The organism is Flavobacterium sp. MMLR14_040 (assembly GCF_033657265.1).
Classification (GTDB): domain Bacteria; phylum Bacteroidota; class Bacteroidia; order Flavobacteriales; family Flavobacteriaceae; genus Flavobacterium.
Genome location: NZ_JAWVWO010000019.1, coordinates 1 through 57,671 on the forward strand (window position 1 = coordinate 1; position 57,671 = coordinate 57,671).

The 57,671-nt window shown below is 32.3% G+C and carries 53 protein-coding genes and 1 pseudogene (1 of these 54 running past the window's edge); 40 read left to right on the top strand and 14 right to left on the bottom strand.

The window, feature by feature from the left end; translation table 11 throughout:
• Window positions 1-64: 64 nt before the first annotated feature.
• Complete coding sequence (locus tag SD960_RS19140; protein WP_318805361.1) at window positions 65-721, top strand: DUF6565 domain-containing protein; 657 nt, start codon at window positions 65-67, stop codon at window positions 719-721.
• 54 nt (window positions 722-775) lie between these two features.
• Here SD960_RS19140 and SD960_RS19145 read toward each other — a convergent pair whose 3' ends face one another.
• The 4 genes and pseudogenes from SD960_RS19145 to SD960_RS19160 form a co-directional block, all read right to left on the bottom strand.
• A complete protein-coding gene (locus SD960_RS19145) occupies window positions 776-1,555 on the bottom strand; it encodes a class I SAM-dependent methyltransferase (RefSeq protein ID WP_318805363.1) in 780 nt (259 codons plus the stop codon).
• Window positions 1,556-1,604: 49 nt separating this feature from the next.
• Window positions 1,605-1,972, bottom strand: a pseudogene (locus SD960_RS19150) (four helix bundle protein).
• Window positions 1,973-2,081: 109 nt separating this feature from the next.
• Window positions 2,082-3,944: an ABC-F family ATP-binding cassette domain-containing protein gene (locus tag SD960_RS19155; RefSeq protein WP_318805364.1), complete on the bottom strand. Its 1,863-nt coding sequence runs from the start codon at window positions 3,942-3,944 to the stop codon at window positions 2,082-2,084.
• 93 nt (window positions 3,945-4,037) lie between these two features.
• On the bottom strand, window positions 4,038-4,937 hold the full coding sequence (locus tag SD960_RS19160; protein WP_318805365.1) for a T9SS C-terminal target domain-containing protein: 900 nt from the start codon (window positions 4,935-4,937) through the stop codon (window positions 4,038-4,040).
• A gap of 481 nt (window positions 4,938-5,418) precedes the next feature.
• Between SD960_RS19160 and SD960_RS19165 the strand changes: the two genes are divergently transcribed.
• The 18 genes from SD960_RS19165 (at window position 5,419) to SD960_RS19250 (ending at window position 24,386) form a co-directional block, all read left to right on the top strand.
• Window positions 5,419-5,844: an adenylyltransferase/cytidyltransferase family protein gene (locus SD960_RS19165; RefSeq protein ID WP_042565194.1), complete on the top strand. Its 426-nt coding sequence runs from the start codon at window positions 5,419-5,421 to the stop codon at window positions 5,842-5,844.
• A gap of 15 nt (window positions 5,845-5,859) precedes the next feature.
• A complete protein-coding gene (locus SD960_RS19170) occupies window positions 5,860-6,813 on the top strand; it encodes a GDP-L-fucose synthase (protein WP_318805366.1) in 954 nt (317 codons plus the stop codon).
• A gap of 77 nt (window positions 6,814-6,890) precedes the next feature.
• The gene (gmd, locus tag SD960_RS19175) at window positions 6,891-7,973 is read left to right on the top strand and encodes a GDP-mannose 4,6-dehydratase (RefSeq protein ID WP_318805368.1); all 1,083 of its coding nucleotides are present in this window, start codon (window positions 6,891-6,893) and stop codon (window positions 7,971-7,973) included.
• A gap of 77 nt (window positions 7,974-8,050) precedes the next feature.
• Complete coding sequence (locus SD960_RS19180) at window positions 8,051-9,586, top strand: hypothetical protein (protein ID WP_318805370.1); 1,536 nt, start codon at window positions 8,051-8,053, stop codon at window positions 9,584-9,586.
• 5 nt (window positions 9,587-9,591) lie between these two features.
• Window positions 9,592-10,455: a polysaccharide pyruvyl transferase family protein gene (locus SD960_RS19185; protein WP_318805371.1), complete on the top strand. Its 864-nt coding sequence runs from the start codon at window positions 9,592-9,594 to the stop codon at window positions 10,453-10,455.
• A 4-nt stretch (window positions 10,456-10,459) separates the two neighbouring features.
• Window positions 10,460-11,620, top strand: coding sequence for a glycosyltransferase (locus tag SD960_RS19190; RefSeq protein ID WP_318805372.1), 1,161 nt, complete (start codon window positions 10,460-10,462; stop codon window positions 11,618-11,620).
• Between the two features lie 189 nt (window positions 11,621-11,809).
• The gene (locus tag SD960_RS19195) at window positions 11,810-12,967 is read left to right on the top strand and encodes an O-antigen ligase family protein (RefSeq protein WP_318805373.1); all 1,158 of its coding nucleotides are present in this window, start codon (window positions 11,810-11,812) and stop codon (window positions 12,965-12,967) included.
• Complete coding sequence (locus SD960_RS19200) at window positions 12,936-13,790, top strand: polysaccharide pyruvyl transferase family protein (protein ID WP_318805374.1); 855 nt, start codon at window positions 12,936-12,938, stop codon at window positions 13,788-13,790. The genes SD960_RS19195 and SD960_RS19200 overlap by 32 nt, the downstream gene beginning before the upstream one ends.
• A 1-nt stretch (window position 13,791) precedes the next feature.
• Entirely contained in the window at window positions 13,792-14,727 is a 936-nt protein-coding gene (locus SD960_RS19205; protein WP_318805376.1) for a beta-1,6-N-acetylglucosaminyltransferase, read from the top strand.
• Window positions 14,724-15,815, top strand: a complete 1,092-nt coding sequence (locus SD960_RS19210) for a glycosyltransferase (protein WP_318805377.1) — start codon at window positions 14,724-14,726, stop codon at window positions 15,813-15,815. Before SD960_RS19205 ends, SD960_RS19210 begins: the two co-directional genes overlap by 4 nt.
• A gap of 8 nt (window positions 15,816-15,823) precedes the next feature.
• Window positions 15,824-16,996, top strand: a complete 1,173-nt coding sequence (locus SD960_RS19215; protein WP_318805378.1) for a glycosyltransferase — start codon at window positions 15,824-15,826, stop codon at window positions 16,994-16,996.
• Complete coding sequence (locus tag SD960_RS19220; protein WP_413230385.1) at window positions 16,996-17,541, top strand: putative colanic acid biosynthesis acetyltransferase; 546 nt, start codon at window positions 16,996-16,998, stop codon at window positions 17,539-17,541. The genes SD960_RS19215 and SD960_RS19220 overlap by 1 nt, the downstream gene beginning before the upstream one ends.
• The gene (locus SD960_RS19225) at window positions 17,528-18,082 is read left to right on the top strand and encodes a putative colanic acid biosynthesis acetyltransferase (protein WP_318805380.1); all 555 of its coding nucleotides are present in this window, start codon (window positions 17,528-17,530) and stop codon (window positions 18,080-18,082) included. Before SD960_RS19220 ends, SD960_RS19225 begins: the two co-directional genes overlap by 14 nt.
• A gap of 3 nt (window positions 18,083-18,085) precedes the next feature.
• On the top strand, window positions 18,086-18,910 hold the full coding sequence (locus SD960_RS19230; protein ID WP_318805381.1) for a glycosyltransferase family 2 protein: 825 nt from the start codon (window positions 18,086-18,088) through the stop codon (window positions 18,908-18,910).
• A 29-nt stretch (window positions 18,911-18,939) separates the two neighbouring features.
• Window positions 18,940-19,683, top strand: a complete 744-nt coding sequence (locus SD960_RS19235) for a glycosyltransferase family 2 protein (protein ID WP_318805382.1) — start codon at window positions 18,940-18,942, stop codon at window positions 19,681-19,683.
• A gap of 24 nt (window positions 19,684-19,707) precedes the next feature.
• Window positions 19,708-21,126, top strand: coding sequence for an undecaprenyl-phosphate glucose phosphotransferase (locus SD960_RS19240; RefSeq protein WP_318805384.1), 1,419 nt, complete (start codon window positions 19,708-19,710; stop codon window positions 21,124-21,126).
• 79 nt (window positions 21,127-21,205) lie between these two features.
• Window positions 21,206-21,997, top strand: a complete 792-nt coding sequence (locus SD960_RS19245; RefSeq protein WP_318805386.1) for a polysaccharide biosynthesis/export family protein — start codon at window positions 21,206-21,208, stop codon at window positions 21,995-21,997.
• Window positions 21,998-22,010: 13 nt separating this feature from the next.
• Entirely contained in the window at window positions 22,011-24,386 is a 2,376-nt protein-coding gene (locus SD960_RS19250; protein WP_318805387.1) for a polysaccharide biosynthesis tyrosine autokinase, read from the top strand.
• Between the two features lie 87 nt (window positions 24,387-24,473).
• On the opposite strand, the gene SD960_RS19255 is transcribed toward SD960_RS19250, so the two are convergent.
• Window positions 24,474-25,211 carry a tyrosine-protein phosphatase gene (locus SD960_RS19255; protein WP_318805389.1) on the bottom strand — a complete coding sequence of 246 codons (738 nt, stop codon included), beginning with the start codon at window positions 25,209-25,211 and terminating at the stop codon, window positions 24,474-24,476.
• A gap of 147 nt (window positions 25,212-25,358) precedes the next feature.
• Between SD960_RS19255 and SD960_RS19260 the strand changes: the two genes are divergently transcribed.
• Window positions 25,359-26,549: a DUF5009 domain-containing protein gene (locus SD960_RS19260; RefSeq protein WP_318805390.1), complete on the top strand. Its 1,191-nt coding sequence runs from the start codon at window positions 25,359-25,361 to the stop codon at window positions 26,547-26,549.
• A 48-nt stretch (window positions 26,550-26,597) separates the two neighbouring features.
• Here SD960_RS19260 and SD960_RS19265 read toward each other — a convergent pair whose 3' ends face one another.
• Entirely contained in the window at window positions 26,598-27,170 is a 573-nt protein-coding gene (locus tag SD960_RS19265) for a hypothetical protein (protein ID WP_318805391.1), read from the bottom strand.
• A gap of 142 nt (window positions 27,171-27,312) precedes the next feature.
• Here SD960_RS19265 and SD960_RS19270 point away from each other — a divergent pair, with 142 nt between their 5' ends.
• The 11 genes from SD960_RS19270 (at window position 27,313) to ftsY (ending at window position 36,553) form a co-directional block, all read left to right on the top strand.
• A complete protein-coding gene (locus tag SD960_RS19270) occupies window positions 27,313-28,494 on the top strand; it encodes a hypothetical protein (RefSeq protein ID WP_318805392.1) in 1,182 nt (393 codons plus the stop codon).
• 30 nt (window positions 28,495-28,524) lie between these two features.
• On the top strand, window positions 28,525-29,688 hold the full coding sequence (locus SD960_RS19275) for a glycosyltransferase family 2 protein (RefSeq protein ID WP_318805393.1): 1,164 nt from the start codon (window positions 28,525-28,527) through the stop codon (window positions 29,686-29,688).
• 84 nt (window positions 29,689-29,772) lie between these two features.
• Window positions 29,773-31,134, top strand: a complete 1,362-nt coding sequence (locus tag SD960_RS19280; protein WP_318805394.1) for a dihydrolipoamide acetyltransferase family protein — start codon at window positions 29,773-29,775, stop codon at window positions 31,132-31,134.
• Between the two features lie 165 nt (window positions 31,135-31,299).
• Window positions 31,300-32,070 carry a 3'-5' exonuclease gene (locus SD960_RS19285; RefSeq protein ID WP_318805395.1) on the top strand — a complete coding sequence of 257 codons (771 nt, stop codon included), beginning with the start codon at window positions 31,300-31,302 and terminating at the stop codon, window positions 32,068-32,070.
• Between the two features lie 92 nt (window positions 32,071-32,162).
• Window positions 32,163-32,774 (top strand): fumarylacetoacetate hydrolase family protein, encoded by a 612-nt coding sequence (locus SD960_RS19290; RefSeq protein ID WP_318805396.1) that lies wholly within the window; start codon window positions 32,163-32,165, stop codon window positions 32,772-32,774.
• Complete coding sequence (locus SD960_RS19295) at window positions 32,774-33,118, top strand: Hpt domain-containing protein (RefSeq protein ID WP_115846846.1); 345 nt, start codon at window positions 32,774-32,776, stop codon at window positions 33,116-33,118. Before SD960_RS19290 ends, SD960_RS19295 begins: the two co-directional genes overlap by 1 nt.
• 213 nt (window positions 33,119-33,331) lie before the next feature.
• On the top strand, window positions 33,332-34,585 hold the full coding sequence (locus SD960_RS19300; RefSeq protein WP_318805398.1) for a CinA family nicotinamide mononucleotide deamidase-related protein: 1,254 nt from the start codon (window positions 33,332-33,334) through the stop codon (window positions 34,583-34,585).
• A 71-nt stretch (window positions 34,586-34,656) separates the two neighbouring features.
• Window positions 34,657-34,893 carry a 50S ribosomal protein L28 gene (gene rpmB, locus SD960_RS19305; RefSeq protein ID WP_007805815.1) on the top strand — a complete coding sequence of 79 codons (237 nt, stop codon included), beginning with the start codon at window positions 34,657-34,659 and terminating at the stop codon, window positions 34,891-34,893.
• 27 nt (window positions 34,894-34,920) lie between these two features.
• On the top strand, window positions 34,921-35,103 hold the full coding sequence (gene rpmG, locus SD960_RS19310) for a 50S ribosomal protein L33 (protein ID WP_008253902.1): 183 nt from the start codon (window positions 34,921-34,923) through the stop codon (window positions 35,101-35,103).
• Between the two features lie 77 nt (window positions 35,104-35,180).
• Window positions 35,181-35,333 carry a DUF4295 domain-containing protein gene (locus SD960_RS19315; protein WP_127339701.1) on the top strand — a complete coding sequence of 51 codons (153 nt, stop codon included), beginning with the start codon at window positions 35,181-35,183 and terminating at the stop codon, window positions 35,331-35,333.
• A 266-nt stretch (window positions 35,334-35,599) separates the two neighbouring features.
• Complete coding sequence (gene ftsY / locus SD960_RS19320; protein WP_318805423.1) at window positions 35,600-36,553, top strand: signal recognition particle-docking protein FtsY; 954 nt, start codon at window positions 35,600-35,602, stop codon at window positions 36,551-36,553.
• Window positions 36,554-36,751: 198 nt separating this feature from the next.
• Here ftsY and SD960_RS19325 read toward each other — a convergent pair whose 3' ends face one another.
• Complete coding sequence (locus SD960_RS19325) at window positions 36,752-37,816, bottom strand: serine hydrolase (protein ID WP_318805424.1); 1,065 nt, start codon at window positions 37,814-37,816, stop codon at window positions 36,752-36,754.
• Window positions 37,817-38,046: 230 nt separating this feature from the next.
• On the opposite strand from SD960_RS19325, the gene SD960_RS19330 reads away from it, so the two are divergent.
• Window positions 38,047-38,487 (top strand): hypothetical protein, encoded by a 441-nt coding sequence (locus SD960_RS19330; RefSeq protein WP_318805426.1) that lies wholly within the window; start codon window positions 38,047-38,049, stop codon window positions 38,485-38,487.
• On the top strand, window positions 38,468-38,764 hold the full coding sequence (locus SD960_RS19335) for a DUF721 domain-containing protein (protein WP_318805427.1): 297 nt from the start codon (window positions 38,468-38,470) through the stop codon (window positions 38,762-38,764). The genes SD960_RS19330 and SD960_RS19335 overlap by 20 nt, the downstream gene beginning before the upstream one ends.
• 160 nt (window positions 38,765-38,924) lie before the next feature.
• Here the strand turns inward: SD960_RS19335 and SD960_RS19340 are convergent, their stop codons facing one another.
• The 3 genes from SD960_RS19340 to bshC all read right to left on the bottom strand — a co-directional run bounded on the left by SD960_RS19340 (window position 38,925) and on the right by bshC (window position 42,645).
• On the bottom strand, window positions 38,925-39,344 hold the full coding sequence (locus SD960_RS19340; RefSeq protein WP_318805428.1) for a nucleoside-diphosphate kinase: 420 nt from the start codon (window positions 39,342-39,344) through the stop codon (window positions 38,925-38,927).
• 234 nt (window positions 39,345-39,578) lie between these two features.
• Window positions 39,579-40,850 carry an acyltransferase family protein gene (locus SD960_RS19345; RefSeq protein WP_318805429.1) on the bottom strand — a complete coding sequence of 424 codons (1,272 nt, stop codon included), beginning with the start codon at window positions 40,848-40,850 and terminating at the stop codon, window positions 39,579-39,581.
• A gap of 205 nt (window positions 40,851-41,055) precedes the next feature.
• Window positions 41,056-42,645, bottom strand: a complete 1,590-nt coding sequence (bshC, locus tag SD960_RS19350) for a bacillithiol biosynthesis cysteine-adding enzyme BshC (RefSeq protein WP_318805431.1) — start codon at window positions 42,643-42,645, stop codon at window positions 41,056-41,058.
• Window positions 42,646-42,916: 271 nt separating this feature from the next.
• Here bshC and SD960_RS19355 point away from each other — a divergent pair, with 271 nt between their 5' ends.
• The gene (locus SD960_RS19355; RefSeq protein WP_318805432.1) at window positions 42,917-44,194 is read left to right on the top strand and encodes an MFS transporter; all 1,278 of its coding nucleotides are present in this window, start codon (window positions 42,917-42,919) and stop codon (window positions 44,192-44,194) included.
• Window positions 44,195-44,359: 165 nt separating this feature from the next.
• On the top strand, window positions 44,360-46,582 hold the full coding sequence (locus SD960_RS19360) for a B12-binding domain-containing radical SAM protein (RefSeq protein WP_318805433.1): 2,223 nt from the start codon (window positions 44,360-44,362) through the stop codon (window positions 46,580-46,582).
• Between the two features lie 237 nt (window positions 46,583-46,819).
• Here the strand turns inward: SD960_RS19360 and SD960_RS19365 are convergent, their stop codons facing one another.
• From SD960_RS19365 to SD960_RS19375, 3 genes are read right to left on the bottom strand one after another with little or no spacing between them, the layout of a single operon-like run.
• Window positions 46,820-47,584, bottom strand: coding sequence for an MBL fold metallo-hydrolase (locus tag SD960_RS19365; protein WP_318805434.1), 765 nt, complete (start codon window positions 47,582-47,584; stop codon window positions 46,820-46,822).
• 57 nt (window positions 47,585-47,641) lie between these two features.
• On the bottom strand, window positions 47,642-48,325 hold the full coding sequence (locus SD960_RS19370; RefSeq protein WP_318805436.1) for a response regulator transcription factor: 684 nt from the start codon (window positions 48,323-48,325) through the stop codon (window positions 47,642-47,644).
• The gene (locus tag SD960_RS19375) at window positions 48,322-49,584 is read right to left on the bottom strand and encodes a HAMP domain-containing sensor histidine kinase (protein ID WP_318805437.1); all 1,263 of its coding nucleotides are present in this window, start codon (window positions 49,582-49,584) and stop codon (window positions 48,322-48,324) included. The genes SD960_RS19370 and SD960_RS19375 overlap by 4 nt, the downstream gene beginning before the upstream one ends.
• 172 nt (window positions 49,585-49,756) lie before the next feature.
• Here SD960_RS19375 and SD960_RS19380 point away from each other — a divergent pair, with 172 nt between their 5' ends.
• Both SD960_RS19380 and SD960_RS19385 read left to right on the top strand, forming a co-directional pair.
• Window positions 49,757-50,173, top strand: a complete 417-nt coding sequence (locus SD960_RS19380; protein ID WP_318805439.1) for a DUF1573 domain-containing protein — start codon at window positions 49,757-49,759, stop codon at window positions 50,171-50,173.
• 189 nt (window positions 50,174-50,362) lie between these two features.
• Entirely contained in the window at window positions 50,363-51,940 is a 1,578-nt protein-coding gene (locus tag SD960_RS19385) for a L,D-transpeptidase family protein (protein WP_318805441.1), read from the top strand.
• Window positions 51,941-52,031: 91 nt separating this feature from the next.
• Here SD960_RS19385 and SD960_RS19390 read toward each other — a convergent pair whose 3' ends face one another.
• Window positions 52,032-52,544, bottom strand: a complete 513-nt coding sequence (locus SD960_RS19390; protein WP_318805442.1) for a C40 family peptidase — start codon at window positions 52,542-52,544, stop codon at window positions 52,032-52,034.
• A gap of 220 nt (window positions 52,545-52,764) precedes the next feature.
• On the opposite strand from SD960_RS19390, the gene SD960_RS19395 reads away from it, so the two are divergent.
• The 3 genes from SD960_RS19395 to bglX all read left to right on the top strand — a co-directional run.
• A complete protein-coding gene (locus SD960_RS19395) occupies window positions 52,765-53,853 on the top strand; it encodes an SGNH/GDSL hydrolase family protein (RefSeq protein WP_318805443.1) in 1,089 nt (362 codons plus the stop codon).
• A complete protein-coding gene (locus tag SD960_RS19400; RefSeq protein WP_318805444.1) occupies window positions 53,843-55,222 on the top strand; it encodes a sialate O-acetylesterase in 1,380 nt (459 codons plus the stop codon). The genes SD960_RS19395 and SD960_RS19400 overlap by 11 nt, the downstream gene beginning before the upstream one ends.
• Window positions 55,223-55,433: 211 nt before the next feature.
• On the top strand, window positions 55,434-57,671 hold the 5' portion of the coding sequence (gene bglX / locus SD960_RS19405; RefSeq protein WP_318805445.1) for a beta-glucosidase BglX. The gene runs 75 nt beyond the window's last position; 2,238 of the gene's 2,313 nt are visible here — the first part of the coding sequence; it begins with the start codon at window positions 55,434-55,436; the stop codon falls past the right edge of the window.

The following is a 57,671-nucleotide window of genomic DNA, read 5'->3' on the forward strand; positions in this document are numbered from 1 at the left end:
TAATTATTTATAATAATTCAAATTTTTAGCTATATTTGTCTAGTAACATTTAAAAATAAAAATTATGAAAAATATACAAATTGTATCAGGAATTGCATTAATTGCACTAGGTTTCGCGTCATGTAAAGATGAAAAACAGGAACAGGCTAAAAAAACAATCGACTCATATGTAACATATGTAGATTCAGTAAAAAATGTGGCGGCAGATGATTTAAAAGCCGATTGGAAAGATGTTGAAGCTGAATACAATAGAAGAGCAGAAAATGCACAATTGGCTCTTGCAGATATTAAAGATAATGCAGCAGAGACTGAAAGAATAAATGCCAGTAAAATGAAATATGAAGAATTTAAAACCGGAATGGCAGCAACGCTTGCACCTCCTGTAAGTGCAAAACAACAATTACGTAATGCGTTGTTTGGTGAAGGAAAAATTGGTGATGATATGAGTTTTGCCTGGGTAAATGCTCAAAATATTCATAGTGTGTATCAACAATTTGTACATACTGTAGAAGATAATAAAGATAGTTATTCTCGTGAAGACTGGGATGAAATTAAATTGATGTATGAAGCGCTTGACAGCCGTAAAAATACAGTTGAAAAAGAAGGACTTTCATCTGAAGATAACAGAAAAATTGCAGGTTTAAAAGTAAAATTTGCTCCAATGTACACTGTTAACAGAATGGGGGCTAAATCTGAAGAAACTGCTGAAGCAAAAAAATAGGTTATTAGTTTAAATTCGATTTGAAAATGGCAATCAGAAATGGTTGCCATTTTTTTATGCTCTAATTACAAAATGCTCTTTTTTCTGTTCCCTTCTAAAGAAAACAAATCCCCATTGAAAAGTATCAATGGTTACAATTACTTTTGGATGATTTTTTATAATTTCCCAGGCTTCTTCCATTTCTGCTGACCAATGAATATCATCAAAAATCCAAACAGAATCGTTGTCAATTGTTGGTAATAAAAGATCGAAATAAGCTAAAGTTGCTTTTTTAGAATGATTACCGTCGAAATATATCAGATTGTAGATTGTAGATTGTAGATTTTCAGAAATTAAAAAAGATTCAAATTCTGAAATTATATTTTCAACATTTGTACAATCAAATTGATTTAATTGATTTTGTGCCACATTTGCTGTTTGAGGGCAGCCTTCTAAAGTGATCACTTTTGCTTTTGGATTTCCTAAAGCCAAAGCAGAAGTTGCCAAGCCCAAAGAAGTTCCAATTTCAAGAATATTTTTTGGTTGAAAATAATTAGTAACTCTAAATAATAATTCAGCTCTTTTTGGAGAAATTCCGGCAGTTGATGCAATTTTTGAAATATGTCTTTTATTCGACTTAAAAACTCTTGAGCCAGCGCCAAAATCTGTGACTTCGATAAAATTTTTATTTCGAAGAAGAGATTTTCTATAGTTTTTTAAAATAGAATATTCTGGTTTCGATTTTTTATCATAAAAACATTTCGTCAATAAATTAAATACAAACGGCGAATGAACGGCATGTTCATTTTTAGAATGCCAGAGGAATTTGATGTATGATTTAATTTGAAATAGCATTTTAAAAAGTTTTCAGTCGCAGTTTCAGTTTTCAGTTCAATTCGTTGAATTATATGTTGCAGCCAAATTTGCCTGGATTATTTATAATGTAATTTATAAGTTTTCCTATTTCGTTGCTTTTGTAATTTAAATTGTCAAAAGTTTCCTGATTGATATATTTGCATTGAAGAGAAAAATCTAACCAAACATTTGTTTCAGAATTTTCAGCGTCACTATCTGTTAACTTACTTATAAAATGATTTACATATCTTCTTTTTCGATATGATTCAGCAATATTAGCCGAAACACTTCTCGATGATCTTCTTATCTGATCAGTCAGTGAATATTTTTCTTCTTTTGGAAAATTTTTGACAGTTCAAATATTTCCAATGCAAGCTCAAATGATTTTTTATAAGCCAATAGTTCTTTAAAATCCATGTTTAATTTTTTTGCAAGGATAATAAAAAAAGAAAGAAAAAGACTGCTTTATAAAAAGTTTATTGTAAAGTAAAAACTGAAAACTGAAACTGAGACTGAAAACTAAATATTATCCTTCTATTTTAGCAGAAAGATCAAACCAACGTTCTTCTTTCTGGTCAATTTTATTAATGATATTTTGTAATTCGTTGGCTTTTTTCTCAATATCAGCATCAGCTACTTTTCCATCAGAGAATAATTGTTCGATTTTAGTTTTTTCGATTTCTAAATCTTTAATTTCTCTTTCCAGTTTTTGATATTCTTTTTGTTCGTTAAAAGTTAAATTTCCTGTCGGATTATTTTGTTTCCAATCTTTCTTTTCGGCTTTGTTTTCTTCTTTTTGAGCAACATCGGCACTATCTTCATAAGCTCTAAAATCAGAATAGTTTCCTGGGAAATTTTCGATTTCACCATTTCCTCTAAAAACAAATAAATGATCTACAATTTTGTCCATAAAGTAACGGTCGTGAGAAACTACCAATAAGCATCCCGGATAATCTAAAAGGAAACTTTCAAGTACATTTAATGTTACAATGTCCAAATCGTTTGTTGGCTCATCCAGAATCAAAAAGTTCGGATTCTGAATCAAAACGGTACATAAATACAAACGTTTTAATTCTCCACCACTTAATTTTTCGACAAAATCGTATTGTTTTTTAGCATCAAAAAGAAAACGCTCCAACAATTGTGAAGCCGAAATCATTCGACCTTTTGCCAGCGGGATAAATTCTCCGTATTCTTTAATAATATCAATTACACGCTGATTCGGTTTTGGGTTGATTCCGCTTTGCGTATAATAACCAATTTTTATAGTATCTCCTTTTACGACACGACCACTATCAAGCGGAAGGGTTCCGGTAAGTAGATTTAAGAAAGTTGATTTTCCGGTTCCGTTTTTACCAATAATTCCAATTCGTTCTCCACGCTGAAAATCGAAACTAAAATTGTCCAGAATAACGTGATCCTTAAATTTTTTAGAAATTTTGTGAAGCTCGATAATCTTGCTCCCCATACGTTCCATATTAATTTCAAGTTCGACTTTGTTTTCGCGACGACGACTTTGCGCTTTTTCTTTAATTACATAAAAATCATCCTGACGTGATTTAGATTTTGTCGTTCTAGCTTTTGGCTGACGGCGCATCCATTCTAATTCTTTTACAAATAAGTTTTTAGCTTTGTCAACGCTGGCATTTTCAGAAGTAATTCGTTCTTCTTTTTTCTCTAAATAATAAGAATAATTTCCTTTGTATTGGTATAATTTTCCGTTGTCCAATTCGATGATTTCATTGCAAACACGTTCTAAAAAGAAACGGTCGTGCGTAACCATAAACAACGTAATGTTTTCTTTGGCAAAATAACTTTCCAGCCATTCGATCATTTCAAGATCTAAGTGGTTGGTTGGCTCATCCAGAATCAATAAATCAGGGCGATTGATCAAAATAATCGCCAATGAAAGACGTTTCTTTTGTCCACCTGAAAGATTTTTCACTTTAAGTTTAAAATCTTCGAGTTTTAATTTGAATAGAATTTGCTTGTATTGCGTTTCAAAATCCCACGCATTATGCTGATCCATTCCGTCAAAAGCTTTTTGATATGCTTCTTCATCGTCTGGGTTTTCAAGCGCTTTTTCGTAGGCTTCGATTATTTTTAAAGTTTCATTATCCGAAGCAAAAATGCTTTCTTCAATCGTAAGTTCTTCCTGCAAATTATTATCCTGAGAAAGAAATGCCATTCTGATTCCTTTTCTCAAAACAACTTGTCCTGTATCAGGTTCGTCCAAACCATTAATAATACTCATAATAGTTGTTTTTCCAGAACCATTTTTGGCAATAAAAGCTATTTTTTGGTCTTTATTAATACCAAATGAGATGTTGTCAAATAAGGTTCTTTCACCAAAAGACTTCGAGATATTTTCGACAGATAAGTAATTCACTTTGTAAAATATGAGTTATAAATTATAAGTTCTGAATGTTTTACAAAACAGAACTTTTTTGCAAAAGTAAGTTATTATATCTCGATTTGCGAATTATTTATGGAGATAGGAATTCAATATTGGGCTTAAATCAAAATAATGAATTTGTTGCGGAGTATTTAAAACAGGTTTTCGAATCAGAGATTCATTTGTTAAGTAATAATGTAAACCATCTTTTGTGGCAATTCCTTCGATTTGATGAAAAGAAAGTTGAAGTTCAATTTTTCTTTTATTACCAGATAGGAAATCATGATTTTTAAAGTCATATAATAAATATAAAAAAGATTTTCCCATTTTTGAATATCCGCAAAGTGCAATCAGTTTTTTATCCTCTATATAAGTGGCTCCTGTTACTAATCCTTTAATGTCGAGACTGTCTTTGAATTGCGCAATATAGTTTCCGGATTGTTTTGGTAAAACATAAATACTGGTTTTTGTAGATTTCCATTGTTTGGTAAACAAGTAAATACTGTCTTTTGATACAATAAAAGCCTCACAATCAAAATTTGTTGTGTTATGTTTTTTTAAACTGAAATCATTCTGGTCAGAATACTTAAATGAAATAGTTTCTATAATTGGATTTCCTTCTAAAAATGATTTTTTTTCTATTTTTAAAATATGCAAATCAGTTCGGTTTCCGGAATAATTATTACCAAAATCGCCAATATATAAATAGGAGCTATCTTGGGATATTTCTTCCCAGTCATGATTTACAACTTTGTGTAAAATAACTTTCTTCTGAATTTTTCCTAAAGAATCTAACGCGTAAATTGTTTTATCATGGTCATCATTATGCGTCCATAATAAATTATCAAAAGCAATTATTCCTGATGTTTCTTTTATCGAATCGCTTAGTTTAATAGAGTATTGAGATCGTATTTTTATACTTTTATACAAACAACTTCCGTCATTTTCTACGGCCATCGGGTTAAAATTCTTGGAAAAAGAGTCCATACATCCGATAATTTGACCGTTTGTCGATGAAAAAATCAAAAATAAATAGAATGTTAATGTTTTCATTATTAGGTTTCTACTTTTTATTTTAAATATAAATGAAAAATAATTATAATTTTTTTATTTTTTTTCTGTTTGTAAGAATACGATGTTTTTTATTTATAGTGTATTTTTTTTTAGATAAAATTATGATAAATAAAAATATTACGTTTTAATTATATCAAAATAAGGCATTTCCTTCATTTTGATTTTTTATGGCAATTTTCATGTATTATTTTTGCAAGAAAATAATGCGTATATTAGTCATAGAATTGAATTATTTATTTGATTTTTAGTAAATTGACATCTATATATTTAAGGATTGTCTTTTTTTTGAAACCTTCTTACAATTTCTAGCTCATGGCAAATGTGAGTTGGAATAGCGAAGCTGTACAAAGAGGTTATATAATTAAAATTCTATTAACTAAAAAAATGTAAAATTATGAAAGTAGGAATCACCTTTAGTGCTTTTGATTTATTGCATGCCGGTCATATTAAAATGCTGGAAGAAGCTAAACAGCAATGTGACTATTTGATAGTAGGTTTGCAAACGGATCCGACGTTGGATCGCCCGGAAAAAAATCGTCCAACACAAACAGTTGTTGAGAGATATATTCAGCTGAAAGGTTGTAAATTTGTAGATGAAATAGTTCCCTACGCAACCGAACAAGATTTAAATGACATCTTAACATCTTTTAAAATTGATGTCAGAATTTTAGGTGATGAGTACAAAGAGAAGGATTTTACCGGACGTACTTATTGCGAAGAAAAAGGCATAGAATTATTTTATAATGTACGCGATCATCGTTTTTCTAGTAGTGGCTTGCGAAAGGAAGTAGCTTTTAGAGAATTATCAATAGCTAAATAATTTTTGAATATACGAATGAATAAAAACACGAAAATTTATATTGCAGGCCATAAAGGTATGGTCGGAAGTGCCATCTGGAGAACTTTATCAGAAAATGGATTTAGTAATTTAATTGGTGCTTCGAGTAAAGAATTAGATCTTAGAAATCAACAGGCAGTTCTTGATTTCATCAAAAAAGAGAATCCTGAAGTTATTATTGATGCTGCGGCACGTGTTGGCGGAATTTTGGCAAACAATGATTTTCCATATCAATTTATTATGGAGAATATGCAAATTCAGAATAATTTAATAGACTCTGCATTACAAAATGACGTTGATAAATTTATTTTTCTGGGTAGCTCTTGTATATATCCAAAATTAGCTCCACAACCATTAAAGGAAGAATATCTGCTTACAGATACTCTTGAACCAACAAATGAGTGGTACGCTATTGCGAAAATTACAGGCGTAAAAACATGCCAGGCAATTAGAAATCAATTCGGGAAGGATTATGTAAGTCTTATGCCCACAAATTTATATGGGACATATGATAACTTTGATTTAAACACTTCTCATGTTTTGCCTGCCATGATAAGAAAATTTCATGAAGCAAAAGAAAATAATCACGCACCGGTAACCCTTTGGGGAAGTGGTTTACCGATGCGTGAATTTTTATTTGTAGACGATATGGCCAAAGCAGTAGTTTTTGCCTTAGAAAATAAATTACCGGATTATCTATATAATGTCGGAACAGGCGAAGATTTGACAATTAAAGAATTAGCAGAAATAATTCAGGAAATTACAGGTCACAAAGGTGAAATTATTTGGGATTCCACAAAACCGGATGGTACACCCAGAAAATTGATGGACGTTTCTAAAATGCATGAATTGGGATGGAAACATCAGGTTGATTTAAAAGATGGTATTCAAAAGACATACAACTGGTTTTTAGAAAATACAGAAAGTTTTAAACAAGTAAAGTTGAAGTAAGGAATTTCGAGAATAAAGTATAATCTGCTTAGGACTCTCAATTCATAACTTATAATCATAAAATATAACTCAAATCTATGAGCACACAAAAAGTAGCACTTATAACAGGGATCACTGGTCAGGACGGATCGTATTTAGCTGAATTATTATTAGAAAAAGGATATCAGGTACACGGAGTTAAAAGACGTGCCTCTTCTTTTAATACACAAAGAATTGATCATATCTATCAGGACCAACATGAGGTACATGTTAATTTTAAGTTACATTATGGTGATTTGACTGATTCAACTAATATTATAAGAATAATTCAGGAAGTACAACCTGATGAGATTTATAATTTAGGAGCTATGTCTCATGTAAAAGTATCTTTTGATTCTCCTGAATATGTGGCTAATGTAGATGGAATAGGTACTTTGAGAATATTAGAAGCAGTAAGGATTTTGGGACTATGTGAAAAAACCAGAATTTATCAGGCTTCGACTTCTGAGCTTTATGGAGGGATGACAGAAAATAAAAATGAGAAGGGATTTTATGATGAGAACTCACCATTCTATCCTCGTTCTCCATATGGTGCAGCTAAGATTTATGGTTTTTGGATTACTAAAAATTACCGTGAGGCCTATAACATGTTTGCTTGTAATGGTATTTTATTTAATCACGAGTCTCCAAGACGTGGTGAAACTTTTGTTACACGTAAAATCACCATGGCAACGGCAGCTATTGCAAAAGGGAAACAAGAATGTCTTTACCTTGGGAATCTAAATTCACAAAGAGATTGGGGGCATGCTAAAGATTACGTGGAAGCGATGTGGAGAATTTTGCAGCAAGAGGTAGCTGAAGATTATGTAATAGCCACAGGTGTAACAACATATATAAGAGATTTTGTTATCATGGCTTTTGCAGAAGTTGGAATAGAACTGGATTTTGAAGGAGAAAATGAAAACGAAGTAGCTAAAATCGCAGCATGTAATAATCCTTTATATCAACTAGAAAAAGGAAAGGTAGTAGTGCGTGTAGATCCGGAATATTACCGACCTACAGAAGTGGATCTTCTAATTGGTGACCCCACAAAATCAAAAACTAAATTAGGCTGGAAACCTCAATACGATCTGGCTGCTTTAGTAAAGGAAATGGTAGCCGGCGATTTAAAACTGTTTTAAGAAACAAATAGTTTAAAATTTTTAATTTAGTAAGATTTTTGTTAAGAATAGAACCTCTAAAATACAACAAATATTAAATGAATAGTAATGATAGGATAGTATTTAATACTATAGTTACTTATATAAGCTCAATAATTTCGATTTTCGTTTTACTATATGTAACTAGAACTGTCTTAGAAAATTTAGGGTCAAAAGATTTTGGTTTAAATAATGTTATTGCTGGTGTGGTGTCTATGTTATCTTTTTTAGGCGCTGCAATGGCAACTTCTACTCAGCGATATATATCTCATGCGTTAGGAGCTAAACAAGAAGACAAAATAAAAATTATATATACAAATAGTTTTATAATTCATATAGTTATTGCAATACTGCTTGCTATAATTTTTGAAATAAGTGGATTATATCTTGTAAACTATAAACTCAATATTGACATCAATCGATTATTCGCTGCAAATTGCTTATTACAATTTACTATAATATCAACTTTTTTTACGGTAATCGCTGTTCCCAATGATGCTGCAATCAATGCGAAAGAAGATTTGTTTTTTCTGGCCATATTAGGAATTTTTGAAGTGCTTTTCAGATTGGCTATTGCTATATCATTAGCTTTCATTTCATGGGACAAGCTTATTTTTTTTGGTTTTTCTGTGATGTTGATATCAATTGTCTTAAGAGTATTGAAATGGTGGCATGTAAAATCCAGATACGATGAATTTGAGGTTAATATTAAGAAGTACTATGACAAAATTCTTATTAAAGAAATGTATTCTTTTGCCGGTTGGAATTTTTTTGGTGCTTTAAGTGTTGTTGGTAAAAATGAAGGATTTGCCATTGCCATAAATATTTTTTTCGGAACAGCAGTAAATGCAGCTTTTGCAGTAGCTAATCAAGTGTCTGGTCAATTGTTGTTTTTTTCAAGAACTTTATTAAAGGCAATCAATCCCCAAATAGTAAAAAATGAGGGTGCCGGCGATCGAAGTGCAATGGTTAAACTTGCTTACTCAGCTAGTAAATTTGGTTTTCTTCTGGTTGGTTTTATAGCGATTCCTTTCATTTTTGAAATGAAAAACATTCTGAACGTATGGCTGGTTAATGTGCCGGAATATTCGACATTATTTTGTCAATTTATGGTGTTAAGTTTGCTAATAGGTCAGTTAACTATCGGCTTACAGACTGCAGTACAGGCAACAGGATCTGTTAAGATTTATCAGATTGTTGTAGGGTCAATTCAACTTTTGAATGTACCTGTGTATTTTGCCCTTTTTTATTTTGGTTATCCGCCATATTGGGCGGTTATGGCTTATTGTTTTTTTGAGCTTATGGCCTGCATGGCAAGATTCATCATTTTAAAAAATCTTATTGAAATTAATCTAACAGATTTTATTAAAGACGTTACGCTACCACAGCTAATCCCTACAACAATTAGTGTAATAGTTTGTATGATTATAATTAACCTTTTTGATTTTCATTTAAGGTTTGTTTTAACAATTACGGTAGCGATTTTTATATTCACCTTTATTGCTTACAACTTTAGTCTTACTAAAGGTGAACGAAATTATATAAAGGGAACACTTAACAAATTAAAGGAAAAAATAAAATTTTTATTAAATTAAAAATCATGAATTTTAGTAAGTTATATCTTTTTTTAAAGGATTCTCTAAGGAGGAATTATCATAGGCAAAAATGGTTGATGTATAATTATGGGGATCTTAATAGACGTATAAAAAGAAAAAGAGTTAATGTTTATTATTTTAAAAGAGCAGGAGGTGTTGATAATGTAGGTGATTTGTTATCTCCGGTAATAGTAGATTTTATGAAAAAACATAATGGTATTGTGGATAAACCTCTTAATCGGACGGTCAGATTATTTGCAATAGGATCTATTATGGATTTAGCGAGTTCGGATATGGTAGTATGGGGAAGCGGATTAAGAACTAATAATTCATTACCTCCCACGGTAAATTTTGATATACGTGCAGTACGTGGACCACAAACGAGGAATAAATTATTAAATAGTGGTTTTTCTTGCCCTGAAATTTTTGGCGATCCGGCTTTGTTACTGCCTTTGTTTTATTATCCTGATGTAGAAAAAAAAAATGATTACATAATTATTCCTCATTATTCTAAAGAATCAAGAGTTCCTCAAAAATATAATAATCACATGGTAAGCACTATTACTTCAGACTGGAAAGGCTTTATAAATGAGATCTTGGCTTCAAACTATGTAATAACAGGTTCTTTGCATGGTTTGATTATTGCAGAGGCTTATGGTATACCTGCTGTTTTGTTGTCTTCTGAAATTGATAAAGACTTCTTTAAGTACGAAGATTATTATTATAGCACTAATAGAACTAGTTTTAAAGTTGGAAGCTCATTGGAGGAAGTGCTAAATAACCGTATATATAATGATCCAATTGAAAATTTAAAACAAATACAAGATAATTTAATATCATCTTTTCCCATAGATATATGGAAAAATTAAAATTATGGAAAAAAAGCCAATATTATTTATAACAAGACATGATCCTTCACAATCTGGAGGAGGATGCTATGCTACAAGAGCATATTTAGAAGCATTAATTGAATTGTATCCTCAAAGAGTTTGTTTGTTTGTAGGAAACTCGTTTAATGAGAATAAAATATATGGTTATGAAAAATTGGCAGAAATTATTAGAGTACCTGGCAGAACTCACTATCAATTTGCCATAGGGTTAATTAAAAATAGTTATACAAAGTTTGATGATGCTCTTAAAATATGGTTAAAGACAAATAAACCAGAGTTTGCTGTTTTGGATGGAGGAATAATAGGAGGTTCTTATGTTAAGCGATTAAAAGAATGTGAAGCAAAAGTATATACTATTCATCACAATCAGGAAGTTGAATACAACAAAGACAATAAAACCATGGATACTTTAAGAGGAAAATATACTGGTTGGGTAAGAAAAATAGAAAGAAAAGCTTATTTATTATCAAATAAAAATTTATTTATTACTGATGCAGATCTTCAGAGCTTTGAATTGGAGTATGGGAAATTTGATAATAATTATACATTAGGTTGTTTTGAGTTTTTTTCTGAAAAGGAAGGCAAGTATAAGGCAAGTATTTCTGAGAGTTTGGAGAAGAACTTAAAACTTGTGATGAGTGGTAGTTTAGATACAATTCAAACCAAAGAGAGTTTTTATTGGTTCATGGATACTATATATAAAAAGTTAATTACCAAAGTTCCTCATATGAAATTGAGTTTAACAGGAAGAAATCCAGGTAGTGAACTAATAGCTCTATGTGAGGAAAAAAATGTCGATGTTATCCCATCGCCGGAAGATATTTCACTTATCTTATCACAAAACCATATTTACCTTTGTCCGGTTAAACTTGGGGGGGGACTCAAGTTGAGAATAATGGATGCAATGAAAGTTGGATTACCTTGCTTAATACAAGAAAGATCTTTGAGAGGATATGAGGAGATGACTAAAACTGGATTTGTATTAAGTTTTAAAGATGAAAATGATTTTATGATAAGTTTTGAGAAACTAATCGAAAAAATGAAAAATAGCTCGTCTTTTTCCGAAATTATATTTAATGAATATAATAAAAATTTTTCATTTCCATCAGGGGTTTTAAAGTTAAAAAGAATCTTACAAAATTGATTATTAAGGATTAGTGTACTATTCTGCCCTCTAATACTTTAAAAGAGAACGGTGATTTCAGTCTTCGAATAGTTTCCTTTACAATTGTTGATATCTACCCAATTAATTTATAGTTGTTTGTTTTTGTATTTTCATGTAGTTTGTGAAGTTTATAATTCTTGTATCGCAAATGGTGAAATAAATTAGTATATGCATCATATTAAAAAATTCAAGTTTTATTATTTATTAGGAGTCATTTTCTTTTTAGCAAGTTTTCGTGGTGATCCTGGCTCTGGGGAAGCTTTAACATATAAAGTTCCTGCTTATATAGCATTTATCCAGAAAGTTTCTATCTATATCGTAATTTTAATAATGATAGTTTCGCTATTTTTTGATAAGAATAAGTTTAGGTATCAAAGTTATTATAAGGAATCGATTTTCTTTTTTATCTTTTTTATCATATTAGTTCTTAGTGGTAATAACAATGATGAACTATTTTACAGACTTATCTTTTCTGTAATAACATTTTTATACTTTGTTAAAATTGTCTCGAGATTAGAATTACACTACGTTGTGTTATTTGTCTCTTTCTCGGCTTTTGCATTTACTTTGGTTAATTTTTTATGTTACTTTTTGTTACCTACAACAATCTGGAATGGTAGGCTTTTTGGAGTAACAAGTCATCCTAATTTTACAGGTGTAGCCGCGTGTATTTCTGCTATTTTTTCGGTTTATTTTCTTATGAATGTAAGATGGAAACTTAAGTTTTTGTATCTGTTTATGTTAAGTATCGCAATAGCAGTTTGTGTTTTTTCAGGGTCCCGAAATTCTATAATATCTTTTGTATTTGCATTTTTGGTCTGTTTATTTATTAAAACTAAAGGGTTTGCTCCAAAAGTAATGTTAGTCTTGATTTCCTTGCTATTTATTTTACTGTTGTTAAATATAGACTTTTCTATGTCTAGTTTAGACTATGAAGGCAGAGGTAATACAAGAGAAGGAACCTGGAAGGCTATGTCAGATGCAGCTTTAGAATTGCCCATTTTTGGTATAGGCAAAAGTGGCGCCTCATCCAATAGTTATTTATTTGCGATTGTAGCTTCAGGCATATTGGGTTTTTTGTTTTTGATAGGCAGTATTATAGGATACCTAAAAAGACTGACAACCTCTAAAATAACAAAGAATTCCTATATCCTATTATTTTCTATGCTTATTGCAGCATTGTTATTTGCTGCCATGTTTGAAGGTTTCTTTTTAGATCAGGTTGGCCTTCCTATATTCACGTATTGGTTACTATTAGTCGTTAGAACAGATAATTATAATGTTAATTTTAAAGATGAAAAACAGTTTTTTAAGATGGGGTATTAAACTCGCAAGACCATGGTTTATTTTCGGCTCATTGAAGAGACCCATTTTGCCATACCGGGTAAATCTTATGTTTTTTGATGAAAAATTGGGGCCGGACAAACAACCGAATGTTGGCGATTTGTTATCTAAAGTTATTTTTAATTTTTTATTGAAAAGTAAAGGAATCAAATCGCTGCGCAGCAAACGTACCTATAGAATCAGTTTTGTTGGATCGGTAATCCAGTTTTTAACCGGTGATGCTGTTGTATACGGCAGCGGATTTCTTTATGAAAGCGTAGTTGCTAAGTTTGCCTCAGAGAAAGTAAAGCTTGACGTCAGAGCGGTAAGAGGACCTAATACTAAACGTATGTTAGAAAGTATAGGGTATACTGTACCAGAAGTTTATGGTGATCCTGCCATATTGTTACCGCTATTTTACCAACCAAAAACAGCAAATCCTAAAAAAGAGTATATCGTTATACCTCACTGGAAAAAAACACAGGATTATGATTCAAAAAAGTATGCTGTACTTTCTACATTGACAGGTGATTGGGAACATTTTATTGATGAAATAGCTTCGTCAAAACTGGTTTTGAGTGCTTCATTGCACGGAATTATTATTGCGGAAGCTTATGGAGTTCCGGCAATTTTACTAGGGCATACCGAAAAAAATGATTTGTTTAAATATCAAGATTATTATTTAAGTACCGGAAGAGAAAATTTTGTAATAGCAAAAGATATTGATGAAGCCTTGAAATTAGAAATTCCTCAAGTTCCAGACTTTAAAGAAATGCAAAAAAAGTTTATGGATGCATTTCCTGTCGATATTTTTAAAGACAAATAATATGCAGAAACCAAAAATTGCTTATTTAATACAGGCCCACGGAGATCCTGAAAATTTATTAAGATTGATAAATGCTTTGGATGATAATAATGATTTTTTTATTCATATCGATAAGAAGAGTGATATTACCCCTTTTTATGAACTTTTAAAAGCAAAGAACAATGTATTTTTTTTGGAGGGCCAAAAACGTATAAAAGTCTACTGGGGAGGATTTTCTCAAGTTGAGGCGACATTAAATTTGATTGAAGAATGCCTGATACAAAATGATATAAATAAAGAGGATTATTTAAAGGTTATTCTTATATCCGGGTCAGATTATCCCATAAAAAGCACAGCAGAATTTAAGGAATATTTAGTAGACCTTAAAGAGGTGAATTTTATCAGAGGGATGAATGTAACCGAAGCAAATACAAAAAAATACAATTACTGTTTACGTAATTATTTGTTTTTTGATTTTTTCTTAATAAATAAAACAATAACAAGATTTTCAAGAAAAACACTAAACATTTTGGGAAGTACAATATTTAAGAAACCTAATTATGTTCTAGATAATCAGGGTAAGAGACTTGATATTTTTCATGGATCCTCCTGGTGGGCCTTAAATATTGATGTTGTACAATATATAGCGGCATATTCTAAAGAACATACTACTTTAAAAAAATACTTTAGATACTCGTTGGCTTCAGATGAGAAATATTTCCACACTATTTTTTTTAATTCAGGTTTTTCCAAAACAAATATTTACAAAGGAGCCGAACCCTATATCCCGGCTACGAGTGCTTTCGCAAATTTGCATATTATTGACACTTCACTAAGTAAATGGTTTGACGAAAAAGATTTTGATATTATTAAAACTTCAGAAAAATTCTTTGTACGTAAAGTTTCTACACAGAAATCACAAAAGTTATTAGATATAATTGATATTGAATTACTATGAAAATCCTCATATTACAACCTTTTATTCCACACTATAGAGAGGAGTTTTTTGAGCTTTTGAATTCAAAAAAAACTTTAGATGTTTTTTGTTATGAGAAATCAGCAAAAATGGAATCGAATAACTTTAAAAAAAGTTCCTTTAAAACCAGTTATCTGACTAATCTCAGTTTTGGGCCATTTTTATTTTATAATTTTTTTAAGCTCTTTAATAAAAAATATGACTTATTGGTTCTAATGCTTCATTTTGGTCATATAAGTACGTGGATTTTGCTTCTGACAAAAAAAATTCATGGTAAAAAAATCATTCTTTGGGGGCAGGGTATTTCGGTAAAAAGATATATGGCGGAGGAAATTAATCCAAGTCGGTTATTGAAATGGATGATTTATTTTTCAGATGGTGTTTGGTTTTATACCGATAAGGAATTAGAACAATGGAAAAGAATATTTCCCAAAAAGAAAATGATTGCACTGAATAATACAATATCCGATATTGAAGCGATTGTCACTCGTAGTAAGGTGTTAAATAAGCAAGAATTAAAAACAAAGCATAACATCCATCAGGAAAAATGCTTTATTTTTTGTGCCAGATTTACGCATCCACACCGAAGAGTCGACTTATTACTTTCAGCTATTGATTCTTTAGATAGCGAAAAATTTGCATTTATTATAATTGGCGATGGGAATTTTAAACCAGATTTTTCAACGTATAAAAATGTTTATGATTTTGGTGCTGTTTATGATTTAGAACTTAAAAGTGAACTTTTTAATATAGCAGATATTTATTTTCAACCGGGATGGGTTGGTTTGTCTATTGTAGAAGCAATGGCATATGGTAAGCCTGTTTTTACTTTTAAAAGATCAGAAGATATATTGCAATGTGTAGAATACCATTACATAAAGGATGGTGTTAATGGGTATAAATTCGATTCACTAACTTCTTTTCTGAATACGGTAACTTCTTTATCATCAACAAAAGTTACAGAATTGGGAGAAAATTCTAAAAAATATGTAATTGATGTGCTTACTATGAATAACATGGTAAAATCAGCTTTTACTAATATAGTAGAAGTACAAACTAATAATAAATAAATTAAAGAATGAAAATTCTACATGTTATTACTTCAATGAATCCAAAAGGCGGTGGCGTTTGTCAGGTTTTACGAAATCTGAATCCTTATCTCAGTGCGAAAGGGATTCATGTTGAGGTTGTTAGTCTGGATAATGAAAACGATGATTTTGGTATACAGGATGATTTTATAATTCATAAAATAGGTCACGGCAAAACAGCTTATCAATATCAGCCTAAATTAGAAAAATGGCTGAGAGCTAATGTTTTGAACTTTGATTGTGTCGTAGTTCACGGACTTTGGCAATATCCGAATTACGCATTAAATAAAGCTGTTCTGGTACTAAAAGAGCAAAATAAAAAAGTTCCTAAGGTGGCAATAATGCCGCACGGTATGCTGGACCCCTATTTTCAAAAATCGCCTGAACGTAAGTGGAAAGCACTGCGAAACGAAATGGTCTGGTCATTAATAGAAAAGAAATGTATTAATGAGGCTGATATTATATTTTTTACCTGCGACGAAGAAATGAGATTAGCGGCAACAACTTTTAAGGGGTATAAACCATTAAAAACAGCAAATGTTGGATTAGGTATTCAGCCTCCTCCAATAAATACCGATAGTTTTAAACAAACTTTTTATGATAAGTGCCCAACTATAAAAGAGCAAAGATATTTTCTGTTTTTAAGCCGTATTGATGAGAAAAAAGGTGTGGATTTATTGATTAACGCTTATAATGAGCTATCTAAGGAAAAATCAGATTTGCCAAATTTAGTTATTGCCGGGCCATTAGAAACTGAATATGCCGAAGAAATGGTACAATTAGCTTCTGCTAATCAAAATATACATTTTGTGGGGATGCTTAAGGATAGGGCGAAATGGGGTGCATTTTATAATTGTGAAGCATATCTGCTGCCAAGCCATCAGGAAAATTTTGGTATTGCTATCGTAGAAGCCATGGCCTGTAGAAAACCGGTTTTAATTACCAAAAACATTAATATCTGGAGTGAAATTATCAAAGGGGATGGTGGATGGATTGCCAATTTGCAGGAAAAAGGTAACCTGAAAAATGTGCTCTCAGATTTGATAAATCAATCAAAAGATGAATTGTTACTAAAAGGTTCAAATGCTTTTGAAACGTATCAGAATAATTTTAAGATTGAATCATGTGCAGATAATTTTATTAAAACATTAATAAGTATTTAATGGAAATCCCTAAATATATAGACACAATTCCCAAGTCAGATAAGATGTACAGATTGATTTGGCGCATAACTTCCTTGTTTTTATTTAGACCTTTTTCTTTACCCTTTTTTAATGGCTGGCGTATTTTTTTATTAAAAATGTTCGGCGCAAAAATTGGAAAACATTGTGTTATATATGCTTCAATAGAATTACCATCGCCGAAAAATTTGACATTAGGATCTTATTCTGCATTAGGTCCCGGCGTTAAATTACATTTTGGAAAAACTATTATTGGAAATAAAGTCACTATTTCACAACGTACCTATTTATGCAGTGCTACACACGAGACATCGTCACTAAATACTCCTTTTGTAGCCGGTATTATTGTGATAAAAGATTTTGCGTGGGTTGCAGCCGAAGCGTTTATAATGTCAAATGTAACAATTGGGGAAGGAGCAATAGTAGGAGCAAGAGCTGCAGTTTTTAAAGATGTTGAGGATTGGGTCATCGTTGGCGGTAATCCTGCTAAGTTTATTAAAAAAAGAATTATTTATGACAATCAATGATTTTATTCCTGTACAGACAACACCTTTTGATAAAAAAACAAAAATCAAAATTCACCTGTGGAGATTGATTAACAGAACGATATTTAGAGTTTTTCCTAATCAAATCAAAAAGCCAAGAATTATTCTATTGCGCTTATTTGGAGCCCAATTAGCAGATACAGTAAATATTAATAGAAAATCAAATATAGAATTGCCATGGAATTTGACAATGGGACATCAATCCAGTATAGGAGAAAACTCCTGGATTTATTGTCTGAATAAAATACAAATAGGCGAAAAATGTTGTATTGGTAAAGATGTTTACTTAATTACAGGTAGCCATTCTATTGAATCTCTGGATTTTAAAATGATAACAAAACCTATAATTATCAATGATGGATGTTGGGTCGCCACTGGGAGTTATATACTTGCTGGGGTTGTATTAGGCCGGTTTTCTGTGATTGGTGCAAAATCAATAGTTAATAAAAATACAAATGACTTTGACGTCGTTGTTGGAAATCCAGCCCGGTTTGTAAAAAAAAGAGAATTTAAATCTATTTAAAGAATGGTATCAATATTAATACTTACTAAGAACGAAGAACAAGATTTACCAGGTTGTTTGGCATCAGTGTCCTGGAGCGATGATATTCATATATTTGATTCTTTTAGTGATGATAAAACGGTCGCAATTGCAGAGAATGCAGGGGCAACAATTACGCAGCGAATTTTTGATAATTGGTCAGCACATCAAAATTGGGGTTTAGCAAATATAAAATTCAAAAATCCGTGGGTACTTTATATCGATGCAGATGAAAGAGTTTCAGACTCTCTTTATACAGCTATTAAAAATCTTAAATTAGATAGAAATTCTGAAGTCGTTGCTTACGAACTTCGAAGAAGAGACTTCGCATGGAATGGAAAATGGTTGAAATATTCACAAATGTCTCCTTTCTATTTGAGGTTATTTCGTCCTGATAAAATGCGTTATGAAAGACTCGTAAACCCTGTCTCAATACCCGATGGTGCCGTCGATAAGGTTGAGGGTTATTTAGACCATTATCCTTTTAGTAAGGGTTTTAAATTTTGGATTCAGCGCCACTTAAGTTATGCTGATATGGAAGCCCTGACAAGAGTTAAAGATTTAAAAAAAGGCACCTCTTTTTCTTTAAAAAAAGCTCTGTTTAGTTCTGATTTTACTGAAAAAAGATACCATCAAAAAGGGATTTTTTATAAACTGCCAGGCCGTCCTTTAATAAAATGGTTGTATATGGTTATTATCAGAAGAGCTTTTTTAGATGGATCAGCTGGTATTACTTATGCCACTTTACAATCTATATATGAATATTTCATTGTTCTAAAAAGTAGAGAACTCATCAAACAAAAAAAATAAGAAAAATTATTTTTTAAAGATAAAAATTTATGAAAGTTTCCATAATTACGGTTTGCTATAATCGAAAAGCAACTATCGGGCAATCTATACAAAGTGTTTTAAATCAGGATTACCCTAATATAGAGTATATAATTATAGATGGTAATTCATCAGATGGTACGCAGTCTATTATTGAACATTACTCAGATAAAATTACTCATTATATTTCTGAACCTGATAAAGGCATGTATGATGCAATTAACAAAGGACTAAAATTAGCTACCGGAGATATTATTGGATTAATGCACTCTGATGATACATTTTATGATAGTTATGTTGTTTCTAAAATAGTTAATACATTTTTAATTTCTTCTAATGCTGACGCCGTTTATGGAGATGGTATTTATGTTACCAATGATGCTGAAGAAAAAATAATTCGAAATAGAATTGGCGGACAATATAATTTTGAAAAATTAAAATCGGGTTGGTTACCATTGCATCCAACGGTTTACATTAAGAAATCAATTATTGAGAAATATGGTTATTATAGTTTAGATTTTAAAATAGCTTCTGACACTGAATTTTTATTACGCTATCTGTTCAAACACAAAATAAATATTGTTTATATGAATGAATATGTGGTGAAGATGAAAATGGGAGGATTAAGTACTGACTACAAAAGAGTATTTCATGTTCTATCTGAGGACTATAAAATTTATAAATATCATAATCTTTCAGCTTTTAAAGCGGTTTTTCAGAAAAAATTTTCAGCATTAACACAGTATTTAAAATAATATAAAATTATAAGATTCTCACAGATGAAAACCTTAAATAAATTATCTGGTCACAATTTTTCTCGTTATTTTAAGCTCTTATTTGTAGTTTGGGATTTAGTCTTATTGAATATATCGATACTGTTATCCGGAGTTGCTGGCTTTGGTAGTATTGATAAACTTTTTTTAACACAGGTTCAAACAGTTTCATTACTGAGTAATTTAGTTTGGATTACTTTGCTTTTATATAATGATTCTTTTAGGATCGTAAGGGTAGAGCCTATAGAATCAATATTGAAGCGAACAATTAAAAAAATCGCTATTCACTCTGCTTTTATTACAATCTTTGTCGTTTTTTTAAATTATACAGATGTTTCAAAATGGTGTTTGATTTATTTTTATTACTTTTTCTTTTCTTTAATTATAATATCACGCTATTTATCTATAAGACTTTTAATGTATATAAGGTCCCAAGGATATAACTTTAAAAGTTATATTATTGTAGGAGCTAATGATACAGGTGAAAGAATGCGTAAGACATTGTCTAACAATCTTACTTATGGATATCGTTTTTTAGGTTTTTTTGACGAAAAAGTCGATCCATTTGCTTTTATTTCAGGACCAGTTGTAGGTGATTTTAATGATGTTGAGGAATTTATTATTGCAAGAAATGTTGATGAAATGTATGTAGCATTGCATATTGATAATATTTCGGTAATAAATAATTTGATAAGAATTTGTGAGCATAATATGGTGCGAATTAAATTCATTCCAGATTTTCAGCTCTATACTAAATCAAGTAAAGTTGAAATTTTATTTCACGATAACACCCCAGTCCTTACATTTCGAAGAGAACCTTTAGAATTTACAGTAAACAGAATATTAAAAAAAGTATTTGATGTTTGTTTTTCTCTAGCCGTAATTTTATTGATATTTCCGTGGTTATTTCCTATTTTAGTATTGATTATTAAGTTAGAATCACCAGGGCCAGTTTTTTTTAAACAGCAACGCTCAGGAAGAGATAATCAAGCTTTTGCGTGTTTAAAATTTAGAAGTATGCGTGTTAATGATTTATCAGACTCTAAGCAGGCAGGTAAAGGGGATAGTCGTATCACTAAGTTTGGAGCTTTTATGCGTAAAACTTCTATTGATGAACTTCCTCAGTTTTTTAATGTTTTCCTTGGAAATATGTCTGTGGTAGGACCAAGACCTCACATGATAAATCATACCAAGCAATATACCGACTTGATTAATAATTATTTGGTACGGCAGTATGCAAAACCTGGAATAACCGGTTGGGCACAGGTAAATGGTTTTCGCGGGGAGACAAAAAAGGTTCTTGACATGGAAAATAGAGTAGAATTTGATATTTGGTATATTGAAAATTGGAGTCTTTTATTAGATATCAGAATCATAATAAAAACAGTTGTCAATATATTTCAAGGAGAAGAAAATGCTTATTGAAAATTTAATAGCCAATAGTGCATCACAATTATAATCAATATTTTTAATTTTATTTATGTTAAGTCAAATTACCAACCTAATGAAATATACATCACCTGTTTTTATAAAAGCAACATGTCTTTTATCCCTTATATTTTTGCTTTTTTCCTGTGCTTCAAGAAAGGATATAGTTTATTATCAAAATATTGATGCTGTTACAGCGGGACAAAATGCAAATTCTTACGAAGTGAAAATTCAGCCGGATGATCTACTAATGATAATTGTTTCAGCCGAAGATCCAGAAATTGCACTTCCTTTCAATTTAAGTATCATCGCGACACAAAATGATTCAAATCTACAAGCGGCTACAGGTCAGCGTACAATTCAGTCATATTTAGTAGATAAAAGTGGAAATATTGAATTTCCTGTTTTAGGAAAATTACAAATAGGAGGTTTAACACGAACAGAGTTATTACAGTTTTTAAAAGAAAAAATAAGTGTTTATATTAAAAATCCGATTATTAATATGCGAATCATGAATTTTAAGATTTCCATGCAAGGCGAGGTCAATATTCCAGGGACATATTCTATAGCATCAGAAAGAGTTACTTTGATTGAAGCTCTAAGTATGGCAAAAGACATGACAATATATGGTAAAAGAGACAATATTTTAGTAATTAGAGAAGTTAATGGTGTTAAGTCTTATAACAGAGTAGACATTACAAAAGCTGATTTTATAAATTCTCCTTTTTATTATTTAGCACAAAATGATGTAGTTTACATAGAACCTAATAGAACTAAAGTGAATGCTTCTGCTGTAGGGCCTAATACGTCTGTAATAATATCAGCTGTTTCTATTTTAATATCACTTTCTGTTTTAATCTTTAAATAAAATTAAATAACAAATGCAAGCACAAGACTTTTACAATGAGATAGATAATAAGAGCGAAGAGGTAAATCTGAGGCAACAGCTGGAAAAATATATAATTCATTGGCGATGGTTTTTATTAAGTGTAGTGATCTGTTTAGTAGCTGTTTTTCTATATTTACGTTATGCAACACCAATTTATCAGGCAACTACCGGTATATTAGTTAAGGATGAGAAAAAAGGGGGAATGCTTTCAGAATTATCTGCTTTTTCAGATTTAGGAATAGGAGGAGGATCTGTTAATAACGTCGATAATGAAATCGAAATATTAAGATCAAGAACTATTGTTGAAAGTACTGTAAAAAGATTAAATCTAAATATTAATTTAATGGCAGAAGGTAGTGTTGTGGATAGGGATATATATCAGGATTCTCCAATAAGAGTTAATTTTATTGGCAAAACATATTTATTTAATGATGCAAAATCCGTTTTAAGATATAATACTTTAACAGATAATACTTTTGAATTAACAAATGAAATAGATAGTGAAAACATAATTTTATCAGCAAAAAAAGTATTTAATTATGGCGAAAAAATCCCAACTACTTTGGGGATTATGGTTATAGATAAAACCATTAATATTGTAGCTAAGATCTCTGAACATTATAAGTCCATAAAGATTTCAATAAATCCAATTGAAAGCGTTGCCGAGAGCTATAAAAGTAGGATAAATGTTGATCCTATTAGCAAAACTAGTAGTGTAGTCAATATTTCCATAACTGATCCTGTTCAAAAAAGAGCAGAGATTTTTTTGGACAATATGATTCAGATTTATAATCAGGATGCTGCTCAGGATAAGAATTTTATTTCTGAAAACACGTCACAATTTATAGCTGGCAGATTAGCCTTGATAGCAAAAGAATTAGACGGGGTTGAACAAGATGTCGAAAGCTTTAAAAAAACAAACAGATTAACAGATATTGAATCAGAAGCGAAATTATTTATAGAAGGCTCAAGTGAATATGACAAAAAAGGGGTCGAAACAGAAATTCAATTAAATGTGGTTTCTTCCTTGTTAGATTTTATAAAAAAAAGCACAAACTCTGATTTATTGCCTACTAATTTAATAACAGCAGATGGCGACACTAGCGGATTGATTACCTCTTATAACCAACTGGTTTTAGACCGTAATCGTATTTTGAAATCTGCAACAACTGAAAACCCGTCGGTAATAAAATTAGATCAGCAGATTTCCTCTTTAAAATCAAACATGGCTGCAAGTTTAAAGCGTTTGCAGGCTAATTTGCAAATTCAAAATCGAGACATTCAAAATCAGGAAAATCTGTTAAACAGTAAAATTGGTAAAATACCGGTTCAGGAACGTCAATTCAGAGTAATTGCAAGACAACAAAAAGTAAAGGAAGAATTATATTTGTATTTATTGCAAAAAAGAGAAGAAACGGCTATTTCTTTAGCTGCTACAGAACCAAATGCTCGTGTTATAGATATGGCCAAAGCGGGAAAATTTCCTGTAAGTCCTAAGAAAAAAATAATATATCTAGCTGGAATATTAATGGGATTATTAATTCCTTTTGGCTTCATTTATGTAAATGATTTACTGGATACGAAAATTAAAAGTAAATTAGATTTAGAAGGGAAAACACAAATTCCATTTATTGGAGATATACCTACATCTAATGATATCGGCGAATTAATAAAATCTGAAAGCAGAACCAGTTCTGCAGAGGCTATAAGGATTGTTAGGACCAATCTGGAGTTCATGCTTAATAAAGTACCTGAGGGAATTGCTAAATCCTTATTTGTTACATCTACTTTTTCATCAGAAGGTAAAACATTTATATCTGTTAATTTGGCTGCAACCTTTGCCCTGTCAGGAAGAAGGGTTTTGTTAATTGGTATGGATATTAGAAATCCAAAATTTGCAGAATATATTGATGTTCCTTCTTTAGGCTTAACAAACTATTTGTCATCTAGTGAAAATAATATTGATGATTATATTGTAAAACACCCTGGTTACGAAAATTTCTTTATTCTTCCCTCAGGTGTAGTTCCGCCAAATCCTGCTGAATTGTTGATGAGTAAAAAAGTAGATCAACTTTTTGAAAAATTGAAAAAAGAATATGACTATATTATTGTTGATACAGCGCCTGTTAGTTTAGTAACAGATACTTTATTAGTGGCTAAAAATGCTGACACATTTGTATACGTGATGCGTGCAAATGTTTTAGAAAAACGTATGCTTTCTATTGCAAATACATTTTATAGAGAGAAAAAATTACCAAATATGTGTATTCTTCTTAACGATACTGACTCTACAAAGGGTTATGGCTATGGTTATGGTTATGGAACTACGGAAGAAAAAAAACCTTGGCATAAAAAACTTTTTTCTTAGTAGAAAAAACAATTATGTAAAAAAACGGTTCAATTAGTTGAACCGTTTTTTTGTTTTTATACTGTTTTAAATTTTAAAATCAAATATTTAAAATTTAAAGAACTGATTATTAGATATTAATTCTTTTAAATTAGCGATGTTGTTTACTTTTATTTTCTTATTGAATGAAGCTATATGTTTACTATGATGAACATCTGTACCTGTAAAATCATACATTCCTTTTTTTAGAAGATGATCTGCAACTTTGGTAATTGTTTCGCCATAATAACCTACTAAGGCTAGTAAATTTAATTGAAATAAACATCCTGCCTTTTTTAGTTTTTCATACTCATTCAGGTTTTTATGATAAAACAAATACCTTTCTGGATGGGCTAAGACGGGAACATATCCAGCTACCTGCAAGTCAAAAAGAATTTTATATAATTGCACCGGAGCATTCATGTAGGACATTTCCACTAAAACATAATTATCTTTTAAAGTAAGAAGTTTTTCCGATTTAAAATGACTTTCAAACCAATCGTCCATAAAATATTCGGCGGCAGCATGAAAAGGAATTTTAACATCCAGATCGTCTAATAAAAGTTTCGTTTCTGAGTGATTTGTAATTATTGCCTCAGGAGAATTATTCCAGATATAGTGGCTAATATGCGGAGTAGTTATAAATTGATAAATACCAATTTCCTGCAGCGATTTCACAAGATTTTTGGTTTCAATTATAGTTCGTGCGCCATCATCAATCCCTGGTAACAAATGAGAATGGATATCAACATAATCTTCAGACAGAAGATCTTTTAAATATGGCTTAGACTTGAAAAATGATAACATATTACAAATGTAAAATAAATAGTGATATTTTCTTACCTCTATAAGGTTTTTATTTATTAAGATTTTAGTACATATAAGTTGTTACAACATAATTTTTGCTCTTTGCTAATTATGTTATATTTTGCATTGCTAAAAAAGAAGTATTTTATGAAAATTAAAGAAAATTTATATAACAAAAGAATAATTTCTATAGATGCTTTAAGAGGAATTACGATTTTTGTAATGATTTTTGTAAATGAATTGGCAAGCGTGAGGAATGTTCCTCAATGGATGAAACACATGCCTGCAGATGCAGATGCTATGACTTTCGTCGATCTTGTATTTCCTGCATTTTTATTCATCGTCGGAATGTCGATTCCATTTGCATTTAATGCGAGACTGTTAAAAAGAGATAGTACACAAACAATCTGGATACATACTTTTAAAAGAGCATTGGCCTTAATTATAATTGGCGTTTTTATGGTGAATGCCGAATACGGTTATGATGCTTCAAAAATGATAATCGCACCTGCTTTTTGGGGACTTTTAGCATATTCAATGCCTATTCCTATTTGGAATAAATATCCAAAAGATTTTCCTCTTTGGCTAAAGAATACACTGCAATATGGCGGAATATTAGTTTTGATAACACTTTATTTTTTATATGTCCAAGATACAGGTGAAACAGGTATGACACCAAAATGGTGGGGAATTCTGGGTTTAATTGGTTGGGCATATCTTTTTACGGTAGTATATTATTGGCTTGTCAATGGGAAATTATGGGCAGTGATTCTATTTTTAGTAGTCTGTATTGCCGCAAACTCCATCAATTTAATAGAAGGAAGTATATTACAACAGCATTCATGGCTTAATTTTGTTGCAGGACATTTAACTCATTCTTCGTTAGTTACTGCTGGCGTAATTATTTCTTTATTGTTTTTTGACCGAAAAATTCAACTTAAAATCAATTGGCCGGTTATTGTTTTTGCAATTTTATTTTTTGTAACAGGATATCTCCTAAGACCTTATTTCGGAATATCAAAAATAAAAGGAACACCTTCGTGGACAATGTTCTCTGCTGCAATTTGTACCGTTTTGTTTTACTTTTTGTATTGGTTAATGGAAATTAAAAAACAAACAAAATGGAGTGACTTTTTTATGCCGGCAGCTGCAAATCCTTTATTGATTTATATTTTGCCGGGTATTATTTATTATTTCAATCTTGCTTTTAAAATTGAAATTATTCCGGAGTATTTTAGTGAAGGGCTTCCGGGAATAATCTGGTCGCTTGTATTCTCTGTAATAATGTTATATGTAATGAGAATCCTTAACAGGTTTAAAATTCAATTGCATCTTTAGAAGTTTTCAAGTTTTACGTTACGCTAACTTGAAACTTGAAACAACTTTTCATATTTTAACTGATTTGATTTCTAAGAATGCTCCGGAAACAGGACTGTAATTCACAAAATTGAACTTACAGAGATTATGAATGTTTAAAAGTTTTCCATCAGGCAATCCGTCTTGTTTAAATTCTGACCACAGAATTTTGGTTGTTGTAAATTTGTTTGGTGAAGGTGCTAAATCAACTCTTGGATGAGAACCACCATGTACACAGCCAGTTCCTTCTGGATTTCCTTCTCGAGCCTGAATTTTTATTAAATGAGATGATTTATAAGTGATGATTACAAATTTTGAATGATCAGATAAATTTGTTGAAACGCCGTCATTTGAATCAGATGCGGTAATCATGACATTTAATTCTATTTCTCCAACAGGATTATTTTTAGCGGTAACCTTAACAATTCCTTTTTCTTGACGAATCTTATTAATTGTTTCCTCGTTTTCTAAAGCAGGTCCGGCAATATACCAGGTTGAGGTTTTGATTAAATCTTTGTTAGAACCAGATTGTTTTTTTAAGAAAACAAAAGCTAAACTAAAAAAAGCAATTATAAGGACCAGAACTACTATTTTGTTTTTCATATTAAAATCCTTTTATCCCAAAATCAAAAATATACTTTTATAAACTATTTAAGGCTCCCTTTTTTTATTATTTGTTAAATCAGCTTTTTATTCTGAATTAAGTTTTAAATTTGTAAGAAGTTGTTTCCTAAAATCTTACAGAATGAAAAATCAGAAATTTATATTTACCTTATTTTTCTTTTTGATGATGTCATTTTGTTACTCACAAAACGATACCATTGAAAATAATAAAAAAGATATTTTGGATGTTCTCTATAAGCTTTTTGATAAAAATGATTCCATAGCCAGGAATTCTGATAAAAAAGTTGCATTTTCATTACTTCCCGTTCCAATAGATTCAGATAAAAATGCTGGTTTAGTGGTGTCTTTTTTGACAACATTTTATCTTGGAGACAGAGAAACTACAAAAATGTCTCAGGTTACTTTTTCTCCCTATTTCAGTTTTACCAAACAATATGTATTTCCAATTCAGTCTTATATTTATACAAAAAATAATAACTGGAATTTTATCGGAGATTATCGTTATATGATTTATCCCCAGCCAACATATGGTTTAGGAGGACATAATACCGATGAAAAAATGTCGACTTTAGATTATCAGCAATGGCGTTTTTATCAATTTGCAACCCGAAAAATAATTGGAAATTTCAGGCTTGGTTTAGGTTTCCTTTTAGATAATTATCAAAATATTTCTGAAGAATCCTATATCGACGAAGAAACAGATTATTTTAAATATATGGATGGGAATTTTGCTGATGAAAATTCTTTTGGAGTTGCGATTCAGGGATTGTATGATTCAAGAGAAAACAACGTAAATCCTGAACAAGGTTTGTATGTAGAAGTAGATTACAGAATAAATACAAGCGGCGTAAATGATGAAAAATGGAAATCTATTTATTTTGATGCCCGAAAATATTATTCATTCCATAAAACTAAACACAGAGTTTTAGCCTCCCGGGTTTTTTATTGGTCGACTTTTGGCGGAAAACCACATTATCTCGATTTGCCAAGTATTGGTTGGGATCGTGACGGTAAAACTGGAAGAGGGTTTACCAGAAACAGGTTTCGAAGTAATGCACTTATTTATTTTGAAACAGAATATAGAACAGATATCACTAAAAATGGTTTTCTTGGAGCAGTATTTTTTACCAATATTTCCTCTGTTTCAAAACTAGATACCTATAAATTCAGCAAATGGAATCCTGCCGTTGGAACCGGAATTCGTGTTAAATGGAACAAGCAAAACAACAGTAATTTGGTTCTGGATTTTGGAGTTAGTAAAAACGATTGGTCTTTGCGATTGGGTTTAGCTGAAAATTTCTAACTTTCCAAAAAATCAACTGATCAAAAATTCATGCAATTATCTGTTATTATTCTTAATTATAATGTACGTTACTTTCTGGAACAATGCGTTTTAAGCGTTCAGGAAGCGATTTCTAATCTTGATGCAGAAATTATTGTAATAGATAATAATTCTGATGACGATAGTTGTTTGATGATGAAAGAACGATTTCCTGATATAAAACTGATTGAGAACAAAGAAAATTTTGGTTTCCCAAAAGGAAATAATATTGCGATTGGCCAGGCAAAAGGAAAATACATATGCATTTTAAATCCTGATACGGTTGTTGCAGAAGATACTTTTGCAAAGATTCTGGCTTTCGCCGAAAGGCAAACTAACCTCGGAATTATTGGATGCAAACTAATTGACGGAACAGGAAATTTTCTGCCGGAAAGTAAACGCGGAATCCCAACACCATGGGTCGCTTTTACCAAGTTTTTCGGACTCTATAAAGTTTTTCCAAAATCAAAACTTTTCAATCAATATTATGCTCAGCATTTGGGTGAGAATGAAACTGGAGAAGTTGAAATTTTAGTTGGCGCCTTTATGTTGATGCAGAGAGATTTATATCTTAGTTTAAAAGGTTTTGACGAGGATTGTTTTATGTATGCCGATGATATTGATTTGTCATATCGTGCTTTGAAAATAAAAAAGACAAATTTCTATTTTCATGATACTATGGTTTTACATTATAAAGGAGAAAGTACTGTAAAAGACGAAAAATACATGAAGCGCTTTCAGGAAGCGATGACTTTTTTTTATCAGAAACATTTTAAAAAGTCCTTATTTTTTTCTATTTTCATTAAAGTTGGAATCGTGTTTTTTTCTTTCATTAAAATGTTTCGTGGAAAACCGAAAGTAAAACCATTGCCAGATATCTATTTTTTATATTCCTTAAATACAGAATTGTCTGAAAAGTTGACTTTTATTCTGAAAAATAAAGTCGTTATTTTCGATTTCAAAAAAGAAAAAATGGTAAATTCGTCGCAGATTTCGAGAGGTAAAAGAGTTGAGATTATTTTGGATAATCACTATGTTTCGTTCAAAAAATGTATCAAAATCATAGAATCTCTTAAAGATAAGAGCATTACTTTTAAGATTTTGCCCAAAAGAGCAAATTTTGTTATTGGAAGTAATTCAAGAAATGATAGAGGTCAAATTATAAAAATTGAGTAAAAAATTATATTAAATATAATTTATATTTAAAATATTCAGTAATTTCGCAATCTGAAAATCAAAATCACCTTTGAGGTTAACAATATGGCAAGATTTGAATTAAAACTTCCTAAAATGGGAGAAAGTGTAGCTGAAGCAACTATTACAAACTGGTTGAAAGAAGTTGGAGACAAAATTGAAACTGATGAAGCAGTACTCGAAATCGCGACTGATAAAGTAGATAGCGAAGTACCAAGCGAGGTTTCGGGAATTTTAGTTGAACAATTATTTGGCAAGGATGATTTAGTTCAGGTTGGTCAAACCATTGCAATTATTGAAACAGAAGGAGACGCTCCGGAAGCAAAAGTTTTTGAAGAAGCTGTGATTCCTGCAGAAGTTGTCGAAATACAAAAATCGATCGAAGTGGCTCAGGAAACTGTTGCTGCTCCTCAGGATTTTTCAGGATCTGATAAATTCTTTTCTCCATTAGTAAAAAATATTGCAAAAGAAGAAGGTATTTCTATTGCAGAATTAGACGGTATTAATGGCTCAGGAAAAGATGGCAGAGTTACTAAAGAAGATATTTTAAAATATGTTGACGATCGTAAATCTGGTGTTGTAACTCCGAGAGTTGAGCCGATTAAAGCTGAGATTTCAACTCCAAGTCAGCCTGTGAGTGAAACTGTGAAACCAGTTGCTCCAAAAGCTGTTGAACCAGTTCAAAAAAGTCAGCAGGCAGTTCCTGTTTCTGTAAATGGCGGTGATGAAATCATCGAAATGGACAGAATGCGTAAACTGATTTCAGGTTATATGATTGCTTCGGTGCAAACTTCAGCTCACGTACAGTCGTTCATTGAGGTTGATGTTACCAATATCGTTAAATGGAGAGATAAAGTTAAAGTAGCTTTTGAGAAAAGAGAAGGCGAGAAGTTAACTTTTACACCAATTATGATGGAAGCGGTTGCAAAAGCACTAAAAGATTTCCCTGGAATGAATATTTCTGTTGATGGAGAATATATCATCAAAAAGAAAAATATAAATTTAGGAATGGCTGCGGCTTTACCAAACGGGAATTTAATTGTACCGGTTATTAAAAATGCTGATCAGTTGAATCTTGTTGGAATGGCAAAAGCGGTTAACGATTTAGGAAACCGTGCAAAAGCAGGAAAACTAAAACCAGACGATACACAAGGCGGAACTTATACCGTTACAAACGTGGGAACTTTTGGTAGTGTTTTCGGTACGCCAATTATCAATCAGCCGCAAGTGGGAATTTTAGCTTTGGGTGCCATTCGTAAAGTGCCTGCGGTTATCGAAACTCCTGAAGGTGATTTTATTGGAATTCGCCAGAAAATGTTCTTATCGCATTCTTACGATCATAGAGTTGTAGATGGCGCCTTAGGAGGTAGTTTTGTAAAACGTGTTGCTGAATATTTAGAAGCTTTTGATGTAGACAGAGACTTTTAAAAAATCATAATTTTATAAATAATTAACCCTTTTAACATTTTTAATGTTGAAAGGGTTTTCTTTTATTATTATTTCCTTAATCCACAGAAGAATGCTTAACTTTATGAAAAAGACAAGGAAAATTCGTCTTTAAAATTTATATTTGTAAACTTATAAAATTTAAATATGGAACTTAAACTCAACAAACCAATTTGCTTTTTTGACCTCGAAACTACAGGTATTGACATTGGGAAAGATCGAATAGTAGAAATTTCAATATTTAAAGTTTTTCCTAACGGGAACAAGGAAAGTAAAACATGGTTAGTGAATCCAACAATTCCAATTCCGCCTCAAACTACAGCCGTCCATGGTATTACTAATGAAAAAATAGCGAATGAGCCTACTTTTGCCGAATTAGCTCCACAGGTTCATAATATGATTAAAGACAGTGATTTGGGTGGGTTTAACTCCGATCGTTTTGATATTCCGTTATTGGCTGAAGAATTACTTCGTGCGGGAGTTGATTTTGATATGAAAAACAAAGTTTCGGTAGACGTGCAGACTATTTTTCATAAAATGGAAGAGCGTACATTGAGTGCAGCCTTGAAGTTTTATTGTGGAAAAAGTCTTGAAAACGCGCATTCAGCAGAAGCGGATACAATGGCAACTTATGAAATTTTAAAAGCACAATTAGATCGCTATCCTGAATTGGAAAACGATATGAAAGCATTGTCTGAATTTACAACTCGTAAAAAAATTGCCGATTTTGCAGGAATGATTGCTTTTGATCAGGATGGAGAAGAGATTTTTACTTTTGGAAAACATAAAGGTGCCAAAGTGGAAAAAGTCTTGGAATCGGAGCCTGGATATTTTAGCTGGATTCAAAATGCTGATTTTCCATTATATACCAAAAAAGTGCTGACAGCAATTAAATTAAGAAAATTAAATACCAAATAAGGTTCTGAGTAACTAAGGTTCTAAGACGCTAAGTTTTTGCCTACTTTCTTAGAATCTCAGCATCTTAGCATCTAGCAACTTAGAAAAAAAATATGAAAATTATTTGTATCGGTAGAAATTATGCCAATCATATAGAGGAATTAAAAAACGAAAGACCGGCAGAACCAGTGATCTTTATGAAGCCTGATTCAGCAGTTTTGTTGAAACAACATCCTTTTGTAATTCCTGAATTTTCTGAAGAAATTCATCATGAAATTGAGATAATTGTAAAAATTAATAAGGTTGGAAAATATATTGAGCCTAAGTTTGCGCACAAATATTATGATGAAATTAGTGTAGGTATTGATTTTACTGCCAGGGATTTACAAGCAAAATTAAAAGAAAAAGGATTGCCTTGGGAAAAAGCGAAAGCCTTTGATGGTTCTGCGGTTATTGGAGATTTTTTGCCTAAAACTGATTTTATTTCGATGGAAAATCTTAGTTTTGAACTGACAAATAATGCAAAAACAGTTCAAAAAGGCAATACGAGTCATATGCTTTGGAAAATTGATGAGCTTATTTCATATGTGTCGCAATTCTTTACATTAAAAATAGGGGATATCATTTTTACAGGAACGCCGGAAGGTGTTGCGGCAGTTAAACCAAACGATGTTTTAGAAGGCTTTTTAGAAGATAAAAAATTATTTAGAATACAAGTAAAATAATGGCTTTAAAATATAACCTTTCGAAAGTGTATGCGCTTTCAGATAATGATCCCGAATTTGTAAACGAAATTCTTAAATTATTTGTTACCGAAGTTCCTGAAGATTTAAAACAAATCAAAGAAGGAATTAAAAAGAAGGATCATAAGTATGCTTATGCTTACGCGCATAAAATTAAACCAACATTAGATTTGTTAGGTTTAAATGTGGCTTTTGAAGAAATTCTTCAGGTTGAAGCCTGGACAAAAGCTGAAGGCAAGAAAAAAGAAATTGTTGAAACTTTCAAAAGTATTAAGGTGCAAGTGAAAGAAGCAATTAAAGAAATCAAAAAAGACTTTGACGTTTAATTTGGGCGTGTCCCTATTTTTGCCCTTTTTTAATTTAGGTCAAAAATAGGGCCGGGTCATCCACTATATCTTTTGTTCCAGAAAATTTTCGTTTAACGTGCCGTCTCTTGTGTCACAAAAGGATGCCGTTTTTACCCCTCACGCAAATCGTTTCTATAAGAACCTACTTTCTAATAATGACTTACTTTGGTGTAAGTAAAATAATCTATTCATATGAAAGCAACTATTATTACAATTGGAGATGAAATTTTAATAGGTCAGATTGTAGATACAAATTCTGGTTTTATTGCAAAATCTCTCGATCGAATTGGAGTCGAAACCAGAGAAATGATTTCGATAAGCGATGATAAAAAACATATTTTAGATACTTTCGCACAACTTCAAAACAAAGTAGATGTTGTTATTGTTACAGGTGGATTGGGGCCAACAAAAGATGATGTTACCAAAAAAACATTCTGTGAATATTTTGACGATGAATTAGTTGTGAATCCCGAAGTTTTGGCTCACGTAACACAATTAATTGAAGGTTTTTATAAGCGGCCAATTTCCCAATTAAATAAAGATCAGGCTCTGGTTCCTTCAAAATGTACCGTTTTGCATAATAAAATGGGGACAGCGCCGGGAATGTGGATGAAAAAAGAAAATACGGTATTTATTTCACTTCCGGGAGTTCCTTATGAAATGAAATATTTAGTTGAAGAAGAAATAATTCCCAAAATTGTTCGCGAATACAAACGCCCATATATCATTCATAAAACAATTTTAACATACGGACAAGGCGAAAGTCTAGTTGCAGAACGTATCGAAGATTGGGAGAATAATTTGCCTGATTTTATCAAATTGGCTTATTTGCCAAATCCGGGCAGAGTGCGTTTGCGCTTAACTGCGAGAGGAACGAATAAAGAAGAATTAGAAGAAGCGATCGAAGTTAATGTAAAATCATTAGATGCGATAATTCACGATATTATAGTAGGTTACGAAGAAAATGAAACCATAGAATCTGTAGTTGGAAAAATTTTAACGAGGCAAAATAAAAGCATTTCGACGGCAGAAAGTTTTACGGGAGGAAAAATTGCCTCGATTTTATCGGGAGTTCCCGGAGCTTCAAAATATTTTAAAGGCAGTGTTGTTTCATATGCAACAGAGGCAAAGGTTAATGTTCTCGGTATCTCGCAAGATTTAGTAGACGAATTTTCTGTAGTAAGTGCACAAGTGGCATCGGCTATGGCTTTGAGTGTGAAACAGATGCTTAAAACAGACTATGCAATTGCAACAACCGGGAACGCCGGACCGACAAAAGGAGACTCAAATGCTGAAATTGGAACTGTTTTTATCGCTTTGGCAACTCCGAATGATATAATTGTGGAAGAATTTAATTTTGGCCAACCACGTGAAAAAGTGATAGATAGAGCTTCGATTAAGAGTTTGGAAATATTACAGAAAGAAATTTTAAAAAATGTGCAATAAATTTTTGCTACAATGGTTTATTTTTCTTTTCTTTGCACCCTGATTTTGAATAACGATAAAAGATAAGTATAATGTCAAGAGTTTGTGACCTTACAGGTAAAAGAGCGATGGTAGGAAATAACGTTTCTCACGCTATGAACAAAACTAAGAGAAAGTTTTCTGTAAACTTAGTTAAAAAGCGTTTTTATCTTCCAGAAGAAGATAGATGGATTACTCTTAGAGTAGCAGCATCTACGATAAAAACAATTAATAAAAATGGAATTTCTGCTGTTTTGAAAAAAGCGCAGTCAGAAGGATTTATCAAATAATCTTTTCCTAAATAAATATATAGCAAGATGGCAAAGAAAGGTAATAGAATCCAGGTAATTTTAGAATGTACTGAGCACAAGACTTCTGGTGTTCCAGGAACTTCTAGATATATTACAACTAAGAACAAAAAAAATACTCCAGACAGATTAGAGATTAAAAAATTTAATCCAATCTTAAAAAGAGTAACTGTTCACAAAGAAATTAAGTAATAATTAGAGATTTTTGTAAATCTCAAATGGTTTAGCCATTTCGAGTTTTATAAGAAACTTCAAATAACATTTGAATCATGGCAAAGAAAACCGTAGCATCGTTACAAACAGCTTCTAAGAGATTATCAAAAGCCATCAAAATGGTGAAATCTCCTAAAACTGGTGCATATACATTCGTAGAATCTATTATGACTCCTGAGGAAGTTGATAATTTCTTGAAAAAGAAATAATAACAATTACAGTATATAGAAAAGCTACTTTCATTCCGAAAGTAGCTTTTTTATTTTTATATTTGTCTAAAATTTAGAGAAGCACAAATTGGTTTTTTTAAACAAAAATTTATGATTTTACTTCAATCTTTTATTCTTAACTTTATTTAGAATAAAAGATTTAACAATATCTAAAATTAGTTTAAAAACAAGTTGCCTTTTTTAAGCTTTGAGGCTTTGGATCGTTAATAATCCGAAAGTCTAACAATCTAATACTATATACAATAATGAGTTTTTTTAAAAAATTATTCTCTACTGATAAAAAAGAGACTTTAGACAAAAGTCTTGAAAAATCAAAAACTACTTTTTTTTCAAAGTTAAGTAAAGCTGTTGCCGGGAAATCTAAAGTCGATGACGATGTTTTAGATGATCTTGAAGAAATTCTTGTAGCATCTGATGTTGGTGTAAACACAACTTTGAAAATAATTTCAAGAATTGAAAAACGCGTTGCCGAAGATAAATATTTAGGAACAGAAGAATTAAACCAGATTCTTCGTGAGGAAATTGGCTCATTATTATCTGAAACCAATACAGGCGAAGCAACCGAATTTGAAATTCCTAAAGATAAAAAGCCATATGTTTTAATGGTTGTAGGAGTAAATGGAGTTGGTAAAACAACGACTATTGGTAAATTGGCTTATCAGTTTAAAAAAGCGGGTTACAAAGTGGTTTTAGGTGCTGCGGATACGTTTCGTGCTGCTGCGATCGATCAGTTACAAGTTTGGGCAGATCGTGTTGATGTGCCAATTGTAAGACAAAATATGGGAAGTGATCCTGCTTCTGTAGCTTTTGATACATTGCAATCAGCAGTTGCTCAAAATGCAGATGTTGTTATTATTGATACTGCGGGACGTTTGCATAACAAAATTAATTTGATGAATGAGTTAACCAAAGTAAAACGTGTAATGCAAAAGGTTGTTGTCGATGCACCTCATGATGTACTTTTGGTTTTGGATGGTTCTACAGGTCAAAATGCTTTTGAACAGGCCAAACAATTTACAGCAGCGACCGAAGTAACTTCTTTGGCTGTAACTAAACTTGACGGAACTGCAAAAGGTGGTGTTGTTATCGGTATTTCAGATCAGTTTCAAATTCCTGTAAAATACATTGGTGTTGGTGAAGGAATTGAGGATTTACAGGTCTTTAATAAATACGAATTTGTAGATAGTTTTTTCAAATAATATTTTTCAGATAATTCAATGAGTTTTTCTTCTTTAAAAAATATAACGCCTCTTACTTTTTATTTCGGAAGCGTTATTTGTTTTGTTTTAGCAAATGTTTTGCGAGACAAAAGTTTGTCTTTTTATTATGTTTTATTGGTTTTAGGATTGGGTTTGTTTTTCATGGGGATCCTAAAGAGATTACGTACTAAACGTTAATTACTGATACAAAGCACTAATTTTCTCCCACAAAGTTTCGTCAAAATCAGATAAGGCTAAGTTGACATCGTCTGCTGCATCTCCCATTCTGATAATGACCATGTTTTTACTTGGAACAACATATATTTTCTGATCGTTTTTGCCTAAGGCCATAAACATATCGTTTGGTGCAGTTGGAATTATGCTTCCGGGAAATGTAAGCTGTGATTGCGGTAAATGATAAGAAGCTTTGCCATTTAGCCACCACAAATAGCCATATCCTAAATTGATATTTTGTGAAGTTGTTGTGGCTTCATTAAAATAAGTTTCGTTTAAGATTTGCGTATTATCCCATTTTCCTTTGTTAAGCATTAAAAGGCCAAATCGTGCCATACTTCTTGAAGTGCTGGTATAAACGCTGTTTACGCCAAGCTGAACCCAATTGCCATTCATGCCAATTTTATCTCTTAATTTGGCATTAAAATAATTCTCCCAACTTTGTCCGCTTGCTGCTGCGACAACATCCTGCAATTTTACATATACATTATGATATGCCCAACGGCTTCCGGCATCGGCTTTGTAAATAAGACTTGTGGGATCTACATCATCTGTGCTGTCGTCGAGACCTGATGTCATGGTTAATAAATGTTTACAGGTAATCAGGTTTTCTTTTTCGATTGTTTCGCTTGTCCAGCCTGTGCCAATGTATTGTGATACTTTGTTATTAATGTTTAATAATCCTTCTTGCTGAGCAATTCCGGTCATTGTAGAGGTTAATGTTTTTCCGGCGCTTGCCCAGTACCAGTTTGTTGTTGCAGAATGTCCGTTAAAGTAATTTTCCATTACGATTCGCCCATTGACAAGAATGATGAAGGATTTGGAATTTTTGAGTTCTAAATAATCTAAAAGCGGCTGAACAGCGTTTTGATTCCATTTTAAATCTGAAATAGATTTTGTTTCCCAAGTATTTCCTGTTGAAGGAGGAAAATACATGCTTTGAGTTTCTATTGGCGTTTGTTCCGTTGGATCTGAACTGCATCCTGCCAAAAATAAGATTGTCAGAAAGCTTAAAATAGTTTTGGTCATGTTTTTTGGTTTTGGTTTAGGGTTTGACCAAAAATATGTAAAATAGTTTAATGGGTTTTGTGAATTTTTATTTCTTTTAGAGTGATATAAAGTTAACTTTGTAGTTCACTAAATTTCTTTTGAAAACTGGAGCCCTAGCCCCGATTGGGAGGGAAAATCCTTTTGTGCTGGGGTTCAGCACAAAAGATTTGGAAGGACAGCGGGAAATAGCTCCTTATAAATATTATTATATGAAAAACACTTTTATGGTTTTGGTTTTGTCGCTTTTGTTTGTAAGCTGTAAACAAGAAATTAAACCTGCGGATATTGCAAAACTAAACGGTTACTGGGAAATCGAAAAAGTGGTTTTTGATAAAGGCGAAGAAAAGGCATATGGAATGAATGAGAACTTTGATTTTTTTCAGATGAAAGGAAACAAAGGAACCCGAACAAAAGTGATGGCGCAGCTTGACGGAACTTTTTTAACAACGGATACATTTGAAAATGTTTCGGTTAGGTTTACAGATAAGGGAATTTTTCTGGATTATAAAACGGATTATGCAAAGTGGAGTGAAGAACTGATTTCGATTTCTGATGAAACATTTGTGGTAAAGAATGATCAGAATAAAGAATATCATTATAAAAAAGCAGGACCAATAAATATTTTAAACGATGGCAAAAAGACTAAATAACGAAAGTACGATTGGGGCTGTTTTGCAACAGATTATTCAGGTGAATAAATTGCAGCCCGGAATGGATCAGATTGATGTAAAAGAAGCTTGGGGGAACTTAATGGGGAATGGCGTGAAAACGTATACTAAAAACGTTGTTTTGAAAGGAAGTACACTCTATGTTGAACTTGGATCTGCTGTTTTGAGAGAAGAATTGAGTCACGGAAAATCGAAAATCGTTAAGATGATTAATGAGGAATTAGGACGCGAAGTGGTGAAGGATGTTGTGCTTCGATAATTTTAGATTTTAGATTTTAGATTTTAGATTTTAGATTTTAGATTTTAGATTTTTCGAAATATTCTATAAAAAAAATCCATTTCAATTGAAATGGATTTTTTTTGTTTTGACATAGGTCCAGCAATCTAAAAATCTAAAATCTGAACTCTAAAATCATAAATTAAAACTGCTCTCTTCCGGCAAAGTGAAATGCACCTTCGATAGCAGCATTTTCGTCGCTATCAGAACCGTGAACTGCATTTTCTCCAATAGAAGTTGCGTATGCTTTACGAATAGTTCCTTCAGCAGCTTCAGCAGGATTTGTAGCTCCAATTAAAGTTCTGAAATCTTCTACAGCGTTATCTTTTTCTAAAATTGCAGCAACAATTGGTCCGCGTGACATGAATTCAACTAATTCTCCGTAGAAAGGTCTTTCTGCGTGAACTGCGTAAAAAGCCTGAGCATCAGCTACAGTTAATTGAGTTAATTTTAATGAAACGATTTTGAAACCTGCGTTAGTAATCATTGCTAAGATGTTCCCGATGTGTCCGTTTGCTACAGCATCTGGCTTAATCATTGTAAAAGTTCTATTTGTTGCCATTTTTGTGTTTTTAAATTTTGTGCAAAAATAGACTTTTTTATGAATTGATTTTAATAAATTCATAATTAAAACACTACAGAATGATGTTTTGAGTAATTTTTTTTAAATCATATAAGTTATATAAGTTCATTAATTACTTGCATATAGATTGTCGATCTAAAAATATACTGCATTACTAAAATATACTGCATTACTAAAATGAACTTATATAACTTTAATGGTGAAAAGAAATAATTAGACTTTGAAAATCAGTTTATTTTTGTAGAATATCCATAGAATAAATGTCCAGATGCAAACGTAAACCAATGCTCCGGCCAAAGATGCTGTCATTGGATTACTGAAAAATGGAGCAATTCCGAAACCATACAGATAACTTAAAAGATTGATTTTTTCTTCAGGATTATGCGGATTTTGGAATTCAATCATTACTAAAGCCTGTGGAATAATCTGAGAAGTGAAAAACACAATCATAGGATTTACGCCCCAAATTAAAAATGGTTTAAACCCTTTTTTATAATCAGCAATATCAATTACATAATATAAAATCGATAGAAATGTGGCTGCTAATCCTGTGGTATATAAAACATAACTGCTTGTCCAGATTGATTTGTTGATTGGGAAAACAATATTCCAAAGCAAGCCAGCAATGATAAGTGCTATACCGGCGATGGCCATTTTTGTAGCTTTTTGCGTTTTAGATATTTCACGCATTAATATTTGGCCAATTAATAAACCGATAATTCCGTTTACGATGGATGGAAGTGTGCTTAAAATTCCTTCCGGATCCCAGGTTACGGTTCCGCGGTACATATGACCTTTTAATAAAACGCTATCCAGCCATGCCGCTAAATTGGTTCCTTTCTCCAGATTGGCTTCACCAATTCCCGGAACAGGAATTAACGTCATTAACGCCCAGTAACCCAATAGTAAAAAAACTCCAGTTACAATTTGCGTTTTTTGAGAGGTTTTTAAATACAATAGTGAAACTACAAAATATACAATGGCAATTCGCTGTAAAACTCCCGGAAGGCGAACGTCGTGATACGCTTCAATTCCGCTATAGGCTAAAAATAAGTATGTAATTAAAATAGAAAAAGCCAGAATATTTTTGACTTTAGAACTAAAATTTCCCATTAAGGCGTAACCAACTGCAATCGTGATCGCCAAACGGCCAATTAAAAGTGGAATTCCTTCAAGTCCGAATAATTGTATTTTGCCAAAAAAGTTGAAAAATATCCCTAAACATAACATTCGTAAGGAACGAACTAAAATTTTATTGAACGTAGTTTCGTCATAGATTTTATCTGGCATTGCAAGCGGAACCGCAACTCCCATAATAAAAACAAAGAAGGGAAACACCAAATCGGTTAAAGTGCAGCCGTGCCATTCGGCGTGTAAAAGTGGCGGATAAACATTGCCCCAATCGCCGGGGTTGTTTACAATTGTCATTAATAAAATAGTTAATCCTCTGAAGACATCCAATGAAATCAAGCGCTCTCTAGTCATAGTTTTTGGTAATAGGTTAGTTTTTGTTTTAAAGGTTGCTATTTGGTTTAGAGAGGCAATAATTTCAGAAGAGGCGGTTATTTATTCTGATGACTATTACTTTATTATTTTGGTTGCCACGAATTACACTAATCTTCACGAATTCATTGTCAATTTTGTCAATAAAAAATTAGTGAAAATTAGTGCAATTCGTGGCAAACCTTTTTTATATCATAATTATATTAAAATTCGTTTCTAATGGTTTTAGTTTTTGAATTAAAAGCGGAATTAATTGTTCTCCTTTTTCCAGATAAAATTCAGAAAAATTAGATTGACGTTCCTGTAAACTTTGATTCGGGAATAACTCGCATTGTAAATCTGTAACTCGTTGTATTTCTGAATCTAATTTTCTTTTTTGTGCTTTTAATAATCTTTTTTCAAGGTTTTCTAAACCTTTCTTTTGTTTTACTTCCTGTGCTTTTACAGCTCCGGTAAATGATTTGTCGGTTTGCTGCGCTAATTCGTAAAGATATTCAAATTGTTTTTCTAACGTTTCTTTTTGTGGCGTTAAATCAATGGGAAAAGCAGATAATTTGTGTGTAATCGCATTGACTAAATCGGCAGGTTTTGTAAACAGATCTTTCCAGCTTAAATTTAAATTATCAGCTTTTTTAGCTTGCTTTTCGGTGCTTAAAAGAACTGAATTTCGAACCAAAAGCATCGGAAAAGTGATGTTTACAGCATTAAAAAACGATTTTAATTCCAGCCAATAAGCTATTTCTCCGCCTCCGCCAATGTAGCATAAATTAGGCAGGATAATTTCCTGATATAATGGACGCATAATCACGTTTGGACTAAATTTTTCAGGATTGCTTTCTAATAACTTTAAAATTTCTTCTTTTGAAAACGAAATTTTAGTGTTGTTGACAAAGTATTTTTCATGTTCGAATATAATTCGCTCACGCAAAGTATCTTCAATATAAAATAAATTGATTTCACGTGGATTTACCTGAACAGTATAATCTTGTAATTGCGTAATTGCTTCCTGAACGGCTTTGAATGAAGTTTGATTTTCTAATTCTTCTTTTACAAAAGGAATAAAAGCGCGTTTTAAATCGGCATCATCAGCATCAAGAATTACTAACCCATATTGAGCGAATAAGCTATCAGCTAAAAAGCGTGTGGCGTCAGCAAGGTTTTCGTGTTTTAAATAAGCTTCTTCAAAAAGTTTTTTCAAAACACCGGCATTCGTACTTGAGCCTAATTCTAAGGAATAAATTTCTAAAAACTCCGCTAAACCTTCTGTAGAAAGTCTGCCAACAGGACCGGTACTTTCTTTATTCCATCTGAATTTTTTTCCTTTAAAATTAAAATAATTGATCTCCTCAAAATCGTGATCTTCTGTTGCCATCCAATAAATGGGAACAAAATTATAAGTTGGATATTTTGATTTTAATTCTTTGGTAAGATTAATCGTCGAAATGATTTTGTATAAAAAATACAGCGGACCGCTAAACAAGTTTAATTGATGTCCGGTTGTAATCGTAAAAGTATTTTCTAGCGCGAGAAGCTCGATATTTTGTTTGGTCGAATCAGAAATTTCAATGTTTTGATATTGCTTTTTTAAAGTGGCAACAAGCGGAATCCGGTTGTTGTTATTAAAATTCGATTGTTTTTCAACGATTTGTTTTTCAAAGTTTTCCAGCGTTGGAAAATGATGGTATAGAGATTGTAATTCGGGTTTTTGATCTAAGTAATCTTGTATCAATTTAGAGAAATATCCTGAGTTTTGGTAGCTGATACAGTCGGTGGGCATAATTTTAGATTTATTTTTGACAGCTGTAAATTTAATGAAAATATATACTTAAAAGTGTTTTTAACGAATGCTTAATACTTGATTTTCGTTTTTTGTTTTAAAGTTCATCTAATCAAGTTTTTAGTTTCAGTTAAATTCAAATTATTTAAAATGTAAAATGCGTCTAATTTGTTAAAAAAGTGTAAGTGTCTTGAAACTAATTGTTCTAAATGTGAAATATTCACAACGAAACTATATTTTTGTAATCAAAAAAAGATATACCTAATTTTGCATGAAAAATAACCCTGCCCAAAAGAATTCCTTAAAACATATTCTTTTTGGATCCTTAATTGGGACCACAATAGAATTTTTTGATTTTTATATTTATGCCAACGCAGCCGTATTGGTTTTTCCACAATTATTTTTTCCGGGTGCAGATTCGACAATGGCAACTCTGGAATCTTTAGCTACATTTTCAATTGCCTTTTTATCTCGTCCGTTAGGTTCTGCTTTTTTTGGACATTATGGAGATAAAATTGGTCGTAAATTTACTTTGGTAGCCGCTCTGCTAACAATGGGTATTTCAACAGTTACCATTGGATTTTTGCCAAGTTATGCCAGTATTGGTGTTGCAGCTCCTTTATTGTTAATGCTCTGTCGATTTGGGCAAGGTGTTGGTTTAGGAGGCGAATGGGGAGGAGCTGTTTTATTAGCCATCGAAAATGCACCGCCGAATAAACGTGCCTGGTATGGAATGTTTCCGCAATTGGGAGCTCCAATAGGATTACTGCTTTCAGGAGGAACTTTTTTATTGTTAACAGATTCAATGAGCAATGAAGATTTTATGGATTATGGATGGAGAATTCCGTTTATTGCCAGTTCCCTTTTGGTGGTAATAGGTTTTTATATCCGAACTAAAATTACAGAAACACCTTCTTTTGAAAATTCTAAAAATGCGCATGAAGAAGTGAAAATCCCGTTTTTAACACTGGTTAAATCCTATAAAAATCAATTAATTTTCGGCACATTTTCTGCCATTACAACCTTTTTGGTATTTTATTTAATGACTGTTTTTACCTTAAGCTGGGCTACTTCAGATTTAGGGATTATTAAAAGAAATGGGTTATTAATACAATTATTTTCGGTACTGTTTTTTGCTATTTTTATTCCAGTTTCTGCTGTAGTTGCAGATAAAATTGGCCGTCGTAAAATGCTTATTATAGCTACGGCTGCTATAGCGATTTTTGGATTTTTCTTTTCTTATTTCTTAAGTTCTGGGAATATCGTTTTGGTTACTACTTTTGCCTGTATCGGAATGTCTTTAATGGGATTCACTTATGGTCCTTTGGGAACATTTTTATCAGAGTTGTTTCCAACGAATGTCCGTTATTCCGGTGCTTCTTTGACTTTTAATTTAGCAGGAATTCTTGGTGCTGCTTTTGCGCCTATGATTGCAATTTGGTTAGCATCTACATATGATGTGAGTTATGTTGGCTTTTATTTAATGGGAGCAGCATTTATTTCTTTGATCTCATTTTTAGTAATTAGCAAAGAGGAACATAAGTTTTAGGTTCTTTAACCGCAATTTTTTTATTAAGATATATTACAAAGTCCACAACTTCGATAACTATCGATATTGCGGACTTTGTTGTTTAAAATTGAAACCAAAAACTCCTTTTAATCTTTTGCTGAAAAGTCTCTAAATATCCCGTATTTTTGCAAAAAAAAAAATCTTTTGAAAAGCAAACTTTTCATCGTTACACCTCCTTTTACACAACTGAATACTCCGTATCCGGCCACTGCGTATATAAAAGGATTTTTAAATACCAAAAATATCGAATCGGTTCAGGCTGATTTGGGTATTGATGTTATTTTGGAGCTGTTTTCGAAAAAGGGATTGCAAGATTTGTTTCAGGTTTCAAGTTTTAAGTTTCAAGGTGGAAATGAAATCTCTGATAATTCGAAACGTATTTTTGCTTTACAGGACGAATATATCAGGACAATTGATGCCGTAATTCAGTTTTTACAGGGAAAAAATCCAACTTTGGCTTTACAGATTTGTCAGGAAGATTTTCTGCCCGAAGCTTCTCGTTTTGCACAATTAGAAGAACTTGATTGGGCTTTTGGAACAATGGGAACGCAGGATAAAGCAAAACATTTAGCGACTTTATACCTTGAAGATATTTCGGATTTTATTGTAGAATGTGTCGACGAAAATTTTGGCTTTAGCCGATATGCGGAGCGTTTAGGCCGAAGCGCCAATTCTTTTGATGAACTTTATGAAGCTTTACAGCAGAACCCCACTTACATAGATTCTATTCTAATTTCAATTTTAAAAGAAAAAATTGAAGCTGTAAAACCAACTTTCTTTTTAATTTCAGTTCCCTTTCCTGGGAATTTATATAGCGCGTTTCGATGCGCACAATGGATAAAACAAAACCATCCGGAAATTAAAATTTCTATGGGAGGCGGTTTTCCAAATACCGAATTACGTTCTCTTTCTGATGCTCGCGTTTTTGAATTCTTTGATTTTATTACTTTAGATGATGGCGAAGTGCCAATTGAAGAATTAATTTTCAATCTGGAAAATCCAAATGATGTCACTTCGAACGAAGTCGAGAAGCGGTATAAAAGAACTTTTTTATTAGAGGACGGGAAAGTAGTTTATAAAAACAATTCCTTAAAACACGATTATAAACAGGCTTTTGTGGGAACGCCTGATTATTCTGATTTGTCTTTGGATAAATACATTTCTGTTATCGAAATCGTAAACCCAATGCACAGAATGTGGAGCGATGGACGCTGGAACAAACTCACAATGGCGCACGGCTGTTATTGGGGAAAATGTACTTTTTGTGATATCTCTTTAGATTACATAAAAGTTTACGAGCCTGTTGCGGCCAATTTGTTGTGTGATCGAATGGAAGAGATGATGCAGCAAACAGGGCAAAATGGCTTTCATTTTGTTGACGAAGCTGCACCGCCAGCTTTAATGCGTGCTTTGGCTTTGGAAATTTTACGCAGAAAACTTGCCGTTACATGGTGGACAAACATTCGATTTGAAAAAAGCTTTTCTAAAGATTTATGTCTGTTGCTAAAAGCTTCTGGTTGTATTGCCGTTTCCGGAGGTTTAGAAGTTGCTTCAGATCGATTATTAAAGTTAATTGACAAAGGTGTAACAGTTGAACAAGTTGCAAAGGTAACCCGAAATTTTACTGAAGCAGGGATCATGGTTCATGCTTATTTAATGTATGGATATCCAACACAAACCGTTCAGGAAACAATTGACAGTTTAGAAATGGTTCGTCAGTTATTCGAAGCCGGAATTCTGCAATCTGGTTTTTGGCATCAGTTTGCGATGACAGCGCATAGTCCGGTTGGGTTATATCCGGAGAAATTTGGTGTAACAAAAACAACAGAAGTCATTGGAACTTTTGCCAATAATGATATTGAGTACACCGATTCTACAGGAATCAATCATGATAAATTTAGTTTCGGACTAAAAAAGTCTCTTTTTAATTTCATGCACGGAATCTGTTTTGATTATGAACTTCAGGATTGGTTCGACTTTAAAATTCCGAAAACGAAAATCGATCCCTATTTTATTTTTAATGCACTTGAAGACACAAACGATTTCAATACAAAACCAAATGCAAAAGTGGTTTGGTTGGGAGGAAAACCTTCTGTGGAATATTTTACAAAATCAAAAAAAGGCCAAACCTGGGAAATGATGATGTTTACTTTTCATGATAAAAAAGAAAGCTTCAACATTCAAACCAATAAAAATGAAGGCGAATGGCTGGTTGAGATCTTAAAAAAGATCGCTATTTCAAACGGTAAAAATTATACTTTCCAGGAAATAAAAGCCGACTTTGAAACTGAATTAGATGATTTTGAATTGTTTTGGTATTCAAAACCAATTAATACTTTGCGTGAATTTGGGTTGTTGGTTTTATAGCTTTTCAAATCATAAACTGATAAAAACAAGTAATCCGAATTTCGATTTTTTGAATTATTTATTTGAATAGTATTGCGGAGTTGCTTGCGGAGATTCCTCCTCCGTCGGAATGACATACAGAACGTATTATCTATCTTTATTAGCCAAAATTACCACAAAGTTTGTCATTCCGACGGAGGAGGAATCTCCGCAAGTAGCTCGACAAAGATTGACAAAAATTTAAAACAAAATTTTAATTCAATAAGAAACATTCTCCCCATCCTCAGGAATCGAAACTTTATTTAAAAGATCATTTTCAGATAATGCTTCTCTTAATTCTTTTCTGGTTGTGGGACAATGATTTAAAGCTTCCAGATGATTTGCAAAAACCTGGCTGGGTGCCAAAGCAACAAATTTCAAAATATCATTCATTCGCATTAATAAAGGCTGCCCAATGTCGAGTCGGGCAGTTCCGCAGGCTACAACGGCAATTTCAGGTTTAAACTCAACAAGAACTTTTTGAACATGCTCTGTAAAGATTGTATCAGAACTAAGATAAATTGATTTTTCATTTGGTAATTCGATATGGAAACCCATTACATTTCCCATCAGTTTTGCGATAAAACCATAACCGTGAATAGCCGGAATGCCAATAATTTTCCCGTCTAAAAAAGGTTGAGGATTCCAATAATCCAATGTCTGAGTAATGTTTAAACCTCTTTTTGTCAGCGCTTTTTCATCTTTAATACTGCAAATTACCGGAATACTTTTTCTTCTTAAAAAAACTTCGCCGGCTTTGTCAATATGATCAGGATGCAAATGCGTAATCAGGCAATGTGTAACTTTACTTAAAATCTCTCTGCTGTTTTTAGGAAGAGCTACTAATGGATTTCTTTTAGGTTTATATCGAAAAAAGGTAAAAGGTGCAATCGTTTTTCTCTTTCCTAACATCGGATCGACTAAAATAACATGTTCATCTGTTTCTATAACTAAAGTGGCATTTCTTAAGTGATGAAATTTCATATCTGAAAAAGTTTAGATATTAAAAATACAAAATTTTGAAATAAATAGTAGCACTAATTACATCTTAAAACGAAAACCAACGCCGTGTATGTTTTCTATAGCAATACCTTCTTCATTGATTAAAATTTTGCGTAAACGCGAAATAAAAACATCCAGACTTCTTCCGGTAAAATAATCGTCATTTCCCCAAAGTGCCGAAAGTATTTTTTCTCTTTTTAGAACCATATTTTTATTATTGTAAAATAATTTTAAAAGTTCTGCTTCCCGTTGTGTAAGACCTATTTTTTCCTCTTCATTAAAAAGAAAGAAATTTGTGAAATCAAATTGGTATTTTCCAATAGTGTAAAGAATACTTTCTGCATTATTATTTTTCTGGGAACGTTTGAGGAAAATTTCAATTTTCAATAACAATTCTTCAATACTAAAAGGTTTTACCAGATAATCATCGGCCCCTAAACGCAATCCTTTAATGCGGTCTTCTTTTAAGGTTTTAGCCGAAAGGAAAATAATCGGGATATCCGTATTGCTTTTTCTAATTTCGGTTGCCAGTTCAAATCCATCCATTTTTGGCAACATAATATCAAGAATGCAAATATCGAAATCTTCTTTTTTAAAAGCTTCCAAACCCGATTTTCCATCACAGCAATGAACTACGTCGTAATTATTTTGTTCCAGATTGTCTTTGGTCAGAAACGCTAATGTTTCATCATCTTCGGTATAAAGAATTTTAAAATTTTTCATTTTTTATAAGGAATTGATATGGTGATAGTAACACCTTTTATTTCGTTGTTTTCGGCTTTTATTTTCCAGTTTTGCAAATTGCAAATTTCTTTTACATAGTATAAACCAAGGCCAAAACCATTGACTTCATTACTTTTTTCATTTTGAATGCGGTAAAACTTATCAAATATTAAAGATATATTTTTATTCGAAATCCCGATTCCGTTATCAATAAAAGCTAATTTCAAAACCTTATTTTCTTCTGTAATCTTAATCGTAATTTCAGGTTTTTCATTGCAATATTTTACTGCATTGTCTAATAAATTGTAAATCAAATTGGTAAAATGAAAAACGTCTGTTTCAATTTTATAATCATTTGATTTTCCGCTAATTTTTATGTTTGCTTCAGGATATTTTAATACAATATTTTCAATTGTTTCTTCCAGAACAGGAACAATCAAAATTGATTCTTTTTTTAGTTCTAAAGTCTTATAATCAGACTTTGAAGTATTTAAAATTTTCTCAATATGATGATTTAATTTATGACTTTGCTTTATAATAATGTCTGTATAAGTATGCAGTTTTTTATCTTCTTTAATCGGATTTTGTTCAATTAAATACTTCGAGGCAATTAAAATCGAAGAAAGCGGTGTTTTAAATTCATGCGTCATATTATTGATAAAATCGCGCTGCAATTCAGAATATTTTTTTTGTTGTAAAAGCGTAAAAATAGAATAGACATAAATTAACAGAATAAGAATCAATACAATTGAAAGTACAAACCAAAAACGCATCGAACTAAATAAATAAGATGTTTCATTGGGGAAACGAACAGCAAAATAATAAACGAGATTTTTATGCTTTGGAAAATAAACGGATTGTTTTCCTTTTTCTTGCTTAGATAATGAAATATAATTTCCATATACCATTTCGTCGCTTTGACAATTGTACATAGCATATTCGAAATCAGTAGTAATATTCATTTTTTTGAATTCTGTTTTCAGGTAAAATTCCAGAATATCAGGTTCAAAATCATTTTCGACATTTACGATATAATAGTCATTGGCAATTTTCTGGACAGGGTTCTGTACCGGTAACTCATGATTGGTACCTTCGTAGAGCTTTTTTGCCACTTCAAGCAAGGCAATATGGGTTTTTTGGCTTAATTTTTTTTGCTCTAAAGTAAAGGCTTCTCTGGTCCAAAGTAATTGTGCTACCAAAATACCTATGATAGCAATAAGTCCTAAAAGAATGATACTGTTGAGTTTATTTATTTTCAATGAAAAGTATTTTGATAGTGTAATATAGTTAAAAATTAAAAGAAATTAAATGAAAAATATCCGTTAACAAGTCGTTAACAAACATTTGAAACCGCTTAACAGCGAATTGTTTTTATCTAAACTACTTTTGATAAAGGAAATTTAACCATAAACCACTTTAAATAAATTTATTATGAAAATTATCAAAATTCCAATGTTAGCTTTAGCTTTAGGATTAATGTCTTTCTCTGCTATCGCGCCAGTTCAGTCATTAGTTTGCACAAATGAAAATAGTACAATTGCAGCATCAACGATACTTTGGAAAGCAGAAACGGTTGATGTAGGTGAGATTCCGCAAGGAACACCAAAAGCCATTGTTTACGAATTTAAAAATACAGGAAAAACTGCCGTTATAATTACCAATGTAAAAGGATCTTGTGGTTGTACAGCAACAGATTATACAAAAGAGCCAATTTTACCGGGTAAATCAGCAAAAGTAACGGCAACTTATAATGCTGCAAATAAAGGTGCATTTACAAAAACAGTTACTGTAACAACAAGTGCAGAAGAAACACCAAAAACTCTGACGTTAAAAGGAACGGTTATCTAAAAATAAAAGGTTGATTATAAAGGGAAAAACTCCGGATATGTAATGTATTCGGAGTTTTTTTTATGCTCATTAATTAAAGTATTCTTGAAAGAACTTAATCAAAAATATTGTTCGTAAATGTGTGATTTTATTTTTTTGTAAAAGTGTTGTTTGTATCAAAACTTTTCTATTTTTATTGAAAAAATCATTGTGAAACGTTTCTACTCGATTGTTGCTTTTGTGCTTCTTATTGCTGTTTTTTCTTGTAATAAGAAAGAGGAAAAGAAAGAAATATTAAAAAAAACTTCAGAGAAAGAGGTTCCTGAACTTAAAATTACAATCGATAGTTCTGGTATTTCCACTTTTTATCAAACATATCCTAAATTGATTAAATTTCAGAATGAGGTTTTTGCTTTATACAAGAAAAACAAATCGACTCAATTGTGGCTGGACAACAAAGGTGTTGTTGAGTACGGAAATACATTATTCAATAAATACAAAGGATTAGAGCTGGAAGGTTTGAAAGCTAATTTCCCTTATAAGGAACTAATCAGTCCTGTTTTTGAACATACCGCTGAAAATAAGTTATCAAAATCAGATACTGATTTAATGATTTCAAACTTGTATTTTTATTACGTTCAGAAAGTTTCTGGCGTAGACGAAAAAACTTCAAGAGCGCTGGAATGGCTTTTGCCCCGAAAAAAAGTCAATTATCAGGTTTTTTCAGATTCTATTTATAATAAATCGACGATTAGTGATGACAAAAAGAGCAAGATGTTCAGCCAATATTATAAGCTTCGCGACGCACTTCATCGTTATAGAGAGATCGAGAAAAAAGGAGGATGGAAAGCCATCCAGACTGATGTCGATTTTAAAAGTTTTAAATTAGGAGATTCTGTAGCTTCAATTGGGCAAATAAGAGAAAGACTTTTTGTAACCGGAGATCTTAAAGAAGATAATAAAAGTAATATATGTGATACTACTTTAATAAAAGCAATTAAAAGTTACGAATTACACCACGGCTTAACTCCAAAAAATATTATTTTACCGGAACATATTGCCGAACTTAATGTTACTGTTTCTGATAGAATCAAAACCATAATTGCTAATATGGAGCGTTGCCGATGGATAGATCCTGAACTTGAAAAAGGAAAAGAATATATCGAAGTGAATATCCCGGAATTTAGATTGTATTTAATTCGCAATCACGATATCGCATTTGTGTCTCCGGTAGTGGTAGGAAAAGCAATGACTAAAACCGTGATTTTTAGCGGAATGATGAACAATATTGTATTTAGCCCGTATTGGAATGTGCCGCCAAGTATAATTAAAAGTGAAATAAAACCCGGAATGGCAAAGAACAAGAATTATCTGGCTCAGAAAAATCTGGAGTGGAATAATGGCGCTGTTCGTCAATTACCAGGAAAAAATAATTCGCTTGGTTTGGTGAAGTTTTTATTCCCAAATTCAAATAATATTTATTTGCACGACACGCCGGCAAAAAGTTTGTTCGAAAGAGAAAACAGAGCTTTTAGTCATGGTTGCGTTCGTGTGGGAAAACCAAGAGAATTGGCAATCGAACTTTTAAAACAAGATCCTTCATGGACGCCGGCAAGAATAGATAAAGCAATGCATGCCGGGAAAGAAAATTGGGTGAGCTTAAAAAAGAAAGTGCCCGTTTATATTGGCTATTTTACCGCCTGGGTAGATCGCGACGGAAATTTGAATTTTTATAAAGATGTTTACAAAAGAGATGATAGTTTGATCAAACTACTCACAGAAGAATAAGTTTAAAAAAGGTTGCCATGAATTTCACGAATTTCCACTAATTTTTATGTGTGGAAAGTATAAATTAATTCGTGAAATTCGTGGCCAAAAACTATTTAGCAGATATCACATCAATACATTTATAAAATCGATTGGTGTAATGTTCTGTGTCTAGTGAAGTAATTGTTACGCTATTTACTTTTCCGGAAGAAGCATGTATAAATTTAGATTTCATTGCGTTGGCCTCGCAAATAATTCCTAAATGGCCAACAACAGTCCTGTCTTTATAACCGTAAAAAACTAAAATATCTCCTACTTTAAAATCTTCAGGATTTAGCGGAGCCCCTAAATCTTTATAACCGCTTGAACTTCTTGGTAAAGTCATACCAAAATTTTTAAAAACATAGCTTACAAATCCGGAACAGTCGAAACCTTTTTTCGGATCACTTCCTGCATATACATAAGGAACACCTAAATAGTTTTTAGCGTAGCTGATAATCGAATCGCGGTCGATTTTACCTGATGGTTTCTGAATTTGAATTGCCTCTGTTTTATCTTCTTTTTTACAAGTAAAAGAAGAACATAAAATGGCAGAAAAGAATAATATATAGAGACTTGATTTCATTTTTTTGAAGTTAAATCAGAAGATTAATTCATAAAGATAAACTCTTGCTTTTGAATATCAAAGAAATAGTTCTTTGGGAGTTTTTCTTATAAAAAATAAAACGTAGAAATTGTATAATTATTTTGGTGATTTTTTATTGTCTTTTGATGTTTTAGTATCTTTTTCGAAAGCTTATTTCAGATATATTTGTGAATCTCATTTAGATTTAACTAATAATATTATGTTTCTAAAAAAAATACCGCTTTTAATTCTGTTTTTATTGATTTCGATCGTTTCGAATTCACAAAGTAAAACCACAACTTTTTTATATGAAGGAAGAGTTGAAAAACTTCAAAATGGTAATGTTGTTTTGATCGGCACAGCGTCTTCTGTTTCTTTTAATTTTACTGGAACTGAATGTTCAATTTCGCTTCAAAGTGTTGATTCGTACGAACATCATAATTATGTTTCATTGGTTTTAGATGGAAAATATTTGGGAAAAATGAGAGTTGAAAAAGGGGCAGTTCAATCTTTTCCAGTAAAAACTACAGCTGACAAAAAAATCCATAGACTTGAAATTTATAAAAATACCGAAGCTCAAAGCGGAAATATTTTATTTGCAGGAACAACCGCGAAACTGACTTCAATTTCTACCAAGAAGAAAAAGAAAATAGAATTTATAGGCGATTCAATTACTTGTGGTGCAGCCAGCGATTCTGTGGATTGTGATAAGGGAGAATATCACGATCATCATAATGGTTATTTTGCTTATGGGCCCAGAATTTCAAGAAAAATTGATGTTGATTATTTGGTAAGCTCTGTTTCTGGAATTGGATTGTACAGAAACTGGAACGACGAAAACAAAGACGAAGCAATTATGCCGGATGTTTATCAAAATTTATATTTAACAAAAGACGCTTCAAAACCCAAATACGATTTTGCTTTTCAGCCCGATATTATCAGTATTGCTTTAGGAACAAATGATTTTTCTGGCGGGGATGGCAAAAAAGAACGATTGCCATTTAATGCTGAAAAGTATGTTTCGAATTACATCAAATTTATAAAAATGCTGTATGAACATAATCCGAAGGCTCAGATTGTAATTACAAACAGCCCGATGGTTGGGGGAGAAAGAGCAGTTATTTTTGAAGATTGCCTGAATAAAGTAAAGAACGCTTTCGCGGAAGATAAAACCCACAAACCAATCTTGATTTTTAAATTTAAACCAATGACTCCAAAAGGCTGTTTAGGACATCCTGATGTGACAGATCATAAAATCTTGGCGGCTGAATATGCTCCATTTTTAAAAAAGCTGCTAAATGAAAAATAATATATTTAAGTTTGCTTTTCTTCTGATGATTTCCGGTACTATGATGGCAAACGTAACACTTCCGAATATTTTTGGCGACAACATGGTTTTACAGCGCAATGCTGAAGTGAAAATTTGGGGTTGGGCAAATCCAAAAGAAGAAATCAAATTGGTTTCGAGCTGGAATAATCAGGAATATAAAGTGGTGGCCAATAATCAGGCGCAATGGGAATTGCATATCAAAACTCCAGAAGCCGGCGGACCTTTTACCATTTCTATAAAAGGATATAATGAAGTTATTCTGAAAAACATTCTGATTGGTGAAGTCTGGCTTTGCACCGGACAATCCAATATGGAGATGTCTGCAAGCTGGGGAATTGACAATGGGGAAGAAGAAATGAAAAACGCCACGAATCCTAACATTCGTTTTTTCACCGTTCCGAAATTAACGGCTACAACACCTCAAAATAATCTATCAGGAAATTGGGTTGAATCGACTCCCGAAACCATGAAACACTTTAGCGCGATTGGCTACTTTTTTGCCAAACGTTTGAGAGAAGATTTAAAAAATGTCCCAATCGGATTAATTTCTTCCAACTGGGGCGGAACTCCGGCAGAAATCTGGATGCCGGAAGAAGTGGTTCAAAATGATCCTGTTTTATTAGAAAACGCCAAAAAACTCAACGAACAAGAATACGGACCACGCCAACCCGGACGCGCTTACAACGCCATGATTTACCCAATTACGGGTTTTAAAATTGCGGGAACGCTTTGGTACCAAGGCGAATCGAATGTTGGTTCATTGGTGTATGATAAAACGTTGTCGGCTTTGATTACTTCGTGGAGAAAAGTTTGGCAGGACGAATTTCCTTTTTACTTCGTTCAAATTGCGCCATACAAAACAGGAAGCAATAATTTCTCCAATGTTATTGTAAGAAACTCACAAAGAAAAATTTTAAAAGAAGTCGCAAAAACCGGAATGGTTCTGACTTCTGATATTTCAGACACGATTGATATTCATCCAAAGAATAAAAAAGATGTCGGAATTCGTTTGGCAAATTTGGCTTTAGCCGATGTTTACCAAACGAATAAAAATCTGGTAAACGGACCACTTTTTAAAGAAGTCGAAATTGAGAAGAATAAAGTGATAGTTTCTTTTGATTATGCCGATGGATTACATTTTAAAAATAAAACCTCTAATCAATTTGAATTGGCCGGAGCCGATGGAATTTTCTTTCCTGCAGAAGCTTTGATTAAAAATAATCAGGTGATTTTGATAAGCAAGAAAGTTGCAAATCCATTGAAAGTAAGATTCGCGTGGGGAAATACGATTCAGTCAGATTTGTTTAATAAAGCGAATTTACCGGCTTCGTGTTTTATTACGGAGTGAGGGGATTTTAGATTTTAGAATGTAGACTTTAGATTTTTTGCTCACGGGTTTTACTGGTTTAAAAGGATTAGCGCTGGTTTTTTTTGTTTATCGCATTTTTTGTCATCCTTAGTTCCTCAGGATGACAAGATTGCGTTGAACTCGCCGCGGCGAACACGCCCAAATCACCAAACTTAGCATCTTAGAACCTTAGCACCTTTAAAAAAACACTATGAAAAATAAAATAATAACTATTGGGGTTTTTACCCTTTTTACTGTTGGAAATATGAATGCACAGAAAAAACCGTATCTCGATAAAAATAAAACTATTGAGCAGAGAATTGACTTGCTTTTACCTTTGATGACTCTGGAGGAAAAAGTGGGACAAATGAACCAATATAATGGATTTTGGGATGTAACAGGGCCAGCTCCAAAAGGCGGAACAGCCGAATTAAAATATGAACATTTGCGAAAAGGCTGGGTGGGATCGATGTTAACCGTTCGCGGTGTGAAAGAAGTTCGTGCTGTACAGAAAATTGCGGTTGAAGAAACCCGTTTGGGAATTCCGCTGATTATCGGTTTTGATGTGATTCACGGTTATAAAACCTTAAGTCCGATTCCGTTGGCAGAAGCGGCGAGCTGGGATTTGGAAGCGATTAAAAAATCGGCGGCAATTGCAGCTGACGAGGCTTCGGCATCTGGAATAAACTGGACTTTTGGACCTAATGTTGATGTTGCAAATGATGCGCGCTGGGGACGTGTGATGGAAGGTGCGGGAGAAGATCCTTATTTGGGAAGTAAAATTGCAACTGCAAGAGTAAAAGGTTTTCAGGGAGAAACAACTGCTGATTTGGCTAAAGTAAATACAATTGCAGCATGTGCAAAACACTTTGCAGCGTATGGATATGTTGAAGCAGGATTGGAATATAATATTGTAGATATTAGTAATTCTAAATTATACAACTCTGTTTTACCGCCTTTTAAAGCTACGGTTGATGCTGGAGTTCGTACGTTTATGAATTCGTTTAATACACTAAACGGTGTTCCTGCAACTGGAAATGTTTTCTTACAAAGAGACATTTTAAAAGGAAAATGGAAATTTGATGGTTTTGTAATTTCAGATTATGCGTCGATTCGCGAAATGATTGCCCACGGTTATGCAAAAGATGAGGCCGATGCAACTGCAAAAGGGGTTATTGCAGGTTCTGACATGGATATGGAATCGTATTTGTATGTGGCTAAATTAGCTGGTTTGGTAAAAGAAGAAAAAATAAAAGAAGCTTTGGTTGATGATGCCGTTCGAAGAATTTTGCGCGTGAAATTTGAATTGGGATTATTTGATGATCCTTACAAATATTGTGATGAAAAACGTGAAAAAGAAGTTGTTGGAAGTAAAACCAATAATGACGGCGTTTTGGATATGGCTAAAAAATCTATCGTATTATTAAAGAATGCTTGTCCGCCGGGGCGGAAAGAGAATTTGCTTCCGCTAAAGAAATCAGGACAAAAAATTGCTTTGATTGGAGCTTTGGCGAATGATAAAAATAGTCCGTTAGGAAGTTGGAGAATTGCGTCTGATGATAATACTGCGGTTTCGGTTTTAGAAGGAATGCAGCAATATAAAGACAATCAGTTGACTTTTGAAAAAGGAGCAGATTTAACCGTTGGAAAAATCTCATTTCTTGATGAGGTTATTTTTAATACAACGAATAAAAGCGGATTTGAAGCAGCAAAAACTGCAGCGAAAAATGCCGATGTTGTGGTTATGGTTCTAGGGGAACATGGTTTTCAAAGCGGAGAAGGCAGAAGCAGAACAGATTTGAATTTGCCGGGCTTACAGCAAGAATTATTAGAAGAAATTTATAAAGTAAATCCAAATATCGTTTTGGTTTTAAATAACGGACGTCCGTTGAGTATTCCGTGGGCAGCAGAGTATGTTCCTGCGATCGTAGAAGCCTGGCATTTAGGAACCCAAACAGGAAATGCCGTGGCACAGGTTTTATACGGTGATTATAACCCAAGTGGAAAATTGCCAATGTCGTTCCCGAGAAATGTTGGTCAGGTTCCGATTTATTACAACAAATATAGCACTGGAAGACCTGTAAATACAGATAAAAACGTTTTTTGGACTCACTATACAGATGTAGAGAAAACACCTCAGTTTCCGTTTGGTTTTGGTCTAAGTTATACAACTTTCGATTATAAAAATTTGAAGATAAACAAAGATGCTTTCGCCAAAAGAGAAAACATTCAGGTTACCGTTGAGGTAACCAACTCAGGAAATTATGATGGAAAAGAAGTCGTTCAATTATACATTCATGATGAATTTGCAAGTATTGTGCGCCCAATAAAAGAATTAAAGGGTTTTGAATTGATAAATCTTAAAAAGGGAGAAACTAAAACCGTAACTTTTACTTTAACGGAAAAAGAATTAGGTTTTTACGATAACGAAGGGAATTATTTAGTAGAA

Coding starts and splice junctions, on each gene's coding strand:
- SD960_RS19285 (WP_318805395.1), top strand. CDS start 31,300: ATGGAACTTAAACTCAACAAACCAATTTGCTTTTTTGACCTCGAAACT.
- SD960_RS19380 (WP_318805439.1), top strand. CDS start 49,757: ATGAAAATTATCAAAATTCCAATGTTAGCTTTAGCTTTAGGATTAATG.
- SD960_RS19280 (WP_318805394.1), top strand. CDS start 29,773: ATGGCAAGATTTGAATTAAAACTTCCTAAAATGGGAGAAAGTGTAGCT.
- SD960_RS19165 (WP_042565194.1), top strand. CDS start 5,419: ATGAAAGTAGGAATCACCTTTAGTGCTTTTGATTTATTGCATGCCGGT.
- SD960_RS19185 (WP_318805371.1), top strand. CDS start 9,592: ATGAATTTTAGTAAGTTATATCTTTTTTTAAAGGATTCTCTAAGGAGG.
- SD960_RS19345 (WP_318805429.1), bottom strand. CDS start 40,850: ATGACTAGAGAGCGCTTGATTTCATTGGATGTCTTCAGAGGATTAACT.
- SD960_RS19290 (WP_318805396.1), top strand. CDS start 32,163: ATGAAAATTATTTGTATCGGTAGAAATTATGCCAATCATATAGAGGAA.
- SD960_RS19275 (WP_318805393.1), top strand. CDS start 28,525: ATGCAATTATCTGTTATTATTCTTAATTATAATGTACGTTACTTTCTG.
- SD960_RS19180 (WP_318805370.1), top strand. CDS start 8,051: ATGAATAGTAATGATAGGATAGTATTTAATACTATAGTTACTTATATA.
- SD960_RS19365 (WP_318805434.1), bottom strand. CDS start 47,584: ATGAAATTTCATCACTTAAGAAATGCCACTTTAGTTATAGAAACAGAT.
- SD960_RS19260 (WP_318805390.1), top strand. CDS start 25,359: ATGAAAATTAAAGAAAATTTATATAACAAAAGAATAATTTCTATAGAT.
- SD960_RS19265 (WP_318805391.1), bottom strand. CDS start 27,170: ATGAAAAACAAAATAGTAGTTCTGGTCCTTATAATTGCTTTTTTTAGT.
- SD960_RS19195 (WP_318805373.1), top strand. CDS start 11,810: ATGCATCATATTAAAAAATTCAAGTTTTATTATTTATTAGGAGTCATT.
- SD960_RS19390 (WP_318805442.1), bottom strand. CDS start 52,544: ATGAAATCAAGTCTCTATATATTATTCTTTTCTGCCATTTTATGTTCT.
- SD960_RS19295 (WP_115846846.1), top strand. CDS start 32,774: ATGGCTTTAAAATATAACCTTTCGAAAGTGTATGCGCTTTCAGATAAT.
- SD960_RS19235 (WP_318805382.1), top strand. CDS start 18,940: ATGAAAGTTTCCATAATTACGGTTTGCTATAATCGAAAAGCAACTATC.
- SD960_RS19220 (WP_413230385.1), top strand. CDS start 16,996: ATGGAAATCCCTAAATATATAGACACAATTCCCAAGTCAGATAAGATG.
- SD960_RS19200 (WP_318805374.1), top strand. CDS start 12,936: ATGAAAAACAGTTTTTTAAGATGGGGTATTAAACTCGCAAGACCATGG.
- SD960_RS19215 (WP_318805378.1), top strand. CDS start 15,824: ATGAAAATTCTACATGTTATTACTTCAATGAATCCAAAAGGCGGTGGC.
- SD960_RS19140 (WP_318805361.1), top strand. CDS start 65: ATGAAAAATATACAAATTGTATCAGGAATTGCATTAATTGCACTAGGT.
- SD960_RS19160 (WP_318805365.1), bottom strand. CDS start 4,937: ATGGACTCTTTTTCCAAGAATTTTAACCCGATGGCCGTAGAAAATGAC.
- SD960_RS19205 (WP_318805376.1), top strand. CDS start 13,792: ATGCAGAAACCAAAAATTGCTTATTTAATACAGGCCCACGGAGATCCT.
- SD960_RS19250 (WP_318805387.1), top strand. CDS start 22,011: ATGCAAGCACAAGACTTTTACAATGAGATAGATAATAAGAGCGAAGAG.
- SD960_RS19190 (WP_318805372.1), top strand. CDS start 10,460: ATGGAAAAAAAGCCAATATTATTTATAACAAGACATGATCCTTCACAA.
- SD960_RS19330 (WP_318805426.1), top strand. CDS start 38,047: ATGAAAAACACTTTTATGGTTTTGGTTTTGTCGCTTTTGTTTGTAAGC.
- SD960_RS19300 (WP_318805398.1), top strand. CDS start 33,332: ATGAAAGCAACTATTATTACAATTGGAGATGAAATTTTAATAGGTCAG.
- bshC (WP_318805431.1), bottom strand. CDS start 42,645: ATGCCCACCGACTGTATCAGCTACCAAAACTCAGGATATTTCTCTAAA.
- rpmB (WP_007805815.1), top strand. CDS start 34,657: ATGTCAAGAGTTTGTGACCTTACAGGTAAAAGAGCGATGGTAGGAAAT.
- ftsY (WP_318805423.1), top strand. CDS start 35,600: ATGAGTTTTTTTAAAAAATTATTCTCTACTGATAAAAAAGAGACTTTA.
- SD960_RS19340 (WP_318805428.1), bottom strand. CDS start 39,344: ATGGCAACAAATAGAACTTTTACAATGATTAAGCCAGATGCTGTAGCA.
- SD960_RS19245 (WP_318805386.1), top strand. CDS start 21,206: ATGAAATATACATCACCTGTTTTTATAAAAGCAACATGTCTTTTATCC.
- SD960_RS19170 (WP_318805366.1), top strand. CDS start 5,860: ATGAATAAAAACACGAAAATTTATATTGCAGGCCATAAAGGTATGGTC.
- gmd (WP_318805368.1), top strand. CDS start 6,891: ATGAGCACACAAAAAGTAGCACTTATAACAGGGATCACTGGTCAGGAC.
- SD960_RS19240 (WP_318805384.1), top strand. CDS start 19,708: ATGAAAACCTTAAATAAATTATCTGGTCACAATTTTTCTCGTTATTTT.
- SD960_RS19355 (WP_318805432.1), top strand. CDS start 42,917: ATGAAAAATAACCCTGCCCAAAAGAATTCCTTAAAACATATTCTTTTT.
- SD960_RS19400 (WP_318805444.1), top strand. CDS start 53,843: ATGAAAAATAATATATTTAAGTTTGCTTTTCTTCTGATGATTTCCGGT.
- SD960_RS19325 (WP_318805424.1), bottom strand. CDS start 37,816: ATGACCAAAACTATTTTAAGCTTTCTGACAATCTTATTTTTGGCAGGA.
- SD960_RS19370 (WP_318805436.1), bottom strand. CDS start 48,325: ATGAAAAATTTTAAAATTCTTTATACCGAAGATGATGAAACATTAGCG.
- SD960_RS19145 (WP_318805363.1), bottom strand. CDS start 1,555: ATGCTATTTCAAATTAAATCATACATCAAATTCCTCTGGCATTCTAAA.
- SD960_RS19230 (WP_318805381.1), top strand. CDS start 18,086: ATGGTATCAATATTAATACTTACTAAGAACGAAGAACAAGATTTACCA.
- SD960_RS19270 (WP_318805392.1), top strand. CDS start 27,313: ATGAAAAATCAGAAATTTATATTTACCTTATTTTTCTTTTTGATGATG.
- SD960_RS19335 (WP_318805427.1), top strand. CDS start 38,468: ATGGCAAAAAGACTAAATAACGAAAGTACGATTGGGGCTGTTTTGCAA.
- SD960_RS19210 (WP_318805377.1), top strand. CDS start 14,724: ATGAAAATCCTCATATTACAACCTTTTATTCCACACTATAGAGAGGAG.
- rpmG (WP_008253902.1), top strand. CDS start 34,921: ATGGCAAAGAAAGGTAATAGAATCCAGGTAATTTTAGAATGTACTGAG.
- SD960_RS19395 (WP_318805443.1), top strand. CDS start 52,765: ATGTTTCTAAAAAAAATACCGCTTTTAATTCTGTTTTTATTGATTTCG.
- SD960_RS19315 (WP_127339701.1), top strand. CDS start 35,181: ATGGCAAAGAAAACCGTAGCATCGTTACAAACAGCTTCTAAGAGATTA.
- SD960_RS19225 (WP_318805380.1), top strand. CDS start 17,528: ATGACAATCAATGATTTTATTCCTGTACAGACAACACCTTTTGATAAA.
- SD960_RS19255 (WP_318805389.1), bottom strand. CDS start 25,211: ATGTTATCATTTTTCAAGTCTAAGCCATATTTAAAAGATCTTCTGTCT.